Source organism: Pseudoalteromonas sp. C2R02 (assembly GCF_018860845.1).
GTDB lineage: Bacteria > Pseudomonadota > Gammaproteobacteria > Enterobacterales > Alteromonadaceae > Pseudoalteromonas.
The window spans coordinates 57,672-115,342 of the sequence record NZ_JAHKQC010000033.1; the positions used below are offsets into that span (position 1 = coordinate 57,672).

47 protein-coding genes (2 of these 47 cut by a window edge) are annotated in these 57,671 nt (G+C 35.8%); 31 read left to right on the forward strand and 16 right to left on the reverse strand.

What is annotated here, in order from left to right:
* From KO527_RS13060 to KO527_RS13095, 8 genes are all read left to right on the forward strand, one after another.
* On the forward strand, positions 1-242 hold the 3' portion of the coding sequence (locus tag KO527_RS13060; RefSeq protein WP_216040732.1) for an outer membrane lipoprotein carrier protein LolA. 331 nt of this gene lie to the left of the window's left edge; only the last 242 of its 573 coding nucleotides appear in the window; the start codon falls outside the window, past its left edge; its stop codon occupies positions 240-242.
* Positions 226-2,508 carry a hypothetical protein gene (locus KO527_RS13065; RefSeq protein WP_216040733.1) on the forward strand — a complete coding sequence of 761 codons (2,283 nt, stop codon included), beginning with the start codon at positions 226-228 and terminating at the stop codon, positions 2,506-2,508. The genes KO527_RS13060 and KO527_RS13065 overlap by 17 nt, the downstream gene beginning before the upstream one ends.
* The gene (locus KO527_RS13070) at positions 2,498-3,736 is read left to right on the forward strand and encodes an NAD(P)/FAD-dependent oxidoreductase (protein ID WP_216040734.1); all 1,239 of its coding nucleotides are present in this window, start codon (positions 2,498-2,500) and stop codon (positions 3,734-3,736) included. The genes KO527_RS13065 and KO527_RS13070 overlap by 11 nt, the downstream gene beginning before the upstream one ends.
* Positions 3,733-4,299 (forward strand): DUF3261 domain-containing protein, encoded by a 567-nt coding sequence (locus KO527_RS13075; RefSeq protein ID WP_216040735.1) that lies wholly within the window; start codon positions 3,733-3,735, stop codon positions 4,297-4,299. The genes KO527_RS13070 and KO527_RS13075 overlap by 4 nt, the downstream gene beginning before the upstream one ends.
* A 2-nt stretch (positions 4,300-4,301) precedes the next feature.
* On the forward strand, positions 4,302-5,477 hold the full coding sequence (locus KO527_RS13080; RefSeq protein ID WP_216040736.1) for a beta-ketoacyl-ACP synthase: 1,176 nt from the start codon (positions 4,302-4,304) through the stop codon (positions 5,475-5,477).
* 1 nt (position 5,478) lies between these two features.
* Positions 5,479-5,943: a 3-hydroxylacyl-ACP dehydratase gene (locus tag KO527_RS13085; protein WP_216040737.1), complete on the forward strand. Its 465-nt coding sequence runs from the start codon at positions 5,479-5,481 to the stop codon at positions 5,941-5,943.
* A gap of 70 nt (positions 5,944-6,013) precedes the next feature.
* Positions 6,014-6,739 (forward strand): 3-oxoacyl-ACP reductase FabG, encoded by a 726-nt coding sequence (gene fabG / locus KO527_RS13090; RefSeq protein WP_216040738.1) that lies wholly within the window; start codon positions 6,014-6,016, stop codon positions 6,737-6,739.
* Positions 6,739-7,965, forward strand: a complete 1,227-nt coding sequence (locus KO527_RS13095) for a beta-ketoacyl-ACP synthase (protein ID WP_216040739.1) — start codon at positions 6,739-6,741, stop codon at positions 7,963-7,965. The genes fabG and KO527_RS13095 overlap by 1 nt, the downstream gene beginning before the upstream one ends.
* A 32-nt stretch (positions 7,966-7,997) precedes the next feature.
* On the opposite strand, the gene KO527_RS13100 is transcribed toward KO527_RS13095, so the two are convergent.
* From KO527_RS13100 to dinG, 5 genes are all read right to left on the reverse strand, one after another.
* Positions 7,998-8,162, reverse strand: coding sequence for a YbaM family protein (locus tag KO527_RS13100; protein WP_216040740.1), 165 nt, complete (start codon positions 8,160-8,162; stop codon positions 7,998-8,000).
* Complete coding sequence (locus KO527_RS13105; RefSeq protein WP_216040741.1) at positions 8,149-8,424, reverse strand: late competence development ComFB family protein; 276 nt, start codon at positions 8,422-8,424, stop codon at positions 8,149-8,151. Before KO527_RS13105 ends, KO527_RS13100 begins: the two co-directional genes overlap by 14 nt.
* Positions 8,425-8,563: 139 nt before the next feature.
* Positions 8,564-9,163: a primosomal replication protein gene (locus KO527_RS13110; protein WP_216040742.1), complete on the reverse strand. Its 600-nt coding sequence runs from the start codon at positions 9,161-9,163 to the stop codon at positions 8,564-8,566.
* Entirely contained in the window at positions 9,164-9,940 is a 777-nt protein-coding gene (locus KO527_RS13115) for a TSUP family transporter (RefSeq protein ID WP_216040743.1), read from the reverse strand.
* A 9-nt stretch (positions 9,941-9,949) separates the two neighbouring features.
* Entirely contained in the window at positions 9,950-12,019 is a 2,070-nt protein-coding gene (gene dinG / locus KO527_RS13120; protein ID WP_216040744.1) for an ATP-dependent DNA helicase DinG, read from the reverse strand.
* 58 nt (positions 12,020-12,077) lie between these two features.
* On the opposite strand from dinG, the gene KO527_RS13125 reads away from it, so the two are divergent.
* The 14 genes from KO527_RS13125 to KO527_RS13180 all read left to right on the forward strand — a co-directional run bounded on the left by KO527_RS13125 (position 12,078) and on the right by KO527_RS13180 (position 34,839).
* Positions 12,078-14,447 carry a DNA polymerase II gene (locus tag KO527_RS13125; RefSeq protein ID WP_216040745.1) on the forward strand — a complete coding sequence of 790 codons (2,370 nt, stop codon included), beginning with the start codon at positions 12,078-12,080 and terminating at the stop codon, positions 14,445-14,447.
* 188 nt (positions 14,448-14,635) lie between these two features.
* Entirely contained in the window at positions 14,636-17,542 is a 2,907-nt protein-coding gene (locus KO527_RS13130) for a TonB-dependent receptor (RefSeq protein ID WP_216040746.1), read from the forward strand.
* A gap of 539 nt (positions 17,543-18,081) precedes the next feature.
* Positions 18,082-18,663, forward strand: coding sequence for a TonB-dependent receptor plug domain-containing protein (locus tag KO527_RS25930; protein ID WP_252733703.1), 582 nt, complete (start codon positions 18,082-18,084; stop codon positions 18,661-18,663).
* A 17-nt stretch (positions 18,664-18,680) separates the two neighbouring features.
* Positions 18,681-19,007: a hypothetical protein gene (locus KO527_RS25935; RefSeq protein ID WP_252733709.1), complete on the forward strand. Its 327-nt coding sequence runs from the start codon at positions 18,681-18,683 to the stop codon at positions 19,005-19,007.
* Between the two features lie 33 nt (positions 19,008-19,040).
* On the forward strand, positions 19,041-20,813 hold the full coding sequence (locus KO527_RS25940; RefSeq protein WP_252733710.1) for a TonB-dependent receptor: 1,773 nt from the start codon (positions 19,041-19,043) through the stop codon (positions 20,811-20,813).
* 616 nt (positions 20,814-21,429) lie between these two features.
* On the forward strand, positions 21,430-24,165 hold the full coding sequence (locus tag KO527_RS13140) for a TonB-dependent receptor (RefSeq protein WP_216040747.1): 2,736 nt from the start codon (positions 21,430-21,432) through the stop codon (positions 24,163-24,165).
* A 586-nt stretch (positions 24,166-24,751) separates the two neighbouring features.
* A complete protein-coding gene (locus tag KO527_RS13145; RefSeq protein WP_216040748.1) occupies positions 24,752-27,592 on the forward strand; it encodes a TonB-dependent receptor in 2,841 nt (946 codons plus the stop codon).
* Positions 27,593-27,748: 156 nt separating this feature from the next.
* On the forward strand, positions 27,749-29,440 hold the full coding sequence (locus KO527_RS13150; RefSeq protein WP_216040749.1) for a sulfotransferase: 1,692 nt from the start codon (positions 27,749-27,751) through the stop codon (positions 29,438-29,440).
* A 426-nt stretch (positions 29,441-29,866) separates the two neighbouring features.
* The gene (locus KO527_RS13155) at positions 29,867-30,637 is read left to right on the forward strand and encodes a DUF3450 domain-containing protein (RefSeq protein WP_216040750.1); all 771 of its coding nucleotides are present in this window, start codon (positions 29,867-29,869) and stop codon (positions 30,635-30,637) included.
* A 5-nt stretch (positions 30,638-30,642) separates the two neighbouring features.
* Positions 30,643-32,007: a MotA/TolQ/ExbB proton channel family protein gene (locus KO527_RS13160; RefSeq protein WP_216040751.1), complete on the forward strand. Its 1,365-nt coding sequence runs from the start codon at positions 30,643-30,645 to the stop codon at positions 32,005-32,007.
* Entirely contained in the window at positions 32,007-32,531 is a 525-nt protein-coding gene (locus tag KO527_RS13165) for a MotA/TolQ/ExbB proton channel family protein (RefSeq protein WP_095367851.1), read from the forward strand. The genes KO527_RS13160 and KO527_RS13165 overlap by 1 nt, the downstream gene beginning before the upstream one ends.
* Positions 32,532-32,545: 14 nt before the next feature.
* Positions 32,546-32,947, forward strand: coding sequence for a biopolymer transporter ExbD (locus tag KO527_RS13170; RefSeq protein WP_042145850.1), 402 nt, complete (start codon positions 32,546-32,548; stop codon positions 32,945-32,947).
* Positions 32,947-33,561, forward strand: coding sequence for an energy transducer TonB (locus KO527_RS13175; protein WP_042145848.1), 615 nt, complete (start codon positions 32,947-32,949; stop codon positions 33,559-33,561). The genes KO527_RS13170 and KO527_RS13175 overlap by 1 nt, the downstream gene beginning before the upstream one ends.
* Before the next feature lie 12 nt (positions 33,562-33,573).
* Positions 33,574-34,839 carry a tetratricopeptide repeat protein gene (locus KO527_RS13180; RefSeq protein ID WP_216040752.1) on the forward strand — a complete coding sequence of 422 codons (1,266 nt, stop codon included), beginning with the start codon at positions 33,574-33,576 and terminating at the stop codon, positions 34,837-34,839.
* A gap of 75 nt (positions 34,840-34,914) precedes the next feature.
* Here KO527_RS13180 and KO527_RS13185 read toward each other — a convergent pair whose 3' ends face one another.
* Positions 34,915-35,415, reverse strand: coding sequence for a diguanylate cyclase (locus KO527_RS13185; RefSeq protein WP_216040753.1), 501 nt, complete (start codon positions 35,413-35,415; stop codon positions 34,915-34,917).
* A 43-nt stretch (positions 35,416-35,458) separates the two neighbouring features.
* Here KO527_RS13185 and KO527_RS13190 point away from each other — a divergent pair, with 43 nt between their 5' ends.
* Positions 35,459-36,622, forward strand: coding sequence for a DUF885 domain-containing protein (locus tag KO527_RS13190; protein WP_216040754.1), 1,164 nt, complete (start codon positions 35,459-35,461; stop codon positions 36,620-36,622).
* 46 nt (positions 36,623-36,668) lie between these two features.
* On the opposite strand, the gene KO527_RS13195 is transcribed toward KO527_RS13190, so the two are convergent.
* Positions 36,669-37,022 carry a TraR/DksA C4-type zinc finger protein gene (locus tag KO527_RS13195; RefSeq protein ID WP_216040755.1) on the reverse strand — a complete coding sequence of 118 codons (354 nt, stop codon included), beginning with the start codon at positions 37,020-37,022 and terminating at the stop codon, positions 36,669-36,671.
* A gap of 106 nt (positions 37,023-37,128) precedes the next feature.
* Positions 37,129-38,088, reverse strand: a complete 960-nt coding sequence (locus tag KO527_RS13200) for a tRNA-dihydrouridine synthase (RefSeq protein WP_216040756.1) — start codon at positions 38,086-38,088, stop codon at positions 37,129-37,131.
* Between the two features lie 213 nt (positions 38,089-38,301).
* On the opposite strand from KO527_RS13200, the gene KO527_RS13205 reads away from it, so the two are divergent.
* The 3 genes from KO527_RS13205 to KO527_RS13215 are packed head-to-tail and all read left to right on the forward strand — an operon-like array spanning position 38,302 to position 40,541.
* Complete coding sequence (locus KO527_RS13205; protein ID WP_216040757.1) at positions 38,302-38,841, forward strand: hypothetical protein; 540 nt, start codon at positions 38,302-38,304, stop codon at positions 38,839-38,841.
* A 57-nt stretch (positions 38,842-38,898) separates the two neighbouring features.
* Positions 38,899-39,789: a DUF692 domain-containing protein gene (locus tag KO527_RS13210; RefSeq protein WP_216040758.1), complete on the forward strand. Its 891-nt coding sequence runs from the start codon at positions 38,899-38,901 to the stop codon at positions 39,787-39,789.
* A 2-nt stretch (positions 39,790-39,791) separates the two neighbouring features.
* Complete coding sequence (locus KO527_RS13215) at positions 39,792-40,541, forward strand: putative DNA-binding domain-containing protein (RefSeq protein ID WP_216040759.1); 750 nt, start codon at positions 39,792-39,794, stop codon at positions 40,539-40,541.
* Positions 40,542-40,976: 435 nt separating this feature from the next.
* On the opposite strand, the gene KO527_RS13220 is transcribed toward KO527_RS13215, so the two are convergent.
* From KO527_RS13220 to leuS, 6 genes are read right to left on the reverse strand one after another with little or no spacing between them, the layout of a single operon-like run.
* Positions 40,977-41,303, reverse strand: a complete 327-nt coding sequence (locus KO527_RS13220; protein ID WP_216040760.1) for a hypothetical protein — start codon at positions 41,301-41,303, stop codon at positions 40,977-40,979.
* Positions 41,304-41,340: 37 nt separating this feature from the next.
* Entirely contained in the window at positions 41,341-42,042 is a 702-nt protein-coding gene (locus tag KO527_RS13225; RefSeq protein ID WP_216040761.1) for an HD domain-containing protein, read from the reverse strand.
* 49 nt (positions 42,043-42,091) lie between these two features.
* Positions 42,092-42,715: a nicotinate-nucleotide adenylyltransferase gene (nadD, locus tag KO527_RS13230; protein ID WP_216040762.1), complete on the reverse strand. Its 624-nt coding sequence runs from the start codon at positions 42,713-42,715 to the stop codon at positions 42,092-42,094.
* A 1-nt stretch (position 42,716) separates the two neighbouring features.
* Positions 42,717-43,754: a DNA polymerase III subunit delta gene (gene holA / locus KO527_RS13235; RefSeq protein WP_216040763.1), complete on the reverse strand. Its 1,038-nt coding sequence runs from the start codon at positions 43,752-43,754 to the stop codon at positions 42,717-42,719.
* 34 nt (positions 43,755-43,788) lie between these two features.
* A complete protein-coding gene (gene lptE, locus KO527_RS13240; RefSeq protein WP_216040764.1) occupies positions 43,789-44,307 on the reverse strand; it encodes an LPS assembly lipoprotein LptE in 519 nt (172 codons plus the stop codon).
* Between the two features lies 1 nt (position 44,308).
* Complete coding sequence (gene leuS / locus KO527_RS13245) at positions 44,309-46,888, reverse strand: leucine--tRNA ligase (RefSeq protein ID WP_216040765.1); 2,580 nt, start codon at positions 46,886-46,888, stop codon at positions 44,309-44,311.
* A 185-nt stretch (positions 46,889-47,073) separates the two neighbouring features.
* Between leuS and KO527_RS13250 the strand changes: the two genes are divergently transcribed.
* Positions 47,074-47,550, forward strand: coding sequence for a zinc ribbon-containing protein (locus KO527_RS13250; protein ID WP_216040766.1), 477 nt, complete (start codon positions 47,074-47,076; stop codon positions 47,548-47,550).
* A gap of 93 nt (positions 47,551-47,643) precedes the next feature.
* On the forward strand, positions 47,644-50,031 hold the full coding sequence (locus KO527_RS13255; protein ID WP_252733711.1) for an ATP-binding protein: 2,388 nt from the start codon (positions 47,644-47,646) through the stop codon (positions 50,029-50,031).
* 78 nt (positions 50,032-50,109) lie between these two features.
* On the opposite strand, the gene KO527_RS13260 is transcribed toward KO527_RS13255, so the two are convergent.
* Positions 50,110-50,916 (reverse strand): PhzF family phenazine biosynthesis protein, encoded by an 807-nt coding sequence (locus tag KO527_RS13260; RefSeq protein WP_216040767.1) that lies wholly within the window; start codon positions 50,914-50,916, stop codon positions 50,110-50,112.
* Positions 50,917-50,984: 68 nt separating this feature from the next.
* Positions 50,985-51,707: a sulfate transporter CysZ gene (gene cysZ / locus KO527_RS13265; protein ID WP_216040768.1), complete on the reverse strand. Its 723-nt coding sequence runs from the start codon at positions 51,705-51,707 to the stop codon at positions 50,985-50,987.
* A gap of 255 nt (positions 51,708-51,962) precedes the next feature.
* On the opposite strand from cysZ, the gene smc reads away from it, so the two are divergent.
* The 3 genes from smc to ligA all read left to right on the forward strand — a co-directional run.
* Positions 51,963-55,397 carry a chromosome segregation protein SMC gene (gene smc / locus KO527_RS13270; RefSeq protein ID WP_216040769.1) on the forward strand — a complete coding sequence of 1,145 codons (3,435 nt, stop codon included), beginning with the start codon at positions 51,963-51,965 and terminating at the stop codon, positions 55,395-55,397.
* A 56-nt stretch (positions 55,398-55,453) separates the two neighbouring features.
* A complete protein-coding gene (locus KO527_RS13275) occupies positions 55,454-56,176 on the forward strand; it encodes a cell division protein ZipA C-terminal FtsZ-binding domain-containing protein (protein WP_216040770.1) in 723 nt (240 codons plus the stop codon).
* A gap of 73 nt (positions 56,177-56,249) precedes the next feature.
* A protein-coding gene (gene ligA / locus KO527_RS13280) for an NAD-dependent DNA ligase LigA (RefSeq protein WP_216040771.1) crosses the window boundary here: on the forward strand, positions 56,250-57,671 show its 5' portion. 600 nt of this gene lie beyond the right edge of the window; 1,422 of the gene's 2,022 nt are visible here — the first part of the coding sequence; its start codon is at positions 56,250-56,252; its stop codon lies beyond the right edge, outside the window.

Below are 57,671 nucleotides of genomic sequence, written 5' to 3' on the forward strand. Positions count from 1 at the left end.
CTGGTGATATTAACGCATTAAAAAATGAGTTTGAGCTGCTTAAACACCAAGCTAATGATTGCCTTGCATTAAAACCAAAGCAAGCGGTATTGCGCCAAGCTATCACTAAGATTGAAATCTGTGGTGGTTTAAAACCAGAGTCAATTAAGTTATTTGAATCTAAAGGCAATAAAACTGAAATTCAATTAACTTATCGTGAAAATACAATGATACCTGAGGCTATTCGTGCTCAGTTACAGTAATTTTCAGAAGTTTTATGTTATTCAGTTACTTTTAATTCTGCTTTTTGGTGGTTATCAATTTGTTTATGGTTCATGGCAAGTACAAACAAATATTTTGTCTATCTTACCTAATACACAAATTTCAAAGGCACTTTTAAGCTCAGAGCAGGCTTTATTTGGGCAAGCTAAGAAAAAAGTAACAGCTGCATTAACCGGTGAAAAAGCAGTTATAGCCCATAGCGCTTTAGTGGCAAAGCTCAATCAAATAGAATTTGTTGATATTCATACACAACAGTTGCCATCTATTTCACAAATTAGCCAATTTTATCGCCCCTTCAAAGATAACTTTTTAACAGAACAATATGTTAAAGCCTTAGATGATTCAACTGAAATGCAAAGCCTTATGTTATCTCAGGTAACACAAATAGCTAACCCATTTGTAAGTGACACTATTGATTTTTCACCTCGATTAGCCTTGGCTGAATATTTAAATACTGAGTTTAATAACCTGACAAGTTACAAACAAAAGCAAGGTTTAATAACCTCTGAATTTAATGACAAAACGTATTATTTAATATCACTGACGATAGCAACTGATGCGTTTTCAATTAAAGAAAGCCAATTAATTGCACAGCAGCTACAAAGTGTATTTTTGAATATTGAAAATGAATTTAATGTTGAGCTGATTTATAGCGGTGTTTTGTTTCATACTGCCCAATCGAGTAAACAAGCAGAAGATGAAATATCAACTTTTGGCCTTATTTCGTTAATAGGCATTATTTTATTAATACTTGTTGTTTTTCGCTCTATAACACCTTTATTTATCGCTTTATGGGTGATCAGTTTAGCCATTATTTATGGTGGCATTGGATTGATGTTATTTTTTGATGACATCCATTTATTAAGTTTTGTATTTGCAGTGACCTTGATTGGCATTGTGATAGATTACTGTTTTCATACATTGGTTCATGCGAATACACACCACAGCGCAAAAACCTTAATAACGCCATTACTGTTAGGTTTTATTACCACCGCTTTAGGTTATTTAGTGATCGCAAGTTCACCTATGGCATTGTTGACACAAGTTTCTGTGTTTATGATTTTTGGTTTATTGGGTGCATTGTTAACTGTATTAGCAGTATTGCCTAAATTAAAACACAATAAGCACTTAAAAGTGCAGCATTCAGTAACTCAGGTTAGCGAGCGTATTAAAACTGCTAATTTATACCTTATAAAGCATCGAACTAGTATTTTATTTGGATTATCTTTATTGGCGATAGGTTTTATTGCAATACATAAAGTGAGTTTTAATGATGATATTCGTTTACTTAACTCAAGCCCTGCTTGGTTAATGGAAAATGAAAAAACCATATCTCACTTGTCTAATATGGAATCCATTAATCGCATTATTGTTTATGCACCAACAATCGAAGCGTTATTACAAAAGCAAGAATACGCAATAACACAATTAAAATCTGAACAAACTGAATTAGATATTAAAGGGTTATTTGGTTTATTGCCTTCATCGAGTAAACAAAAGTTACATTATGAATTAGTAAATAAAGCAGAGCAAAATAAAGTGTTTGATTTAGGGCTGGCACAATTAGGCTTATCTGATCCATTAACTGAATTTAATGCACTCACTTATAAAGTATTTAAAGCTGGTCCGTTATCTGATATTGCAGATATTTATATTGTGCAACATGAATTAGGTTATGCGTTATGGTTTAGTGTTAATGGTGAACTTAAACAAAACACTATTAAATGGTTATCTCAGCAGCAAGATATCTTACTTTATGATACGGCAAAAAATGTATCTAATGGGCTATCTCAATATAGAGCAGAGCTAATTAATTTATTATTAATCGCTTTCTTAGCTATTAGCTTAGTGCTCATTGCCCGTTATGGTATTAAACAGGGGCTATTAAGCACATTAGCTATTGGGCTAAGTGCAGTTAGTGCTGTAATTTTTACAAATTTAATTGCTGAACATTTAAATATATTTAATTTATTAGGCATTTTATTAATTTTAGCGTTGGCAATTGATTATGTGATTTTTTATCAAGAGCAAGGTATTAAAGAGCCTACATTATTAGCGATTACCTTATCTGCGCTGTCATCCATACTTGCTTTTGGCATGTTGGCTTTTAGTCAAACACCTGCGGTGCAAAGTTTTGGTTTAACAGTGATGTTTGGTATTACATCTACATTTTTAATCGCACCTATGAGTGCAAACCTCCCGCGACCAAATAAAAAAATTAAACAAGGAAATTTAAATGACACATAAGCAGTACGATGTTGTGATCATAGGTGCAGGGCCATCGGGTGCTGTTGCGGGCGCGATCCTAGCTAATAAAGGGTTGAGTGTTATTATTCTTGAGAAACAGTATTTTCCTCGGTTCTCTATTGGTGAAAGTTTATTACCACAATGCATGCAATTTTTACAACAAGCAGAACTTGAACAAGTTGTAATAGATAATGCGGCACAATTAGGTTTCCAATTTAAAAATGGCGCGGCATTTCATCGTGATGGCAATGATAGTGCATTTGATTTTACGCAAAAGTTTACTGATGGACCAGGGACTACTTTTCAAGTTAAACGCGGTTTATTTGATAAACTATTAGCTGATGAAACACATAAAAAAGGTGTGGAGATCTGCTATGGTCATCAAGTTGAAGCTGTTGAAAGACTTGAACCTGATGTCTGTTTAAGTGTATTAAATGAACAAAACCAACAATATAATGTTAATGCAAAATTTTTATTAGATGCCAGTGGTTTTGGTCGTGTTTTACCAAGATTGTTGGATTTAGAAAAACCATCAAATTTCCCCATGCGAAAAAGTGTATTTACGCATTTTGAAGACAATATTAATGATGCAAACTTTGATAGAGATAAAATATTAATTACGGTGCATCCAGAATATAAAGATATTTGGTATTGGCTGATACCTTTTGCTGATGGCACATCGAGTATTGGTGTTGTTGCTGAGCCTAAATATTTTGATGAAGAAAAATCTGAATCAGAAATCTTAATGGACTTTTTATCACAAGATCCCAATCTTAATACTTTATTAAAAAATGCTAAACCAATTCAAGATGTAAGAAGTATTCAAGGTTATTCAGCTAATGTGAGCCAGTTATTTGGTCAAAATTACGCGCTTTTAGGTAATGCTGGGGAATTTTTAGATCCTGTATTTTCTTCAGGCGTGACAATTGCGTTATCTTCAGCGGTTTTAGCTGCGCCCTTAATTGAAAAGCAACTTAATGGTGAGCAAGTTAACTGGCAAAGCGAGTATGCTGATAAGTTAAAATACGGTGTAGATACTTTTAGAACTTTTGTTGAGTCTTGGTATGATGGCCGTTTTCAAGATATTATTTTTCATGAGCAACAAGATAAAAATGTACGCAATATGATCAGCTCTATTTTAGCAGGCTACGCGTGGGATGCTAAAAACCCTTATGTGAGCGAAAGTGAACGAAGAGTAAATGTTTTGGCTCAAATTTGTCAGTCATGAAATTAAAATATCTTATTAGCGTTTTTCTTTTTTTACTATCAGCTTGTGTATCTGTACCTACTCAAAGGCAAGTACAGCTATCTGATAATGTAAGTTTTAACTTATCATCGCCGCCAGCAGAATTAATAGGTGTGATACATACGCACCTAATTGACGTGCAATTTAATAATGAAACTAAAAGTTTAATTGCCCAAGTTGAGTATGCAAAAAATAAGATTTCAATAGCTGCTATGAGTGTATCAGGTATACCGCTATTTGACTTGATTTGGTTTGATAATAAAACCAGCGAAATAACACAATATATGCCACTCCCTGGAATTGATTTAAATTATATCGTTGCAGATTTACAATGGGTTAATTGGCCTTTAAAACAGTTAAAAGCATCTCTTATATCTGATGCGGCTTTTGTAATACAAACCGCTGCTTTAAAGTCCGACTGGCAAAGAAAGTTGATGTATCAAGATACATTAATCATGCATATAGAGAAAAAAAATAAGCAATATTTTTTACATCATAAATTAAGAAATTATCAGATCACAATTACAGATTTGAGTGAGGATTAACAGTGGACATATGTCTTAAAGATGTTGGTATTGTTTGTAATATAGGCCAATCTAAACAAACAGTTTTAAAGAGTTTAATAGATGGTAATGCAAATGCTTTGGTCAAAGATACAAACTTACCTTTAACTGAGTCTCAATTTGTAGGGCGTGTTGCGCTGAATTTAGATGATAAATCAAAAGCATTTTCATCAAGTAATTCATCACGTAATAATCAATTGGCATATTATGCATTTAAGCAAATCGAGCAGAGCTTTAATGAACTGGCTAAAGGGGTAGATAAGAAAAGAATTGCAGTCATTATTGGTACTAGCACCTCAGGCATTGCAGAAGGTGAAGATGCAAGAAAGGCATTGGCACAAAACACGCAATACCCTGAAAACTTTCATTATCAAACGCAAGAAATGATCGCTCCGGCACATTTTATCGCTGATTTATGTCAAGCAACAGGTCCTGTTTATAGTATATCAACGGCATGTTCTTCAAGTGCAAAAGCGTTAGTAAGTGCTAAAGCACTGATTGAAGCCGATATTGCAGATATCGTTATTGCCGGTGGGGTTGATAGTTTAGCTAGGCTGACTATAAATGGTTTTAAATCGTTAGAGTCGGTATCTACTGGTCAATGTGCACCATTTTCACAAGATCGAGATGGTATAAATATAGGTGAAGCCGCTGCATTATTTGTGATGCATAGTGCTGACTCTGGTATTAAATTAATGGGTTTTGGTGAAACCTCTGACGCTTATCATGTATCTTCTCCTTCACCAGACGGTAGTGGGGCGATTTCTGCTATGAAATTAGCACTAGGAATGGCTCAAATAGAATCAAAACAAGTTGATTATGTTAACTTGCATGGCACTGCAACTGTAAAAAATGATGAAATGGAATCACTAGCTATGCATGCTGTATGTGGCAATGATGTTTTTTGTGGTTCAACCAAAGGTATGACAGGTCATACTTTAGGTGCAGCAGGGGCGCTTGAAGCTGCAATTTGTTGGCTTTTATTAAGTGATTTAAACAGCGATAATGAAATACCTGCCAATGTGGGTTATGAGCAGCAAGATTCAAGCTTACCAGAAATTAATTTAAGCCAAGGGCAAAAGATGTCATCTTTGAAATATTGTATGAGCAACTCTTTTGCTTTTGGCGGCAATAACCTTAGTTTAGTGTTAGGAAAATAATATGAAAAAGTACAGCATTGAAGCTGTATTACCGCATCAGGCACCTATGATCTTAATTGATTCATTAAACAGTTATCACGATGATGGCTGTGTGTGTGATGTCACAATTACAGAAAAAAGCCCTTTTTATAATGAAGCTAAAAAAGGGGTGGCTAATTATATTGGTACTGAATATATGGCGCAGGCAATTGCTGCTTATGCAGGCGCTTTGGCATTAGATAACGGCAATAAAGTGAAAATTGGTTTTTTGTTGGGCTCAAGAAAATACAAAGCGTTTCAAGCTTATTTTGAATTAAATGACACTTTACGCATTAAAGTTGAGCAGTTATATCAAGAAGAGTCTGGATTAAGCGTATTTGAATGTGAGATAACATCCTCTAAAAATGGCGTATTAGCACAGGCTAAAATTAATGTGTTTCAACCTCAAGATCCAATGGCATTTTTAGATAATGATTTAGAAGCATAATACTCGCGTAATTATGCTGTTAAAATTTTAATAATAGAAAATTGAAGTATCAACTCAGGTAAAGAAAATAATGAGTAGAAGAATATTAGTTACAGGTTCAAGTCGTGGCTTAGGTAAAGCAATCGCATTAAAGTTAGCTAAAGATGGCTTTGATATTACAGTGCATTGTCGCAGTGGCATTGAACAAGCCAAACAAACTCAAGCTGAGACAGAAGCTTTAGGACGAAAAGCTAACCTTTTACAATTCGATGTATGTGATAGAGAAGCAGTTAAGCAAGCAATAGAATCTGATATTGAAGCTAATGGCTGTTACTACGGTGTGATTTGTAATGCGGGTATTACGCGAGATATGGCTTTTCCAGCAATGGAAGGTGATGATTGGGATAGTGTATTAAGAACCGGCTTAGATGGTTTTTATAATGTACTTCATCCTGTTGTCATGCCTATGGTCAGAGCTAAAAAAGGTGGCCGTATTATTACTATGGCTTCGGTATCGGGTATTGCGGGTAATCGCGGCCAAGTTAATTACTCTGCTGCAAAAGGCGGCGTTATTGCAGCCACTAAAGCTTTATCTTTAGAGTTAGCCAAAAGAAAAATCACTGTAAACTGTGTCGCGCCAGGCTTAATTGAAACAGATATGACAGCAGATGTGCCTGTTGATGAAATTAAAAAGATGATCCCTTTAAGACGTATGGGTCAGCCTGAAGAAGTCGCTTCTGCAGTCTCATTTTTAGCATCTGATGGCGCGTCATATATTACACGTCAGGTGATTTCAGTGAATGGCGGATTAATATAATGAAACGTGTTGTTGTAACTGGCATGTCGGCGATCACTGCTTTAGGCGATGATTGGCAAACTTTTAAACAGAACCTTGAAAAAGGCGAAAATGCAGTTCGAGTTATTAAAGAGTGGGATAAACTAGATGGCTTAAATACCCGATTAGCTGCGCCTATAACTCATTTTGAAAAACCAAGCCATTATAAACGTAAAATGGTTCGCTCTATGGGGCGAGTATCTTTAATGGCAACACGTGCCACTGAGTTGGCGCTTGAACAGGCTCATTTGTTAGAACATGAATCTTTAACTGATGGTACTACGGGTATTTCATATGGTTCATCCATAGGCTCAACTGAACCTTTGGTTGCTTTTGGTCGTATGATGGATACAGGTTGCATGAATGGTGTTACGGCAACAAGTTATATTCAAATGATGTCACACACTGCTCCTGTTAATGTTGGCGTATTCTTTGGTTTAAAAGGGCGTGTTATTACAACTAGCTCAGCCTGTACCTCTGGTTCTCAGGGCATAGGTTATGCGTATGAAGCGATTAAGTTTGGCCGTCAGAAATTAATGGTTGCTGGTGGTGCTGAAGAACTATGTGTAACAGAGGCCGCTGTTTTTGATACCTTGTATGCAACAAGTATAAAAAATGAAACACCAAAAGAAACACCAAAACCATTTGATAAAAATCGTGATGGTTTAGTGATAGGTGAAGGAGCATGTACGCTTATTTTAGAAGAGTTTGAGCATGCAAAAAGCCGAGGTGCAAATATCATTGCTGAGATAGTTGGTTTTGGCTGTAATTCAGATGGCGCACATGTCACGCAACCGACAGCTGCAACAATGCAAATTGCAATTGAGCAAGCATTAACTGATGCGCAGATAACCGCGGATGAAATTGGTTATGTAAATGCGCACGGTACTGCAACTGAACGAGGCGATATTGCTGAAACAAATGCAACTGCGAATGTATTAGGAAAAGTGCCGGTAAGCTCATTAAAAAGCTATTTAGGGCATACCTTAGGTGCTTGTGGCAGCATTGAAGCTTGGGCAAGTATTAATATGATGCAAGATAAGTGGTTTTCACCGACATTAAATTTACAAGAGATTGATCCTCAGTGTGGTGATCTTGATTATATTAAAAATGAAGGCCGTGAAATAAATACAGATCATGTGATGAGCAATAACTTTGCTTTTGGTGGTATTAATACATCGCTGATTTTTAAACGCTTTACTAAGTAATAAGTGCTTTTAAAGATAACTCAGATACCAACTTAAACACTTGGTATCTGAATTAATTTCTTTTTGTAGTCATTTTTTACAACTTCTAATGCATCAAGCACAACTTGTGAATCAAGCTCTTCTTGTTCTAATAGCATAATTAAATCAATAGCAAGTTTAATATGCTCAGGTGCATTATCTAAATTAGGCTTGCTCAATATTACCCCTCATAGAGATTAACTTTTTAGATTCTTCAATTGCAGCTTTGACTTTTTCTTCCATTTCTACGCGTTCAGATTGCGGAAGGTAAAATGCCATATCAACTTCAAAACGAATATACCTAGGCGGAAGTTGATTTAATACGGTACAGCAAAAGTCGGCTAATGTATCTACATCTAATGCTTCGTTTATTTTTTGTTTGATGATTTCATCAAGCACTAATTTTTCATAATAATTATGTATATCATCATGCAGTTTCATCTAATACTCCGTATATAACATGAAATTCTTTTTATGTGGTGAGCGAGTATTTTAAATGGTTTAATAATAAAAGCCCAATGTACATAACTTAGCTTATATCAAAACCACAGGCAAATCTAACCTTGGAGTAAGACATTAATTATTTTGTTTTTTCTGCGATTTTTATTTTATCTTCAGTGGCTGAAATTGCTTTTCGGCAGCGCCCTAATCGACCGTGAGTAGTCAAAATATCAAGATTGATTTCACTGGCTTTATCGCCTCGGGCTTTATGTAATAAGGCTTTTTTATCTTCTATCATAACTAATAAACGTCTTTCAAACTCTTTATTTTTAGCTAACTCTTGGTGTAGGTCATGAGAAGATTGCATGATCTTTTTCACCGCTTTTTTATAATATGTTTTCTTTTTAACAAATTTATTAGAATCTAAATCTTTTTGCCACACAGGCGTTGATTTTAATACCCTGATCACAGCTTCAAGTTGCGCTGTTAATCTTTCAATCGCATATTTATAGCTGCGTCGATGGGCTAAAGGAGGCAGGTTTATATAGGTTTGTGATAACTCATCTACATAATCAAGTAAGATCATGCTGCGAGTATTAAATAAAGTGGGATCAAATAATCTATGCTTAGATCTCATATAGCGATTTTTATCAAACCACTTGGCATTATCAAAGCTTTTAGCATCTCGTTTTATTTTTTCTATTTGAATACTTAATCTTTCTAATACTTGTGCTTTCATTTACATAAATGCCTCATAGGCAAGTTTTAAGGCTAAAACAATGACCACAGTATTAAAGATAGGCCTAATTATTTTACTGCCAAATTTAATTGCAGAATGTGCGCCTATCCAAGCACCTAGCATTAAAAAAGCGCCCATAGTGGCACCTAATATAAAGTTGACATGGCCCAGAGCGACAAAAGCAATAAGAGAAATAAAGTTACTAACAAAATTCATAGAACGGGCTAGGCCACAATTGAGCAGCAAATTCATCTTATATAATAATGAATTGGAAGCGGTCCAAAATGTGCCGGTACCAGGGCCCGCTAAACCATCAAAAAAGCCTAATAAACTGCCCTGTATTATTTGTTTTAATTTTAATCCTAAAGTAACCGGTGGCAGTTTTGTTTTTTGTTCAGGGCTTAATTTGCCAAAAATACTATAAATGGCAACGGATATAATGATAAAAGGCAGGAGTTTATTTAAAAAGTCGATACTGAGTTTATCTACTACCAGAGTGCCAATTAAAGCACCTATGGCTGTTGCAATAATAGATTTAAGCCAAAACTTAGGCTGAAATAAATTCTTTTTAAAGTAAGTAATACTGGCGGTAAGTGAGCCAAAACTAGAAGCGAGTTTATTGGTACCTAGGGCAATATGCGGTGGCAAACCAGCAGTTAATAATGCGGGTACAGTAAGCATGCCGCCACCGCCAGCAATTGCATCTATAAAACCAGCAGCTAATGCTACTGCACATAATATTGCCCAAGTTGAAGGGTCTAAAGCGAGTTCTAACACTTAAATTTATTACTCTATTGTTCTGTTGAAAGGAGGTAAGGCATCTAACATAGCTTTGCCATAACGCTTACTGACGAGACGACGATCTAATACAACAATGCGACCAGAGTCTTTTTCTTTGCGAAGCAGTCTACCACAACTTTGCACTAATTTCTTAGAGGCTTCAGGTACAGTGATTGATAAAAATGGATTTCCACCTTTATTTTGAATATGTTCTGTTTGCGCTTCTTCCATTGGTGACGTTGGCACGGCAAATGGAATTTTAGTGATAATCAAGTTTTCTAAATATTTACCTGGTAAATCAAGACCTTCTGAGAGGCTTTGGGTGCCAAACAAAATAGAACCTTTATTTTTATCTATTGCTTTTTTATGTTGTTTGATTAAATACTCGCGTGATGACTCACCTTGTAATAATAAATTATAACCTTTTGTTCTTAAACCTTGAGCGACTTCTTTCATTTGCCAATAAGAAGCGAATAGGACTAAGTTCGCTTTTTCTTTTTCAATATATTCAGGCATTACCTCTATTAAACGTTTGGTGAAGTTTTTATCTGTTGGCTCACATTTTATATCAGGTAATAAAAGTTGCGCTTGCTTTGGATAGTCAAAAGGGGAGGGAACCTTTAAGAACTTAACGCCTTCTTCACCTGCTAAGCCTGATTCAAAAGCAAAATGATCAAAGTTACCCAATGCGGTTAATGTTGCGGAGCATAGGACCACTCCAGCACATTCTTGCCATAATTTATCTTTTAAATAAAAACCAACTTCGATAGGGCTATCGGCTAATAAATGATCGTGATGATTTTTATAGTTTTGTTGTGTCAACCAGCGCGCGTGAGGGCTGGAAGCTGTGCCTTTATTGAGATTATTCCAAAGTTTATTCAGATTTTCTACTCTTTGAATATAAACACCGCTTTCAGCTAAAATAGGATCGGCTTTATGAGGTTTTACATCGCCATCGTTTACATCAAGGATCAATGATTCATGCATTTTAGATAAATGTTTAGATACTAATAATGATGAGTCACTTAAATCTTCACTTAAATTAGATAATAACTCAGGTAGTTCACCATTTTTAAAACGGTACACGTCATCTTCATTATAAGTTACATCTAATCCATCAAGAATATCTCGGGCTTTTTTTAATTCTTTTTGTGTATCTGTAATGGCATCTGCTAATTTAAAGTTCATGCCAATGGCACGTTGAGTGGAAATGGTATTAGACAGCTTTTGATTAAATTTAGCTAACTTATCAAGCCATTCTAAAGTGCCTTTTACAGTTGCGGAAGCGGATGAAAACTCACGGGTTATTTTTGGTAAATGGTGTGCTTCATCAATGACATAAATTGTTTTAGCTGGCTCTGGTAAAATTTTTCCGCCGCCTAAATCTAAATCTGCTAATAATAAGCTGTGATTTACCACCAATACATCCATTTGATTTAATCGGTTGCGCGCTTTGTGAAAAGGACAATGTTGATGCTCGGCTAATTGGCGTTGACAAGAATGTTTATCACCGGCAACTAAACTCCAAACTTTATCAGGAATAGTATCAGCCCAAGCATCACGGTCACCATGCCACTTGTTTGTGGTGTAAGCCGTAACTAATTGCTCAAGACATTTTTTTTCCATTTTATCTAATGGTGATTTTAATAAAGGCACAAAATCAAGCTGTGCAGGCTCTTCTGCTAGAGATGCTTTTAATTTTTGTGCACAGGCATATCTGTGTCTGCCTTTTACCAGATCAAATTGAAAATCTAAACCTGAGTTTTTAGCAAAAAAAGGGAGTTCTTGATCTATTAATTGTTCTTGCAAAGCAACTGTGGCGGTTGAGATCACTAACTTTTTTTTATTTGCTATGGCGTAAGGCAAGGCACCTAAACAATAGGCTAATGACTTGCCCGTACCAGTACCGGCTTCTAATACACAAATCCTTTGGCTTTTATGGTATTCACCCGCCAAGGTTTTTGCTATTTCTGCAACTAGGTAATTTTGGCTTTTGCGCGGTTTATAATCGGTTAAATTATCTGCAACTTGCTGGTGAATATTACGAATTGTTTTTTTTAAAGCATCAGAGAGCATGTTGCAGTGACCTAGTTATGTATATAATTACAGTGATTAGTTTAAAGGGAACGGGTTTTTGATACAACAAACATTGCAAGGGTTTATCCTTTCAAAGCAACAATACACATTAAATGGGCAGATCTGCCTGTGTTATTGGCTATCATCTGATTTTGGTCCGTTGAAGGTTGTGATCACAGGTGAAGAGGCTGTTTTTTTTGTTGAACAGACTAATAAAGAGAATGCGAGTAAGTTATTAGATAAAGAAAAAATACCGTATAGATGTAGTGCTGTGCCTTTAAGTACTTTTAAACAAAAAAAAGTTGTTGGCTTTTACTTTTCTCAGTTAAAACAATTTTACCAAGCAAGAGATTTATTTAACCAGCATTTTATTACCACCTTTGAATCAGATATTCGCCATTGTGACCGTTTTTTAATGGAACGCTTTATATGTGGCTCTGCGTGGGTGAAGGGCGTTTTTGTACAAAAAAATGGCTTTATAGAGATTTCAAATGCACAAATGAAGTCTATTAAAGATGATAATCAATATAAACCTAAATTAGACATGCTTTCTTTAGATATAGAATGCAGTGGCAAAGGCGTTTTATTCTCAGTTGGTTTATACAGTGATAAATGTGCGCTTGTTATTATGGTGGGAGATGCACAAAATCATGATGGTATTATTTGGGTTAAAGATGAAACAGCGTTATTGCAAGAGCTAGAAAGTCAAATCACTTTTTATGATCCCGATATCATAATAGGCTGGAATGTGATTAATTTTGACTTTTCATTACTTTTTAATCGCGCGGAACAATTAGATCTCTCTTTAAAGCTAGGTAGAGCCAATAATAAAATTCAATTGAAACAAGCTCAGGTAGGAAAGTTAGTCGTGCCAGGTAGAGTTGTTTTAGATGGCATTGATTTAATGCGCAATGCAACGTATCAATTTTCAAGCTTTAGTTTAGCTAATGTTTCAAGTGAAATATTAGGAGAATCAAAATTAATAGAATCAGATAATAAACTTGAAGAAATAGAGCGTCAATTTGTGGAAGATAAAATTGCTCTGGCTGAATATAATTTACAAGACTGTAAGTTAGTTTGGGATATATTTAAAAAAGAAAGTTTGCTCGAATTTGCAGTGGTAAGAACACAATTAACGGGATTAGATTTAGAAAGAATGGGTGGCTCAGTCGCTGCTTTTGTAAACTTATATTTACCATTATTACACCGCAGTGGGTATGTAGCACCTAATTTAGGTGATAGCCCTGTCAGTTTTGATAGTCCTGGCGGTTATGTTATGAGCTCAAGTCCCGGGTTATATCAAAATGTTATCGTGCTTGATTTTAAAAGCCTTTACCCTTCAATAATTAGAACATTTTTAATAGATCCTATGGGACTTATTGAAGGACTTAAAGAAGATGATAAACAAGAATATAGTGCGGTATCAGGTTTTCATGACGCTAAGTTCTCTCGAACAAAGCACCACTTGCCTAACTTGATTGAGCAGCTTTGGAGTGCACGAGATCAAGCAAAAAAACATAAAGATAAAATGCTTTCTCAAGCGATAAAAATAATTATGAATAGTTTTTATGGCGTATTGGGTTCCACAGGTTGTCGGTTTTACGATCCTAGATTATCAAGCTCAATTACGTTGCGTGGTCATGAGATCATGCAACAAACAAAACTATGGATAGAAAAATCGGGTTTTGAGGTTATTTATGGTGATACTGATTCTACTTTTATAAAGTTAGCTGATGAATTAACGCAAAATCAATGTAATGAAATCGGTATAAAATTAGCTGATGAAATCAACCTAAAATGGCATGAAAAACTAAAACAGGAATTTAATATTACAAGCCACTTAGAAATTGAATTTGAAACTCTATATAACCCTTTTTTCATGCCTACAATTCGTGGCGATATAAAAGGTTCAAAGAAGCGTTATGTTGGTCAAATAACACGATTTTTAGATAATAAACAAGATACAAAAGAGTTGGTTTTTAAAGGCATGGAAACCGTAAGAAGTGACTGGACTGTTTTAGCTAGGAATTTTCAAATGACTTTGTATCGTAAAGTTTTTGATGGTGAGGCCGTTGAAGAATATATCAAAACTTATGTTGCTAAAACTTTAAATGGAGACTTTGATCATCAGTTTGTTTATAAAAAGCGATTACGACAACATTTAAGCGAATATGTGAAAAATATCCCGCCTCACGCACAAGCTGCATTAAAAGTGCATATTACTCATCCAGATAAAGTGCCTAGCAAAGGACAATGGGTTGAATATGTTATTACAATTAATGGTCCTGAACTAAGGCAATTTAATACTTCAAAATTTAACAGAACACATTATGTTGAAAAGCAAATAAGACCGATTGCCGAATCTATTTTACCTTACCTAAATACAAATTTTGATCAAATTTTAAATGGTCAAGCCTCATTGTTTTAATCATTAGTTAGCGATTCTAGTGAGCTGATAATTGCGAAATAATCATTAATCCCTATATATTATTGGTTAAAAATTAACCTTGGTCTATTATTGTACAATAATTGAACAGGTTAAGTATTCAAATTAAGTTCAGTTTATTTTTATTTTATTATTTTTCCATTAAATACTCTTATCAGGGAGAAATTGAAATGTTAAACAATAAATTATTTAAATATTCAAAATTAGCACTCGCTATATCCTCACTTTCTTTTATATCTATAAATATTCAAGCCGAAGAAGGTGCTGGAGAAGTAGAGAGAATAGAAGTAACTGGCTCTCGTATTAAAAGAGCTGATATGGAAGGGGCTAATCCAGTACAGATAATTGGTAGGGAAGAGTTAGTCGCCTCAGGTATCACCAATGTAGGTGATATTTTACAAGAAATTCCTTCGGTAGCAGGTGCAGGAACAAATACAGCTATCAACAATGGTGGTTCAGGGTCTGTTAGGGTTTCCTTAAGAGGTTTAGGATCTGCTAGAACTTTAGTCCTACTTAACGGTCGTCGTATGGTGGCATCGGGAACTGGTGCGAATAGTTCAGTCGATTTAAGTACGATACCCACCGCGATAATTAAAAGAGTCGAAGTATTAAAAGATGGTGCTTCAGCAATTTATGGCTCAGATGCAATCGCAGGTGTTGTTAATATTATTACACGTGATGATTTTGAAGGCTTTGAAGCAAATTTAATGTATGACGCTTCAACAGAAGAGGGTGATGGCGAAACAAAATCATTTGATGTGACTGTAGGCTTTGCAGGAGATAAAGGGAATGTGGTTGTAAACGCCTTTTATGTTGAGCAAGGTGCACAGTGGTCTGGTGATAGATCATGGTCACAATTTGAATTAGATATGGATGTTACTGGTGAAGTTTCTAAAGGGGGGTCTTCAGCACCACCATGGGGAAGATATAATGGTATTGATGGCATAGTTAATGGTTCTGAGTGTGGTTCATTTACTCATGGTGCAGGTAGTGGTCCTGGTCAATCAGACCCAAGTGATTTTTCAAACCCTACAGGCTTTGATTGTTGGGATTGGGATAAAGATACCTATAACTATGCACCTGCTAATTATCATCTGACTCCGCAAGAACGTTATGGATTTTTTGCTTCAGGGAGTTATGAATTTAACGATAAAATTAGGTTCTTCTCAGAATTAAGTTTTAATCGTAGGATATCAGATACTAAATTAGCACCACTCCCCTTAGCGCCGTTAGCATTTTTTGGCTTCTCGGATGCGACTTATTCAAAAGATAACTATTACAACCAAATGTTTGGTCCAAAAGACAAAGATGGAAACTCTGTAGATATTACTGATTGGCGTAGACGTATGGTTGAAACTGGGGGGCGAGATAGTAGCTTTAGAGTTGAAACTGTTCGAGCTGCAATTGGCTTTGACGGTGAAATTAATGATGATTGGCGTTACGAAGTCTCATATATATTTGGTGCAAACGATGCAGCAACAAATGGCGCTGGTGGTGTGAATTTTGAAAAAGTAGGTGAAGCTGTAGGACCATCATTCTTAGATTCGACATCAGGCGAAGTAATGTGTGGTGCACCAGATAATGTTATTGAGGGATGTGTATCCCTAAATGTATTTGGTATTCCCGGAACAGAAACTGCAATTAATCAAGCTATGATGGATTTTATTACATTTGATGCTCATGATTTTGGTTCAAATGAACAGCAAATTATTTCAGGTAGTGTATTTGGTGATGCTTTTGAGTTACCAGCTGGCATGGTTGGAGTTGCTATTGGGTTAGAGCATAGGGAAGAAAAAGGAGCCGATTATCCTGATGCTTTAATTGCTTTAGGCATTACATCAGGTTCATCTCGTTTATCTACGGAAGGGTCATATACTGTAGATGAAGCCTATGTTGAAGCTAATTTTCCATTATTAGCGGATGTACCATTTGCTGTTAGTTTAGAGATCGATGGTGCAATTCGATATTCAGATTATGATACTTTTGGTGATACCACTAATCATAAATTAGGTGTTCGTTGGGTACCTATGGAAGGCTTATTATTAAGGGCTACAAGTTCTAGTGCATTTAGAGCACCTTCTACGAATGATTTATTCCAAGGTGCATCTGCTAACAGCCCAACAGTTGAAGATCCTTGTGCCACTAATCCTACCTCATTTTGTATCGCTGATGGTGTGCCAGCGGGTGGTTTTGAACCTATAGGTGATCAATTATCTTCTACTCGGGGTGGTAGTACAGAAATTCAACCTGAAGAGGCTGATATTTTGACTGCGGGTATTGTATATAGTCCCGATTTTATGGATGGTCTATCAGTCACTTTAGATTATTGGGATATTGAAGTAACAGATGCAATATCTACAATTGGGGAGCAGTTGATTTTAACTAAATGTGCCACTGAGGGGACTTTCTGTGACAAAATTACACGTTATGGCTCTGATGCTGGTGCTTTGTATGGTAATTCAAGTGATATAGATGATAGAACAACCAACGTAGGTGGTGTTAATTCGTCGGGTTATGATTTTAATATTAAATATTCTACAGATATTGAAATGGGAATGTTAAAAGTAAATTTAGATACGACTTATTATGATACCTATGATGTAATTCAAGCTGATGATTCCATTGTAAAGCATGCCGGAAAATATTGGGATGCATCAAGCGGGGATGGTAACTTCCCTGAATGGAAAACTAATATAAATATAAGTTTACAAAATGATGATTGGTCAGTGGCATATAGCATTCGATACATGTCGAGTGTTGAAGAATATGTAGATATGGCTTCAGCAAGTGATTGGTCATTATCTGAAATCAATTCAGGATTTAGAACTGCTGAGGTATTTAATGGTGAAACTGGTGCTTTAGATGGTTGGGATGTTTTCAGAGATGTCGACTCTTCAACTATACATGATATCAGGTTCACCTACTTCATGGAAAATATGACTGCGACTATAGGCATGGACAATATTTTTGATGAAGATCCACCTTATATGGCAAGTGGATTTAATGATAATACAGATCCGCGTACATACAATACAACTGGTAGACATATGTACTTATCTCTAGGACTTTCATTCTAACATTCATAATATAGGCACTTGTAAATCTACGGGTGCCTTTCCTCCAGCTCACCTAAAATGATAATTTGATTACAAAACCTAAAAAATCAACTTAACATCCTGTTCACTATTTTACCTTTAGCGCTAATTTTAAGGTTATAGTTTCCCGTTGGGTTTTTAAGTGTATTTTTTAAAATTACTTTGTTATTTCGTGATTACATTTTATTTTATTTCATTTTATTTCATTTTATTTTATTTCATTTTGTGAGTTTTTTTTTGATGTTGCTATATTGTTCTATTTCTTTATTAACATGGGCTTGAAGTTAATTTGAGTCGTAGTTGTATATTTCATACGTTCATTTCATTCTGTTATTACTCTTTATATTTGGAATCAGTTTCTTGCGTGCTTTTTTGGGTTCTCACTCACTTAATTGACCTTAATGAACTGTTTTGATTAGTATTTACGTTAGATAACAAGTTGGTCACAAAGTTGTTATTTAGTTTAACTTTAATGACAAATAATAAATTACACCAAAGAATGTAGCCCAGGGAGAAATCGAATGAATAATAATAAACTATCAAAAGCAGTTCATCTTGCAATATCTTTCGGTGCGGCATCAGCAGTTGCATTGTCGGCAAATGTATCAGCATCAGAAGATGGTACTGAAGAAGTAGAGCGTATTGAAGTAACTGGCTCACGTATTAAGCAGGTTGATATTGAAAATAGCTCACCTGTTACAGTAATTTCTGCAGCAGATATGTCTTTATCTGGGGAACCTACGGTAGCTGATGTATTAAATAATTTATCGGCCAATTCATTTGGTTCATGGAGTGGTGTTTCAGGTTATGGCTCTGGTAGTGCTGCATCATCAAATATTAACCTTCGTGGTTTAGGTTCCGATGCGACATTAGTGTTACTAGATGGCCGTCGTATGCCAGGTACTAGTTCTTCATCTGATACTTCAATTATTCCTATGTCAATTGTTGAGCGAATTGAAATTTTACGAGATGGCGCTTCAGCTGTTTATGGCTCATCAGCGGTCGCTGGTGTAATTAATATTATCACTAAAAAAGATTTCGAAGGGGTAGCAGCCCAATCAAGTATAAGAAACGGAAATATGAATACGCTTCACCTGAAATAGAAGGGGGTGCTAACCAAATGTTTTCTTTATCAGCGATTTTCACCGGTGATAAAGGTAATATCGTATTTACATTTGAGCACTCAGAAGCCGATGCTATTTTTGATAGTGAGATCTGGCCTTTAGATGATCCTACTTATTCTGGTTTTAGTTCTTATAGTCCGGTTGTAAATGGTTATGGAGAAGATGGTTGGATTTCTAATACAGATATGTGTGCTCAAGCACCAAACGTAGTTGATGCTACTGATGGTGAAGATGGTGGACGTTGTAAATATAATTATGGTGAAGTAACTAAATTTACGCCAGATACAGAAAAGAACTCAATGTTTACTAAGTTCAACTATTAACTGTCTGATAATATTGACTTTATTGGTCGTACTATGGCTTCATTAAACGAAGCTGATTCACGTTATGCAGCTACACCAGTATCTACAGCACCAATTTATATGTCTACTGATAATCAATATAACCCGACAGACGATGAAGTGCGTTTATATATGCGTTCAGCGCCAATCGGTACTCGTGATGCAAAAACTGAAGTTGTTACTACTGAATTTTTAGTTGGGTTACAAGGTTATACAGAAATTGGTAATGGTCTAGATTGGGAGATTAATTTCCAAAACAGTATTTCTAAAACAAATGTATTTAACTATAACTTAATTAACGATAATTCAATTCAAGCATCAATTGATTCTGGCGAATACGATGTTTTCAATACACAAGATTTAAGCTATGAAGATTGGAACGCGAGTATGGAGCAAATGTACACAGATGCAAATCATACTGGTGTATATGAAGGTCGTTATGCAAGCCAGCAAATTGATGGTTTAATTTCAACGACATTGATTGAGAATGATAACATTATTGTTGCAGGTGTTGTCGGTGCTGAATATGAAATGATCGACTTTGCACAGAAGAGTGATCCTGAGTCAGCAAATGGTTTTATTTCAGGTGGTTCGGGTGGTGATGATGTAGATGCTACACGTAACCGTACAGCTATGTATGCAGAAGTCCAAGCTAGCTTGCCGTATGAAATTGACTTAACAGTCGCTGCAAGATATGAAAAATATGAGCAAGAAGGGCAAACTAACTTAGGTGTTGAAAAATCTACTTTTGATAAAGTTGTCCCTAAAGTTGTCCCTAAAGTTGTCCCTAAAGTTGTCCCTAAAGTTGTCCCTAAAGTTGTCCCTAAAGTTGTCCCTAAAGTTGGCTTAACTTGGCGCCCAACTGATAATTTATTACTACGCTCTTCTTGGGGTGAATCATTTAGAGCTCCTAATATGGGGGAGATGTTTCAGTCTAACGCTTTAAGTTTCCCTACGGTTCGTGATACAGCATGGTGTGGTTCAAACCCAGGTCAGGACTTAGATGGTTATTGTTCTGATGCTGGTGAGCAAGTAGCGACTTGGTTTGGCGGTAACGCTAAGTTAACTGAAGAAACAGGTGACTCAACTACAGCTGGTTTTGTATGGGATGTAGTAGATAATCTATCTGTTGAAGTAACATATTATTCAATCAACTATGAAAATAAAATTGATAGTATATCGAATAATGAATTATTAAGAATTGAGCAAGAGAATGGATTGGGTTCTACACCTGATGCGATAGAGCGTAATGCGACAAAGGGTAAGATTGATAGCATGAAGACGGGTTATATCAATAAATCTTCGCTCTCTACTGATGGTATTGATTTTAGTGCACGTTATAACTTTGAAACATCTTATGGTGATTTTTCTGCAACATTAAATGTTTCAAAAGTAATGACATTTGAAGAAGTAGCAGACTCAGAGTCAGAACCATTTGATTATGCAGGTTTACAAAATTACCCAGATCTTAAGTCTGATTTAGCATTAAGCTATGCATATGATGATTATTCTGTTGCTTGGACTATCTTCCATGTTGGTTCTCAAGAACCAGGTAACGAAGAGTGGGGCGTAGATTATTTAGCTGATATTCCTACTTATATTAAGCACAATGTACAATTTGGTTACATTGCACCAACAGAAACTAAGGTTACATTTGGTATTAATAATCTAACAGATGAGAAAGCACCTAGTTACTATGATGGCTTCCGTGATTACCGTGACTCTAGTTGGTCATTATATGATCAGGCAGGTCGCTCAATGTATTTAAGAGTTGAACAACAGTTTTAATATTTAAAAGTTAAACCCTACCAATAATAAAAACCTGCTTAGCTAGCAGGCTTTTTTATTAATTATATTAAAACGTAATTAATCATAAAAAGTGCTATTTTATAGCGCATTTCACTTACACTAAGAGTTATTTACAGGGTCTTAATAAGCCTTATAAGACTCCGATAATGAAAAAATACAACTCTCTTTAATGAAAATTAGTTTCATTTACATTTGATTTACAGCCTGCAATATGTCCAAAACCTGAGGTTTATAGTCAGTGACCTACATGTCAATCTATTTTTTATATGTTTCCAATATATTTTTTTGTAATCGAATGATTACACTTTTAGTTTAAGGTGTAATTTCTCAATTTTTTATATTTTCCTTTTGCAACAGTGGGTTGTGGTTTGTCTTTGCTTTGCTGTAAATGTAATTAAGTGTTTCAGGTTGTTTCTTTGTAGAAACAATTTCACCTCAAATGTTAATTTATTATAAACATGTGTTGACCAATGTTTCCTATTTTGTTTAATATTTGCCTCGGATAACGAGCAAGTCTTAAAAATAGTCATTAAGTTCAACTTAAATGACAACAAAATTTAATCACATCAAAGAATGTGGTCCAGGGAGAAATCGAATGATAAATAACAAACTAGCAAAGGCAGTTCGCTTAGCGATGGCTTTTGGTGCTGCTTCAACAGTAGCATTATCTGCAAATGTTTCAGCAGCAGAAGAAGGCGCTGAAGAAGTTGAACGTATTGAAGTAACTGGTTCACGTATTAAACGTACTGACCTTGAAAGCGCAGTGCCAGTAACAACATTTACAGCTGCTGATATCATGGCATCAGGTGCGCCAACACTTGAGCAATTTGTACAAGCTTTACCATTAGCTAACGGTGGCCAATTTGGTTCAAACGTTAATAACGGCGGTTCAGGTACAGTAACAATGAACCTTCGTGGTCTGGGTTCGTCTCGTACATTAGTACTTGTAAATGGTCGTCGTTACTCAGGCGATATCTCAGCAGTGCCTATGGCTGCAATTAAGCGTGTTGATATTTTACGTGATGGTGCATCAACTGTTTATGGTTCAGATGCAATTGCTGGTGTTGTTAACTTTATCACTAACAGTGATTTTGAAGGCGCACAAGTTGATGTTCGTACGCAACAGTCAAGTGAAAGCGATGGCAAAACTAAGAGCGTTAACTTCTTAGCGGGTACTAGCAGCGATAAAGGAAATATTATTTTCTCTGGTACTTACGAGAAACGTGATGCGGTATATGGTTCTCAACGTGATTTTTCAGCATGTCCTCCAACTGAACTTGATACTGATGGCGATGGCACAAACGATGACTTAGGTTGTGGTGGTTCTGCAACAACTATGCCTGGTTCTGTATGGAGTCCTTCTCATGGTTTTGGTCAAATGGATGGTAATGGCGGTGTTAGAGCTATTACTGATGAAGAAAGATTTAACTATGCAGCATTAAGTATTCTTTATCAGCCACTTGAAAAACATTCTTTCTTTACACAAGCTGATTATGAGTTAATTGATGATGGTTTCTCAACTGTAAACTTCTTTGCAGAAGCGGCTTACACTAACCGTGTTTCAAATACACAAATGGCACCAGTAGGTACTTTCTGGGGTGTTGAAGTTCCAGCTACAAATCCTGGTAATGATTTAGGTGAAACAGCTTATGCTTACCGTCGTCTAGCAGAAGCTGGCGGTCGTACTTGGAAACGTGAAGTAAATGAATTTAACTTAACACTAGGTTTTAAAGGTGAGTTAGAAGATAGCGGTATTTACTGGGATGCTTCATACATGCGTGCTAAACGTCGTACTGATACAAATGCAGGCGGTCGTGTACATCAAGAGCGTGCTGGTATCTTAACTAGCCCAGAGTTATGTGCAGCAAATTCAGATTGTCCAGATGTTTGGAACCCGTTTGCAAAAGATACATTAACGCAAGAAATGCAAGATTGGATCATTGTTCCAATGACTAGCACTGCTGAAGGTGAAGATACACAACTACAAATTAACTTAGCTGGTGACTTAGGTGATATTGAATTACCTGCAGGTGCAATATCTTGGGCTGGTGGTTATGAGCGTTTAACTACGAGCTATGTTTCTACTCCTGATGGCGCAGCTGGTTTAGGTGCAATATACGGTGTTGCTGCAGAAGGCACTGAAGGTGCATTTACAACTGATGCATTTTATTTAGAACTTAATTTACCTATTTTATCTGATATGCCATTTGCTGAGCGTTTAGATCTCTCTCTTGCTGCACGAAGCACAGATGTAAGTGTAATAAATGATAAAGAAGTAACAACTAAGATTGGTTTAGAATGGCGTCCAAGTGATGAGCTTTTAGTACGTACTAGTCTTTCTGAAGGTTTCAGAACGCCAGGTGTTAGTACTTTATTTGCTCCGCGTGCAAACTCTGCAGAATCATACAGTGATCCATGTGAAAACTATGGTTCAAATGCAAGTGCAAGCGCAACATTAAAAGCTAACTGTGCTGCAGATGGCCTTGCAACAGATTGGGCTCCACTTACTGACCAAGCTGGTGCTTGGACTGGTGGTAACCCAGATTTAGGTCCTGAGAAATCAGAGTCTCTAACGATTGGTGTTGTATACTCTCCAAACTTCATTGAAGGTTTCTCTGTAACTTTAGATTACTATGATCTTGAGATTACAGATGTTATCGGTTCATTAGGTATGGGTACGATTGCTACAGAATGTTATAACAGTGAAAACTTCTCTTCACCAATGTGTGACCAAATAAAAGGTCCTGCGGCATACGGTGAGCAAGGTGGTCCACGTCGTAACTCATTAGGTAACTTATCAGGTGTTGATTTATCAACTCAAAATTTAGGTTTCTTTAATGCAAGCGGTATCGATTTTAACATTAACTATACAATGGATATAGCTGCAGGTAACTTAGACTTCAACCTAGAAGGTACTCGTGCACTTGTGTTAGAGCATCTTGAAGCAGAAGGCTTAGAAACAACTGAACTTGCTGGTTATTACGGTAATGATGTAGCAAATGGCGGTAAAGGTTCATTCCCAGAATGGAAATCTACTTTCAGAACACGTTTCTCTGCAGATAACTTCACAGTAACGCATAATATGCATTACCAAAGTGCTGTAGATGATTACGCACCAGTTGAAACTAACCTTTCAAATGATGTTGAAGCTATGGTTTATCATGATATCAGCGCTTCTTATTTCTTAGAAAATGTAACACTATCAGCAGGTATCAATAACCTAACTGATAAGCAACCTCCATATGTAAGTAATGGTACTAACGGTTATTTAATCCGTTCACACCGTTTAACTGGTCGTCAATATCACTTGACTGCTAGCCTTAAATTCTAGAAATTATTAATCTAGTTTAGTTTAAAAGCCCGATTTAAATCGGGCTTTTTTGTTTAAAAAATCTATGCAGCTTTTCTGCTGTGGCTTCATATCAATAAGCTTTGAAAATGATTATCTAATTTCTATTCGTTGTGAATTTCCCATGTTTTTATCTATGCAAGTGCTAATTTCTTAATTGCTTTATAATTAACGAATTAGGTAACTTTTTCCTATTTTGTTTATTTATTTGATAGTTTCTAAATGTCAATAGCTTTGGATAATGTATTTTGTATATTTTATTTGTAATTGAGTGGTTACATTTTTGTTTTGGTATTTAATTTCCCTATCCATTTTAATTTCTTTAATTTCAGTTGTTTGCGAGGTTTTTGTTTTTTTATAGTTGTTTCCATTTGTTACGCTTTGTGTTTTTTTTGATATATTTTGCGTTAAGTTGTTAATTTTATATAAACAGTTGTTGACCAATGTTTCTTGTTTTGTTTAATATTTACCTCGGATAACGTGCAAGATTAATAAAAAGTCATTAAGTTCAAATTAAATGACAACAAAAATTAAATCACATCAAAGAATGTGTTCCGGGAGAAATCGAATGGTAAATAACAAATTAACAAAGGCAGTTCGCTTAGCAATAGCTTTTGGTGCAGCTTCAACAGCGGTATTATCTGCGAATGTTTCAGCAGCAGAAGAAGGCGCTGAAGCGGTAGAGCGTATTGAAGTAACTGGTTCACGTATTAAGCGTGCTGATATGGAAACTTCAAGCCCAATTCAAATCACTTCAGCTGAAGATATTAAAGTTTCTGGTTTTACACGTGTTGAAGATATGCTTAATACGCTTCCACAAATCGAAGCATCTTCAACAGCTTTTGAAGCAAATGGCGCTTCAGGTCGTGCCGGTGTAGATATGCGTGGTTTGGGTTCTCATAGAACTTTAGTGTTAATCAATGGTCGTCGTATGGCACCAGGTGGTGGTTCAAGTGGTGCGGCTGATTTGAATGCGATTCCTTCGGCATTGGTAAAACGTGTTGAAGTAATGACTGGTGGTGGTTCTTCTGTATATGGTGCAGATGCTGTTGCGGGTGTTGTTAACTTTGTTATGGATACTGACTTCGAAGGTTTTAAAGTTGATTTAGGTGCTTCAGGTTACCAACATAATAATGATAATAGCTATATCCAAGGCTTAATGGATGAAAAAGGCTTTGATTATGATTCAGGTAATACAGGTATTGATGGTACCTCTTTTAACTTTGATGTGACAGCTGGCGGTTCTTTTGACGGTGGAAAAGGTCATGCAGTAGCATACGCTACTTTTAAGCGCACTAATGAATTACGCCAAGGTGCTCGTGATTACTCTTCATGTGCCTTAAATGCAGCTGGTACAAGTTGTGGTGGTTCTGCTAATGCAATTATTCCTAACTTTGATATGTATGCAGTTAACCCAGATGGCACAACTGATTACTCTAGAAATATGTGGTCTTCTTTAGATTCGGACAGTAACTTTATTGATTCTCCAGGCTCGAATCGTTACAACTATGCACCTGTAAATCACTTTATGCGTCCAGATGAAAAATTCACACTAGGTGCTTTTGCTAACTACGAAATAAATGATTCTTTCATGCCTTACCTTGAAGTGTCATTTATGCGCGATAAAACACGTGCACAAATAGCTGAGTCAGGTACTTTCTTTAATGAAGAATACATCATTGATTTAGATAGTGATTTATTAAATGACGCACAGCGTCAGCAATTAGCTGATGGCTTAGGTGTTGATGCAGCTACTGGTCAAGCTGCTATATATATTGGTAAACGTAATGTTGAGGGTGGTCCTCGTGTTGATGTTATCGAACATAATTCTTTCCGTATTGTTTTAGGTAGTGAAGGTGAGTTATCTGATACTTGGACATATGATGCATCACTACAATTTGGTAGCACAACAGGATCAAATGTTTACTTAAATGACTTTTATGGCCCGCGTATCACAACAGCATTAAGTGCAAGTGGTGAAAAATGTGAAGGCGATTGTATTCCATACGAAGTATTTACTTATAATGGTGTTACGCCAGAACAAGCTGGTCCTTTAACTGGTGCCGCAGCATTAACAACAGCGTCTGATCAAATTGTTGTAAGTGCGTTTGCTACAGGTGAACTTGATTTTACAATGCCGGGTGCTGATTCACCGGTAGCAGTTGTAATAGGTACTGAATACCGTAAACAAGAATTTGAAAGAATTTCTGACGATATCTATGCTACAGGCGCTCTACTAGGCCAAGGCGGTCCAACAAAATCACTTGTTGGTGGCTATTCAGTTAAAGAAATCTATGGTGAAGCAAGCATTCCTGTTCTTGAAGGTGCTGCATTTGCTGAAGCATTATATGTTGAACTAGGCTACCGTTATTCTGACTATGATATATCTGGTGGTGAGCCAGCATACAAAATCGCGTTAGATTGGACTCCAGTTGAAGACTGGAAAGTACGTGCAAGCTATAACCGTGCAGTACGTGCGCCTAATATTGGTGAGTTGTTTGCTACACAAAGTATCGGACTATGGTCTGGTGAAGACCCGTGTGCAGGCGCAAACCCAAGCCTTTCTCAAGCACAATGTGCTAATACAGGTGTAACTGCAGCTCAATACGGTAATGTTTCTGCAAGTCCTGCTGGTCAATATAATCAGCTAGGTGGTGGTAACCCTAATCTTTCTCCAGAAATTGCAGATACTTACACGCTAGGTGTTGTTGGACAAATTACTGATAATATTGATTTCTCAGTGGATTACTGGACAATTGAAATTGAAGATGTGATCGATAGCATCGAACCTGAACTAACAGTTGAACAATGTGCTAAAAGTGGTTTAGCTGCTTTTTGTGATAATATCACGCGTTCACCTTCAGGTAACCTTTGGTTAGGTCAAGCTGGTTATGTAACAGCAACAGACTTGAACTTAGCAAGCCAAAAATGGGAAGGTATCGATTTCACTGGTGCCTATAATACAGAATTATTAGGTGGTAGCCTAAGTACTACATTTATGGGTACTTACATGATGACTAAAGAAACTCAGTCATTACCTGGTGATACATCTTCAATCTATGATTGTACAGATGGTATTACATCAGTATGTTACCCTCAGCCTAAATGGCGTCATGTTGTAAATGCAAACTTTGATAAAGATGATTGGGGTGTAAACGTTAAGTGGCGCTTCATGGGTAAAGTAGATTACGAAGGTGATACAGATACTTTAGCTGAAGGCGGAATCGATTCTCAAACATATATTGATGTCGCTGGTAATTATACATTCAATGATAATGTCACTGCGCGTTTAGGTGTAAATAACATCTTTGATAAAGAGAAGCCAATTACTGGTAACACTTTAGATGTAGGAGCATTTTACGACGGTTTAGGTCGTTATCTTCATGCAAGTGTTTCATTTAAGTTCTAATAATAAAACTTAAATTGAAAAAACGACATACTGAAAAGTATGTCGTTTTTTTTTATCTGGCATTTTTATTGATTAATTAAACTCTGATAGATTATATGGTTTAGCATATATTTTGATTATATAATTCATGCTAAAAATAATAGGTAAATAATAAAAATGAATATACCTGATGGAAATCAAATAACTCAAGAGCAGTTAACAAGACTAAAGAAAGCTGAATACGCTTTCTCAAAACAAGATTATAAAACGTCAGAAGGTGAATATAGAAAGTTACTCTTGGAAAATCTAAAGTTACCAGAAGTATACTCCCAATTGGCTTGGATATGCGCCATGACAAATAGGTTAGATGAGGCAAAATCTTTATGGGAGATCTCATTAAAATTGTCACCTAATTATGTAAATGCATTATTAGGATTAGGCGATGTATATAAATATGAACGAGACTTTAATCAGGCTATTTTAGTCCTTAAACAAGTTGTGGCGTTACAACCTGATCATGCAATGGCTTATTTGAGCATTAGTTACTCGAATATGCAGTTGGGTAATTATTTAGAAAGTGAAAAGGCGTGTTTAAAAGCATTAAAAATTGAGCCAAACTTTACTCAAGCCCAAGACTATTTAGGTGAAATTTATAATGCGAAAGGTGAAGTGGACAAAGCGAAGAAGCATTTTGAACAACAAATAAATGACAATCGTCAAAATATAAAAGCATTGTACTCTTTGGGGAATTTATTGAAATCTCAAGGAAATATGGCCTTATCAGCGAGTTATTATAAAAAATCATTAATGATAAATCCGCTATTTTCTCAAGCTCATTTTACTTATGCAAGTGTGCATAAATATGAGAATGTAGATGATGAACATATCAAAATGATGCTTGATATATTAAGTAAAGGGAATTTAGATGAAGCCAGTAAAATACATCTTTCATTTGCACTCGCTAAAGCCTATGAAGATGCCCAAAGTTACACCAAAGCATTTACGTTTTTAAAAAAAGGCAATGACTTAAGATTCCGAAAATTTAATTATAAAATAGAAGCTGATGAGAAATTTATAAATAATATTATTCGTATTTTTAACAAGGGATCCATAGAAGCACATCAAGTTAGTCAGCAGCAAACAGATAAGCCGATTTTTATTGTTGGTATGCCAAGATCTGGTACATCTCTAGTTGAAAGAATTATATCAACGCATTCTAAAGTATTTGGTGCGGGTGAATTAGATTATTTTTTTAAACTAGGCACTAATGATCTTATCTCGCAAGAAAGTAACTTTTTATATAAGGAATTAGAGAGTTACCCAAAAGATATCTTTAAAAATATTGGAGATACATATCTAAGTCAAATTTCAAAAATAAACCCTGAAGCAAAGCACATTACAGATAAGTTACCGTTTAATATGTTACTAGTCGGTTTGATAAAAACGGTATTTCCTAATGCAATTATTATTCATTGCAATAGAGAGCCAATTGATAATTGTTTATCAATTTATAAGAAAAACTTTGCCACAGACAATTATCGCTTTGCCTACAATTTAGAGACATTGGGGAAATTTCACAACTTATATAAAACGTTAATGCAGCATTGGCAAGACTCTTTTCCTAATTCTGTATATCAAGTGCATTATGAGAAGTTGGTTTCTAACCCAGAACAAGAAATTAGAGACTTAATACAAGCTTGTGGGCTGGAGTGGCAAGAAACCTGTTTGGAATTCAATAAAAATAAGACTATCGTTAAAACTGCCAGTGCTGCTCAAGTAATCAAGCCTATTTATCAAAGCTCTGTAAAATTATGGAAGCACTATGAGGAAAATTTAGCACCCTTATTAAATGCATTGAATAATGATTAGTTTCAGAATAGCTAAATGAAAGCATGTCTAAAAAGTTAATTTATTAAGTTGAAATCAGGGTTTTGGTTATCTAAATGTAATTAATTTGATCTTCTTAGGTGAGTTTTAATATTTTAATTGTATATTTTAGTTTTTTATTCATTTTTTATTATAAAAAAAAAGTTATTAACATATTTTTACATTTAGCTTTGTGAGCTCGTAGTATCGGGGGAGCGCTAATATTTTATGTAAAATAAATGTAACTTAACTAGGTTGTTTTTAATTTAATCTAATAAAACACCTAATATCCTCAAACATCAAGTTGACAGGACTTGATCCATTTTGCATTATTGGTAAGTTGATGCCTATATATAGGTATCAATCCTGGTTGAATTAAATCAGTTTTAAATTCTAAAAAAGTTACATTACTTAAATTGGTTGGGAACTATGTCTGTTAAAATCAGAAAGAGCCTTGTAGCATCTGCGTTGGTTGGCGCATTTGCATTAGCAAGCAATAATGTGATTGCAGATCCTTTGAATGACCTTCATAAAGCTGAAGCGAAAATTCATAAGGCCGCTGTAAAATCACAAGTTAAAATCGACAATGTATATGAACAAACTCAAGAGTTAATCGCTGAGTACCGTTCTGTTGTTGACGAAAGAGAAATCATTAAAGTTTATAACGATCACGTAGCACGTTTGGTTGCAGACCAAAATGCTTCAATCGAATCTTTTAATGATCAAATCGCAGAAATCGATAAAACGAAACAAAACGTTGTGCCTTTGATGTATCGCATGATCGATACGCTTGAGCAATTCATCAAAGCGGACGTTCCATTCAATACTGAAAAACGTTTAGCACGTATTGAACTACTTCGTAGCACTATGGTTAGCTCTCAAGTAACGACTTCTGAGAAATACCGTCAAGTACTTGAAGCATATCTTATTGAAAAAGATTACAGTTCAGTTGTTAACGCCACTCAAGGTGTATTGAAACTAGATGGTCGTGATATCACTGTAGATTTCGCTCAAGTTGGTCGTATCTCTTACGTTGCTCAGTCTTTAGACATGAAAAACGCATGGGTATGGAACAACACGTCAAGATCTTGGGATGCTTTAGGTGAAGAATACCTAAAACCAGTAACAACTCTTATCCGTATGGCACGTAAGCAAGCGTCATTCGATCTTGTTAAACTACCTATCTTTGGCGCGGAGTAAAACTAATGAAGAAACTTTTTAAAGGTTTTGCTGTTGCTGCAGTACTATCAGTTTCTGCTGGTGCAGCATTAAATGCTCACGCAGATACAGCTTCTCTAGATAAAATTTTAGAGCAAGTAAAAAAAGATCGTATCTCTGAAGGTAAAATTAACAAGCAACGTGAGCAAGAATTCCTTTCTGCTCGTGCTGACAAAAAAGCTTTGCATAATAAAGCAAAACGCGAACTAGCTGCTGAAAAAGCACGTGGTGAGCAGCTTAAAAAGCAATATGCACAAAATGAAATTACTTTAGCAGAAAAAGAGCAAGCGCTTGAAAATGCTAAAGGTACACTTGGTGAAATGTTTGGTGTTGTACGTCGTGCTGCATCTGAAACAATTGGTTCAATTGAAGCTTCTTTAGTAAGTGCTGAAAAACCAGGTCGCGAAGTAGTATTACGTTCATTAGCAGAAGCTAAAAAACTTCCTACAACTCGTGAACTTGAAGAGTTATGGATTGCACTTCAAACTGAAATGACTGAGTCTGCTAAAGTATCTAAATTTGATGCTGAAGTTGCTCAACTTGACGGTGCAACTAGCATGATGCAAGTTACTCGTATAGGTAACTTCAACTTAGTTAGCGATCAAGGTTACTTAATCTACCACCCAGAAACTAAGCAAATCCAACCTTTAGGTCGTCAACCAGACGGTCACATCGTAGGTTCTGCTTCTGATTTAATCTCAGCTTCAGCTGGTTCATACTCAGGTTTCTACTTAGATCCAACTCGTGGTTCAATCCTTCGTCTTAACACGCAAAAAGCGACGCCAGAAGACCGTTTCCACCAAGGTGGTACAGTTGGTTACGTAATCGCAGTGTTATTAGTTGTTGGTTTCCTAATTGGTTTCGTTCGTTTAGCTGCACTTACTGTTATCGGTGGCAAAATGAAAGCACAACTTAAGAATGTTAACGCACCAAGTGAGAAAAACCCACTAGGTCGTATTCTTAAAGTTTACAGCGACAACAAAAACCAAGATGTTGAAAACCTTGAGTTGAAACTTGATGAAGCTATCATGAAAGAAACTCCAAGCATTGAAGCTGGTATCAATATTATCAAGATTTTCGCAGCTATCGCTCCGTTACTAGGTCTACTAGGTACGGTTGTTGGTATGATCGAAACTTTCCAACAAATTACTTTGTTTGGTACAGGTGACCCGAAAATCATGGCTGGTTCAATCTCAATGGCTCTAGTAACAACTGCTCTAGGTCTAATTGCTGCACTACCATTAATTTTCTTACACGCTGTTGTACATGCGCGTAGTAAATCAATCGTGCACGTTCTTGAAGAGCAAAGCGCTGGTATCATCGCAGCTCACGCAGAGAAGGAAAAAGCCTAATGTTATTCCTGATAGAGTTATGGGAATCTGTCAGGGATTTTGTGGCTACAGGCGGCCAAGTACTTTATGTGGTCGCGATAGCACTTTTCATTATGTGGGTATTAATGATAGAGCGTTATTGGTTCTTAACTACCGAGTTTCCTCGTATGAAAAAAGGAATAATCGCTAGTTGGGATGCCCGCCAGGATACTACATCCTGGTACGCACACAGAATTCGTGAAGCATGGATTTCTGAAGCGTCCGAAAATTTAAGCCAGCGTATGTTGTTGATTAAAACTTTGGTAGCTGTTTGTCCTTTAATCGGACTGTTAGGTACTGTAACTGGTATGATCGCTGTTTTTGAAACAATGGCAAACCAAGGTACAGGTAACGCACGTTTAATGGCAGCTGGTATATCAATGGCAACAATTCCGACTATGGCTGGAATGGTTGCGGCGCTATCTGGTGTATTTTTTAGTACACGTCTTGAAGCTAAAGCGAAAGTTGCTCGCGCTTCATTAATTGATAGTCTGCCACATCACTAGAGAGAGATTTAAATATGGCACGTAAACAACGTTTTCGTGAAGAAGAAGACGCTGCAGTAGATATGACACCGATGCTAGATATCGTTTTCATCATGCTGATCTTCTTCATCGTGACTACTTCATTCGTTAAAGAAGCGGGTATTGAAGTCAATAAACCAAAAGCAGCACAAGCAAGTAAGCAAAAAAATGCAAATATTTTTATTGCTATCAATGCACGTGGTGAAGTTCATATGGACAAGAGTGTTGTTGATATCGAACGTGTATCTGCGAAACTTGAAAGTTTATTAGCTGAACAGCCTACTGATGTTGTAATTATCCAAGCGGATAAAGAAGCAAAACATGGTATCGTTGTTAAAGTAATGGATGCTATCAAGACGACAGGTGTTTCTAGAATTTCTATTGCAGGAGTTCCTTGATGATTCGTTTTCTGTTTTCACTTATTGCAGGTGGGGCAGTTACTTTCGGCTTGTTCTTTTTCATGGCCTTTCTTATCTCCAGTGGAGATAAGAGAGCTGAAGATGAAAAAGAAAAAATCATAGTCGAAATTATGACGAATCCGCCTGAGTCGAAGGTGCAGCAGCGTAGACGTGTTCCGCCTCCGCCGCCGCCGCCGCCAAAGCAGCCGCCTAAGCCGCAGCCACCACAACCGGACAACAGTACACCTGATGCCGGAGCCTTGTCATTTAATATGCCAAGCATCAATGTAGGTGGTTCAGCTGGAGGACTGAGTGGTCCAGGTGCTTTTGGTCGTGATGGTGATGCTACACCTATCGTTCGAATTGAACCTAAATACCCAGTGCAAGCTGCACGTGATGGTAAAGAAGGTTGGGTACAGTTATCTTTCACTATCAATGAACTTGGTGGTGTTGAAGATGTTAAAGTTATAAACGCTGAACCAAAACGTATATTTGACCGCGAAGCAAAACGTGCTCTACGTAAGTGGAAGTACAAGCCTAAAGTTGTTGATGGTAAAGCCATGAAACAGCCAGGCCTTCAAGTTCAATTAGACTTTAAAATTAACCAAGGTTAAGGAGGAATAGAAATGAAAAACTTGTCAAAAGTAACAGCTCTTGCCCTGCTTATCTCTTTGGGTGGTTCTGTTGTTTCACCTACAGCTATGGCTAAGCCTAATTACGAAGAAATTGAAAAACGTAAAAAAGCTAAAACCAAAATAATGGGTGAGCGTACAGGTAAAAAAGTAGTTAAAGCATTTGATCTTTATAATGAAGAAGATATAGATGGTGCACTTGCTCTTTTACTTGAACTGAAACCTTCTAATGCATTTGATAAAGCAACAGTTAATTTTTACTTAGGGCAGTTAAATGCTCAAAAAGAAAATTATTCTGCAGCTGTTAAATACATGAAACTGGCTATTTCTGAAGATGTTCTTAACTTTAAAGACCAAGCTCAATCTATGAAATTGATGGGTGATTTGTATGCAGGTACTAAAAAATACAAAGAAGCTAAAGAAATTTACATGGATTGGATGGACTTTACAGGTGAAGAAGATGCCAATGTTTACATCCGAATTGCACAAGCTAACTACGAGCTTAAAGCATTTAAAGATGTAATTGCACCAGCAGATCGTGCCATTGCGTTGGAAAAACCTGATGACCGTAAAAAAGCACCATATGATTTAAAAATCGGTGCTTTTTATGAGCTAAAAGACTACAAAAATGTAGTTAAAGTTGCTGAAACTGTACTTAAAACTTGGCCAGAAATGCCTAAGTCTTGGACTCAGTTAGGTAAATTTTACATGCAAGTTGAAGACTATAAAAAAGGTCTTTCAACCATGGAAATGGCTTATAAAAACGGTCACTTTGAAACAGAAGTTGATTATAAAATATTAACTAGCTTCTATTCTCTTAACGAAATCCCTTACAAAGCCGGTGCATTATTTGAAAAGGCAATGAAAGAAGATAAAGTTAAGCGCACTAAGCAAAATGTTATGGCGATGGCAAGTTACTTCCATCAGTCAAAAGAGATTGCTAAGGCTTCAAAGTACTACCAAGAAGCAGGTAAGTTTGATAACGATGCTGAACTGTATCGTAAATCAGGCGCGTTATTGCTACAGAGCGAGAAATTCTCACAATCTGTTAAAGCATTAAACAAAGCTCTTGAGTTAGGTTCTAAAAAGAAAGGTCGTATTTATGCTGATTTAGCTGATGCTTATTTCCAGCAAGAAAAATACAAGAAAGCTTATTCTGCAATTATGGAATCAGCTAAAGATCCTAAAACACGTAAGTTTGCGAAAAGTTGGTCTTCTTTTATTAAAGAAAAAGCAGCACGTAAAGGCGTTAAGATCTAAAGTTAACTTTTGTTAACTCAAAAACCCTATTCATTTTTTGAATAGGGTTTTTTGTTTTTATAAACCTAAAAATGACTAATGCAGCCCATGGATTGAATAGGCATTACACCCTTGAGACTCCGCTTCTTTGAGTGTATTGGCTGTTTTAACAAATATATCTTCTAAAGGTATATCGTATGTTGGTAAAACATTTGTCGCACCTACAGTCAAATTGATTGATACAGATCTTAACTTAATGCGCTTTTCTATATTGCTTTGTATTCGTTGAACAATAATATTTGTTCCAGCCTCATCTAAATCAAATAAGCCAATTGCAAAAAAATTGTCATCAAATCGGCAAATTATATCGCTACTACGATAGGTTGAATCCTGCAATAAATGTGCTATTTCGATGAAGCAGTCTTTATCTATCCTGTTTGAAGTACTTATATGTGGATTTAAGAATAATATGGATAAAGTAGATTTATCTCTGATTAATCTATGCCATTCCCTGTTTAGTATTTCCATAAAATATGCTTGATTGTATAATCCTGTATCACCATCTCTAAATGATGCATTTTGAAAAGAAAATATCATAGGCCACCCTTTAATTAACCCTCTTAAATAAGGTTAGATTAGCTTGAACAAAATTACTCAATTTTTAATAATTTTTTTATTACCTGTATTAGTTGCATGTAATGATGCACACATACCGAAAAGCAAAAGTACTAAGGGTTCAATAGAACAATTGAAGGTATTAAATCATTTGTTATTACCATCTGATGTAGTGCTAAACCAAAGTATTGATTACCCATTTGATGAAACATATTTAATGAAAAGGCATCAAATTTATACTGATTTATCCTTTTTTGAAATATCAAGTGGAACAGGTGCGAAAGCAGAATTAGATTATTTGATGATACAACAGCGCTTTCCTGAGCGTTATTTTCCGTGGCCATCAGCTATCAATGTGCTTGATACCGTGCTAACTAATACCTCAACGACACAAAACTCTGCTTTGTTATCAGATGCGACAATTTGGCTGAGGTTCGTTCAGACTAGATTAGAAGAGGCTACTAAGAGTAATATTAAACTTAATAAGATGGCGCATTCAGATTTAATCGCTCGAATTACATTAGTGAATGAGAAACTAAATAATGTAAATATTAAAGAAAGTACTGAACTGACAGAGTTTAGAAGTGCCTTAGAGCAGCTAAAAACATATGTCTTAAAATATAAACCAAGAAACATGTTAGGGCTACGACAAATGCCAAATGGGGTTGATTGGTACCAGTCTAAGTTAAATTACTTCTTAGGTGGTGTTAAGGCGCCAGATGAATGGCTAATCGCAATACAAAGTGAATTAAAAAGCTTAGAAGGCGAAAATGTAGTAGCAATTGATAAAATGTCTGACGCTGCACTACAAAAACAATTAAATGAGGCCGGATTTATATTACCGCAACCTTTATTGACAAGTTTAGTTTCACAATTTGGTATAGAGATTTTAAATGTAAAAGTAAACGGGTTAGATTGGCAGCAGGGTTATATCAATTACAATGAAACGTTTGAAGCTTTATATGAAAAACCAGGGAGCATACACAGTAATTTTAAATTATTTTGGCTTACAATTGCTGAAATCGATTTAGGTATTCATTATCAAGGTTGGGGTTTAAAGCAAGCTCAGCATGTATTAAATAAACGTTTTGATTTAACTGAGGATGAAGTGACTTCACTCATAGAGCATGTTGTATTTTATCCTGGTCAAATCATGTCAGGTGCAAAAGGTTTACTAGAAAAAAAATAGTTCAATAAACGGGTTGTTCTGGGCTGTTTAATTTTTATGATATTAATTAAACAGCTGATTTGTCAGCACAAGGCAGGCATCTTTGTTCTGTTGGGTCCTGTTCCAATTTTAATAGTGAAATAGCGTCTTCACAATCAGCGCAAATGCCATAAACGCCTTGCTCAAATTGACATAAAGCTGCTTCGACCTTGTTTAATCTAATTACTTTTTTATTTAATGTCGGGTAAATTTTATCTTGTAATAGCTCTATCCAGTTAATATCAGGGGTTGCTTTTAATTTGAGTGCTATTTCACGTTCGAAAAAATGTTCTGATTGACTTAAATCTTGTAAAAGTTCGGCTCTTAGTCTTTTTGCTTCCTCTGTTAATCTATTCTTAAATAGCATTAAAGAATGCGGCATAAGTAAATTTCCTCCTATTTCGTAATAACGATCACTGAAGGTAACCGTTGTTTGTATTTACGAATTATAGAAGGCAGTCTTATAATCTTATTATGATGTAAATCAATTAAATGATCTTTGCATGCTCTTTTAGCATGTTTAAAACATCATCCTTTAATTTTAAGCGTTTTATATCATTAAATAAATCATTCGCTTGCGGGTATGTTAGCAATAAAAACCTCAGCCACTGTTTCGTTCTAGAGGAAAAGTATTTTTCTTTTTTAGGTTCTTCATTGTGCATTGAAGAATTAATAATATGAACTAATATACTTTGCCAAGATAATTCCGTGTACTCTTGAGATAAATTAGCACACGATATTTGCTTAGCCAGATCCGGTTTAGCTAATGCACCACGACCTAACATAACATCAACACAGCCACTTCTTAATTGGCACCTTTTATAATCATCTAAATTCCAAACTTCACCATTAGCAATAACTTGCATGGCGTGAGGTTTATCCATCAAAGGTTTTATTTTTTCCCAATATGCAGGCGGACGATAGCCGTCTTTTTTAGTTCTTGCATGAATCGTAATGGTATTAGCGCCGGCTTGATTTATTGCATCAAATATTTCTTGCGATAACGTATCATCGTCAAAACCTAAGCGAATTTTAGCTGAAACTTCATTACTTAAAGGAACAGCTTCTCGTACTTTTTTTACTATTTCATATATATGCTCAGGTGTTTTTAGTAAAACTGCGCCGCCTTTACTTTTATTCACTGTTTTTGCAGGGCAACCAAAATTGAGATCAATGCCATGAGATCCAAGCTCTGATGCGACAATTGCATTTTCAGCTAAGTAATTTGCATCTTGACCTAAAAGTTGTACTCTAACAGGTGTACCGGCTCTTGTTTTACCTTGAGTAAGCAGCTCAGGGCAGTAACGGTAATATACTTTTGGTGATAATACTTGATCAACAATACGAACAAATTCTGTCACACATAAATCGAAACCACCAATGTCAGTAAGTAGTTGTCGCATATTAAAATCAACTACACCTTCCATAGGTGCTAAAATCAGTTTCATAAAGGGATCTGAGTCAGTGAAATAAGGTTGGGGATTTTACAGATAACTGCCATTTTGATAAATGATTATTTGGTTTTGGTGTCATATTTAACAAAAATTAGAATAATTTAAAAAATTTAATATAATTAATTTGAAAGATAATTATCTAAGACTAGGTCTTCATAAGTAATACACATTTTGTGCAAGTAAATTTAAGTAAAAGGGAAATCCAATATGAAAACATTAAATAAGAAATCTATCTCTCTAACATTAGGTGCTGTTGCTATTGGAGCTTCAAGCTTAGCGTCTGTGAACGCGCAAGCAAACCCTTTTGAAATGAAAACAATGTCCGCCGGATACCAAATTGTTTCTGCCGAAGGTAAATGTGGCGGCGATATGAAGAAAAAAGAAGGAAAGTGTGGCGAAGGTAAGTGCGGCGGTGACATGAAGAAAGCCAAAAAAGAAGGTAAATGTGGCGAAGGCAAGTGCGGCGGTAACATGAAGAAAGCCAAAAAAGAAGGTAAATGTGGCGAAGGCAAGTGCGGTGGCGACATGAAAAAAGCTAAAAAAGAAGGCAAATGTGGCGAAGGTAAGTGCGGCGGTGATATGAAGAAAGCCAAAAAAGAAGGTAAATGTGGCGAAGGTAAGTGCGGCGGCGACATGAAAAAAGCTAAAAAAGAAGGCAAGTGTGGCGAAGGTAAATGCGGTGGTGACATGAAAAAAGCCAAAAAAGAAGGAAAATGTGGCGAAGGTAAGTGCGGCTCTCATAAATAAACAATGATTTTATTTTATACTGGCCAGTTTATCTGGCCATTTTTTTAGGTAAGTTTTATGAATAAGAATACACCTTTATTAGGTTTGGCTGGGCTTGGCTTACGTAGAGAAATGCTAGATGAAATGATTGATAATTATCCTTCTGATGTCGATTTTTTAGAGATAGCACCTGAAAATTGGTTGATCTTAGGCGGCGCTTTTAAAAAAAACCTTAAAAAACTGACTCAAAAACATAACTTTGTATGCCACGGATTATCGCTTTCAATTGGTTCTCCTGAACCCCTGGATATTGAGTTTGTAAAACAATTAAAACCTTTCTTTAAAGAACATAATATTAAACTTTATAGTGAACATTTAAGTTACTGTTCGGGTAAAGGTCATATGTATGATTTAATGCCGATCCCATTTACACAGGCAAGTGCTATCTATGTTTCGGATAGAATAAAACAAGTTCAAGATATTTTAGAGATGAAAATAGCCATTGAAAATGTCTCGTATTATGCTGCTCCTGGTCAGGAAATGTCAGAGATAGACTTTTTAAATCAAGTATTAGAATTATCAGATTGTGATTTATTACTTGATGTAAATAATATCTATGTTAATTCAATTAATCATAAATATAATGCGATTGAGTTTTTAAAAGCATTGCCAACTAAACGCATTGCTTATGGTCATATTGCTGGTCATTATGATGAAGCAGATGATCTACTGGTTGATACTCATGGAGCCGATGTTATTGATCCAGTTTGGTCTTTATTAGAAAAAGCTTATGAATTCCATGGTGTATTTCCAACGTTATTAGAACGTGATTTTAATATCCCACCTATTGCTGATTTATTAATAGAGGTTAATAAAATAAAATCAATTCAACAAACATTTAATTCGCCATTACAGCCAAGTTCAGTTTTAAATACTACTGACATTGTAAATAAAATAGCGCAGGTATAATTATGTCTCATTTTAAAGACGTGCAAGCGCAATTTATGGCTCACATAAAAGACCCCGATCATATAGCAGCTCCTTCTGATATAGAACCAAGAAGAATGGCTATTTATAGCGAGTTATTTTTCAACAATATTGAAGGCTTTATTACTTCTGCTTTTCCTGTTCTAAAATCTTTATATGATGAAGATGATTGGCTGGTTTTAGTCAGAAAATTCTTTATTGAACATAATTGTAAAACACCATACTTTTTAGAAATTTCACAAGAGTTTATTGAGTATCTAAGTCACCAGTATCAAATGACAACACATGATCCGATATTTATGCTTGAGTTAGCACATTATGAGTGGGTAGAGCTAGATATTTCAATTAGAGATGAAGATGAGTCATATACAAACTTTGATCCTGATGATTTAGATATCACACCGTTATCTTTGTCCCATTTAGCTTGGTCTTTAAGCTATCAGTTTCCGGTACATACAATAAGCCCTGAAAATCAACCACAAAGCATACCTGAAGAACCTAGTTATATAATTGTTTTTAGAGATTTAGAAGACGAAGTGGGTTTTATTGCTATCAACGGCATGACCGCACTTATGCTGCAGATAATAAATGAAAACCCGAATATAAAGTTCGAAGCTTTATGTGAAGCATTACAAAGCCAAGTTCAATCGTTATCTTTAGATATAATAAAGCAAGGTGCTGTAAGTATATTAACCGCGCTGATAGAGCAAGGCGTTTTAGTTACCCAAAAATAAACGATACTCTTTTTTATGCAGTAAATATTTAAATTTTAGTGCTGTGCGTTATAAAAAATACATCTGACAGTTAGATATTTATCAATATCATTAAGCAAGGGTATATGGATACAGTGTATTAAGTGTCCTGATAGAGCAAGGTGTTTTAGTTACCCAAAAATAAATTATAATACTTTATTGATTATCAGAATTGCTCTATTATTGCGCCGCGTCTGTGTTTAATCAATAAAGGTAGTAAATAATGAGTCAGCAAGGTGAATTTAAAGACCCGTTTAATTTTAAATATTTTTTAGTTTTTCTAATTGTATTTGCTGGAGTGGGTTGTTTGAATGCAATTTTAGGATGGTATAAATTACTGTCTGTATAGTGCTATTTAATAACTGCTGTAGGTTGATTTAGCATGAATGTTTGCTAGTAAAAACTCAACCTACAGGGTTACTTTCGATTCAAATATATTTCAATATATTCAGTTACCTGTTCTTCTAAGCTTTCTTCAAATTGTGACTTTACTTGATTAAATATTGCCAAATATGAAGCAACTTTTTCATTGCTTAAATTTCTTGTATTAATTTTGTATTCCCACTCAGGTAGCGTCTTATCAAATCTAGGCACAAACATATAACTTGCATAGGGTAGTTCTGATATTTTTGAATTTGCAAATTCGCAAAAACCTTCAATCAAATCTATGCCTGTAGGACCTAGACATCCAGGCTCTAAGCGGAATAAAACATTCAATTTTTTTTCTTTTGGTAGCTCAGTCACAGTATCACCTATTTATTACTCTTTAATAGAGTAGCTTTTATCTGTTCAAAGTGAAACTGCTTGAGCCTGTTTTTAATTTATTTTTGGCTTGGTAATCAATCCCTGTTTCATGACCTAACTGTTTTAGGTATAGCGCCATGAACTGCCAACGAGTTTGAGCTTCAATGGATCCTGCTGGCGTTTTCATGGTATCAACTAGACCTTGTAACTTAACAAAGAAATGATCTATACAATACTTCTTATCATCAAGTGGTCTATTTGAGCCAAAAGGGTCCTCAAAATGATAAAGCTGACTTTCCCATGTTGCACCTAACATTAAGCACCGAGACATGCCTACAGCGCCTAATGCATCTAAGCGGTCAGCATCTTGTACAACTTTAGCTTCTAATGTTTTAGTTTCGATATTTGCTGAATAACTGTGGGCAGCAATGGCATGATGAATGGCGTCAAAATAGTGTGCTGGATATTTTATTTCTGTTAGGTACTCAATGGCACGATCAGCACTTAAAATAGAGCCTTTAGCACGAAGATTTGATGTTTTTGGCACATTGACACAATCATGTAACCAACAAGCAGGCAAAACGATATTTATGTCAGCGTTTTCTTTGTTAGCTAAAGCGATACCACTGGTAACAACTCTTTGTATATGGGCTATATCATGAGCTGGGTCTTGTTGCATTTGCTCAGTTACAAATGCTTTAAATTGCTTTTGCCAATGGATTAATTCAGCTTGATTCATCATTACTACCACTTACTTTTAAATACGATTTTTAGGTTGGATTTTACGGCTAATATAACTTATTTAGTTTTATATAACTGAGAACTGCTTTGGGCAGTAGTTGATTGATTGAATTTGTTTCATTCAGATTATTTCGGATGTGAGTTGAGGCGATATTAAATTCAGGTGTATCTAAGAAGAAAGCTTTACCTGATTTTATCTCTTTTAAGTCACTTTGATATGCTGTTGTTGCTTGATTTAAATAATCGAGTGTTTCTTGGCTTGGTGAAAACGTTTGTCCTGGTCTTTTACAAATAACTAAGTGGCAAAGTTGGGTGATTTCTTGCCAATGATACCAACTACTTAAAGTATTTAGAGAGTCCATGCCAATTAAAAATAATATACTTTGATCTGGAAACTCTTGTTTTAACTCTCGTAAACTTAGAACCGAATAAGAGGCTCCTGTGCGTTTTAGCTCTCTATCATCTAAAGCAAAGAGGTTATTATCTTTGATAGTCAAGTTGACCATATGAGCGCGGTGTTCAGCACTAATATTTGATAATGATTTGTGCGCAGGGGTTGCACAGGGCATAAAGAAGAGTTTATCTAGTTGAAGTTGCTTTACACATTCCTCTGCAATATTCAAATGGCCTAAATGAATTGGATCAAATGTACCGCCAAAAATACCTATCATATTAGTCTTCTTTATAAATTGGCAAGGGAGGATTAAATGCTTGCGTAAAGCTGATGCCAATATGCGCCAATGCCTGCCAGGGCGATACAAGTGTGCCACTTTTAAAACCAGTATCAAATTGTGCCAGTAAAACTAAAATATGTTTTAGTTGTGAAAAAGGGATGCGATTTAATGCATTCTGGTATAGCACTTGTTTGTTTTTCCACACATTATGCGCTTTAAATACTTGGTTAATATTTTCACCTGACTGAATTGCATTGCTCATTTCAAACAATTGTTGTGCGTCTCGGGTGATAGCCCAGCTAACACTGGCTACTTCATTATGATTGCTTTTTAGGTTGCTAATAATGTCTATAATGAGTTTTAAATTACCGTTTAGCAAGGCATCAGATAAATCAAAAATATCAAACTTAGATTGATTCCTTAATACGCTAATCAAATGCTCTTTGGTAATTGCATTGCTGCCGTAAAGTAATACTAGCTTTTCAAGTTCTTGATGTGTCGCTAATAAGTTGCCTTGAGTAGACTCAAGTAAAAATTGTTTAGCTTGTTGATCAAGTACCAAGGATAAATTTTGGCATTGTTGATTTAGCCAAGTATTAAGATTATTAGCGGTGATTTCATAACAAGGTATAAATAAACCATCTTTGTCCAAGGCTTTAAACCATGCAGATCTTTGAATATCTTGTCCTGCTTTATTGCCTTTAATAATTACAATACAATCAGGGTTAATATGTTGGGCTAAAGATTTTAAGGCGTTTGAGCCTGTTTGTCCGGCTTTTTGATCGCCTAGTTCAATTTCAATAATACGTTTATCACTAAACAATGACAGACTATTATATTCTTGTGTAATTTCATTCCAATCAAACTGAGGTAAGATGCTAAATTTTAAAACTTCATTAAAGCCTTGTTTTTTTGCATTGTTTCGAATGTCATCAGTGCAGCTTTGTACTTGAAAGGGTTCTTCACCCATCACTAAATAAAATGGGTTTAGCCCTTTATTTAACTGTGTTTTTAGTTGGTTAACATAACAGCGCACAACTAACGTACGCCATTATTTTTGATATTAAAGATCATAATTGAGAAAGCTCTCTCACTATTCTATGGCTCGCTTGCAATCTCATTTCAGTCAAAATAATATCTAATTCTTTTGCTTTTGCTAACGCTTTGTTTGGATCGTCTTGATAAGTACGGTAAAGCTCAAAGTTGTGTTTTACTGTATCTTGACCAGGGCGGAACACTTGATAAGCAACATGATAGGTAAGTTCATATTCTGCTACTTGGCCATTTTTAAATAAAGACAATGTACGTCTATCTAGTTTGTCTTTATTTAATACCAAGTGAGGGCTATTAGCTTGTCTACCAATCGCATCTTCAGATAAATCTACGTTAGCATTTACCAGCTGTTTTTTAAGTTGACGATATAACGCAGAGTTTGCGTCATCGGCTGTCACTGTAAGGTATTTAAACTCCTGCGGTAAAACAGACGCCTTTTTTAACTTAAAGCCACAGCCTGATAGCGCAACAGAGCATAGCAAAACGGCTATGATCTGTTTGTAATACGTTGTTACTTTATCAAAAAGCAAAGGCATATTAGTTAGCAACCACGTTTAAGATTTTACCTTTAATGTAAATTACTTTACGAATGGTTTTACCATCAATAAATTTATTTACAGTCGCATCTGCAAAAGCAACCTTTTCAACTGATTCTTGATCAGCATCTGCAGCAACAGTCAGTTTGGCACGGACTTTACCGTTAACTTGCACTATGACTAACTTCTCGTCTTCAACAAGTGCACTTTCATCAAATGTTGGCCAAGATGCATCAATCACATCGCCTTCAAACCCTAAAGTTTGCCATAACTGGTGGCTGATATGTGGTGTGATAGGCGAAAGCATAATAATAATCGCTGTTAATGCTTCGTTTGCTAAAGCAATATCTTGCTCATCAGCTAAAGGCGCTTTATTTAACTTGTTTAATAACTCCATTACTGCAGCGATAGCAGTATTAAAAGTCTGACGACGGTTTAAATCATCAGTTACTTTTGCAATGGCTTTATGTAATTCACGACGCAGTGCTTTTTGGTCATTTGTTAATGCATCTTTATTAAGTGTAGCGGTACCAGCAGCCTTAACATCGTATGCGTATTTCCAAACACGTTTTAAGAATCTATGAGAGCCTTCAACACCTGAATCAGACCATTCTAGAGTTTGTTCTGGTGGAGCAGTAAACATCATAAATAAACGTACTGTATCAGCACCATATTGGTCGATTACAGTTTGTGGGTCGATACCATTATTTTTAGACTTAGACATTTTTGTTGTGCCTGCTGCAAAAACAGGTTCACCATCGTCTTTATGCCATGCTTTAGTGACACGACCTTTTTCATCTTTTTCGGTTTCAACATCGCTTGGTGCAATCCAAATATCGCCGCCTTTTTCATCTTTACGATAAAAAGTTTCAGCTAATACCATGCCTTGACATAATAAACGTTCGAAAGGTTCATCACAGTCAACTAAACCAAAGTCACGTAATAACTTATGGAAAAAGCGAGAATATAATAAGTGTAAAATTGCGTGTTCAATACCGCCGATGTATTGATTTACCGGCAACCAGTAGTTTGACTCTTTAGGGTCTAACATCGCTTCATCATTACGTGGGCTACAGTAACGTGCGTAATACCAAGAAGATTCCATGAAAGTATCAAAAGTATCTGTTTCGTGGAAAACAGGCTCGCCGTTAATCTCTGATTTTGCCCACTCTGGATCTGCTTTAATTGGTGAAGTTACACCGTTCATTACAACATCTTCAGGTAAACGTACAGGTAGCATATCTTCAGGCGCAGCAATTGTTTGGCCATCTTCATCGCTTAACATTGGGATTGGAGAACCCCAATAACGCTGACGACTTACACCCCAATCACGTAAACGGAAGTTAACTTTACGCTCACCACAGCCCATTTCAGTCACTTTATCAGCAATGGCATTAAATGCTTTTTCAAAATCTAGGCCATCAAATTCTGCAGAGTTAACTAAAGTGCCTTTATCTGTGTATGCGTTTTCGCTTATGTCAGCAGTATTATCTTCATTAGTGATCACTTGCTCGATATTTAAACCGTAAGCTGTAGCAAACTCATAATCTCTTTGATCATGACCTGGTACTGCCATAACAGCACCTGAGCCGTAACCCATTAATACAAAGTTAGCGATCCAGATTGGAACTTGTTTACCCGTTAATGGATGAACAGCATAGAAACCCGTTGCAATGCCTTTTTTCTCCATCGTTGCCATATCAGCTTCAGCAACTTTGGTGTTCTTACATTCTTCGTTGAATGCAGCAATATCAGCGTTATTTTTAGCTGCTTCAATTGCAATTGGGTGACCTGCTGCAACAGCAACATATGTTACACCCATAATCGTATCTGGACGTGTTGTGTAGATAGAAAGGTCTTCATTAGTATCAGCACGTTTAAATGTGATATCTAATCCTTCTGAACGACCAATCCAGTTACGTTGCATGGTTTTAACTTGCTCAGGCCATTCATCTAACTTATCTAAATCGTCTAATAATTCTTGTGCGTAGTCAGTGATTTTAATAAACCATTGTGGGATTTCTTTTTGTTCAACTACTGCACCTGAACGCCAACCTTTACCATCAATTACTTGCTCATTAGCAAGTACAGTTTGGTCTACTGGATCCCAGTTAACCGTTGACATTTTTTTGTACACTAAGCCTTTTTCATACAATTTAGTGAAAAACCATTGTTCCCACTTGTAGTAATCTGGATGACAAGTTGCAATTTCACGATCCCAATCATAACCAAAACCTAAACGTTTTAGCTGATCGCGCATATAATCGATATTTTCGTAAGTCCATTTTGCAGGCGCAGTATTGTTTTTGATTGCAGCATTTTCAGCTGGTAAACCAAATCCATCCCAACCCATAGGCTGCATTACATTTTTACCTTGCAGGCGTTGGAAGCGTGAAACAACATCACCAATAGTGTAGTTACGCACGTGACCCATGTGTAGTCGACCACTTGGGTATGGGAACATAGATAAACAGTAAAACTTTTCTTTATCTTCTTGCTCAGTTACTTTAAAAACTTTGTTTTTGTCCCAGTACGATTGTACTTTTGACTCTATATCTTGCGGGGTATATTGCTCTTGCATTTACAATTCCAAACTTATTGCAAAAAATCACTAAAAAATTACTGCTAGGATAACCTAAAATTGCATTGGTTTGAATAAATAGTACGGGTTTAATGGTCACTAAATAAATTTTTATTAAAAATCACTCATAACTGTCTGAAATTTCCTATACTTATTACTAATTAACATCTTCAGTTGGTGAACTCATGGATAAGCAAGATAGTTATTTTGATTGGATTAACGACCTCCATGCGTGGTTGAAAGATGTTGAGCATAATGAAATGAAACATTTAATTGAAAATTTAATGCAAGGGGAACAAAAGCTAAAAGCGTTTAAACATACAAGTGAGAAGCAACTGTCTATTTACCAAAAAAACTTGTTACTCGACTTGTCTCATTACCAACAAAATCAATCCCAATACAATGACCTAGCTTTACAAGAATTTAAAGAAACAATTTGGTGTGAATTAGCTGTTATCGCTGATAAATCACAACTTGAATGGCAATCCTTATTGGAAGACTTTAAACATAATGGAGAATATCATCAAGGACAATGGATAGGCTTTGGAGAGCTTGTTTGCAAGGAATGTGGCGATATTACGCATAGCTTTCATCCGACTCAAATATCGGCTTGTAATGAGTGTGGTGGGATCTATTTTATTAGACAAGCTTTATCGCCCTAATTCCTTTCAAACAAAACCTTATAAAAATCAAAGTTCTTTAACTGCCTATGATAAGCTTATGAAATAACAAGCCCAGTAGAGGTAAAGTAAGGGATGAATAAAGAAAATAATGCATTAAGCCCAATGGCACTGGCACCAAAAATTGATATGGCGCATGTGAGTAATTGCATGACGATACCTTATCCTGAGTCATTAAACTTCATTGGTCAAAATCGCGCACAAACCGCAATTGATTTTGCTTTAGGCATGGAAATGCCGGGCTATAACTTATATGTCATGGGAGAGGCTGCATTAGGTCGTTTCTCTATTGTTAAAGATAAATTGACGCAACATAGCAAAACAAGAAAAACCCCACTAGAGTGGCTTTACGTTAATAATTATGATGATCACCGTGAGCCTATCTCTATTTGCTTGCAACCTGGTGAGGGTAAGGTTTTTTGTGATGATATCGATTCGTTAATTGATGAAATTATGGATACCTTTCCTGCGGCTTTTGATAACCCTGGATTTCAGCGTAAGAAAAAAGCAATCGATCGCGCATTTAATACCAAATACGACTCAGCGATTGATAAAGTTGAAATTGTTGCTGCTGAGCATAGCATTGCATTATTCGAAGAAAATGATGTATTAAGTTTTGCCCCAGTTGTAGATGGCAAACAACTTGATGATGCGGAATTCTCGGTTTTAAGTGATGATCAAAAACAATATTTCTATGAAGTGATCTCAAAATTAGAAGATGCATTAATAGATGCATTAATAGAATTACCACGCTGGAAAAGAGAATCATCAGAAAAACTAAGAGAGCTAAAAAAATCAACTGCAGAGCAAGCGATTAAACCACTTTTAAAAGAGCTTGAGTTTAAATATGCGGCACAAATAGGCATTTTAAAATATTTAAAAGAGATCAAAGATGAGCTAATTGATACAGTTTTAGAATGGTTAGATGTTGAAAATGATGAAAACAACAAAGATGATTTAGATAAACGCGGTATGTTAACTGATTATTTTGCACCTAATCAGATTGTAGATTATAAAGAGGGTGATGCAGCGCCTGTTATTTATGAACCAAACCCGACATTAGGCAATATATTTGGTAAGGCGGAATATGGCTCACATCAGGGGTCGATATTAACCAGTTACCGCACCATTCAATCGGGCGCATTGCATAAAGCTAATGGCGGGTATTTAATTGTTGATGCCGAAAAAGTTATGGCAAATCCGCAAGTATGGGATGCGTTAAAACTGTCTTTAAAAACACATCAAATTAAAAATGATTGTTTAGCACAAGATGGTGGTGCAGGAGGTGGTTCTTTAAAACCTCAACTCATTCCACTTGATGTTAAAATTATATTTTTAGGTTCTCGTGAACTTTATTATTTAATGCAAGAATACGATGAAGAGTTTAATGAACAATTTCGTGTTTTAGCTGATTTTGAATTTTTCATTCCTGGCAGTGATAAATTTCAATATCAATTTATTACAAAAGTGCAAGAGCATGCCTCTAAAGCGTTAGAATTAGATTTAACTGATGAAGCGATCTCACAACTTCTATACTTTAGTTACAGACAAGCTGAGCATCAAACTAAACTGAGTGCGAGATTTGCTGATATTTTAGAACTGCTAAATGAATCTAGCTATTACGCAAAACAAGATTTAAGCCAGGTCATAGAAGCACATCACATAACGGAAGCCCTCGCCGGTAAACAATATCGCACAGGACAAATGAGTGAAAGCATGCTCTCTGATATTAAAGAGGGTCATACGCTCATTGATACCCAAGGTGAAGCCATAGGTAAAGTAAATGGTTTAACTGTGTTACATGTTGGTGATACGAGCTTTGGTAGCCCAGCTAGGATCACTGCAACTGTATATGCAGGATCTGAAGGTGTACTTGATATCGAAAGGGAAGCTGAACTAGGTAAAGCAATACATACAAAAGGTGTGATGCTGCTAACGGGTTACTTAGGCAATAAATACGCTCAAGATTTCGCGCTTACTCTAAGCTCTAGTATTGCCATAGAGCAAAGCTATGGTTATATCGATGGTGATAGTGCGTCATTAGCTGAATTATGTGCCCTTATTTCGGCAATTACACGTTTACCAATAGATCAATCACTCGCATTAACGGGGTCGATTAATCAGCATGGTGAAGTACAGGCAATTGGTGGCGTAAACGAGAAAATAGAAGGTTTCTTCAAACTTTGTAAAATGCGTGGTTTAACGGGTAAACAAGGTGTGATGATCCCGCATTCAAATCGTTTAAACTTGGTATTGAATGAAGAAGTGCGCACTGCAGTGTCTAATGGACATTTCCATGTATATACAGTGAAAACAGTTGATGAAGCGTTAGAAATCCTATTGAATAAACCGGCTGGTACATTAACAAATAAAGGCACGTACGCAAAAGGCACGATTAATCAAATTGCATTGCAAAGATTAAGCGCGATTTCTGAAGTGGTAAATGGTGCTGATTCTGAATAATAGTAAATAAATTAAGACTAAAATAGAAAAGCCAGCGAGTATTTATTAAAAACTCGCTGGCTTTTTGTTAATCGCTGTTTATAGCTCTATATAAATATCACCTTTCATATATAGCTTTGCTTTACCCCTTAATAGTACTTTGTCACTTCTTAATTGACACTCTAACTCACCACCACGTTGAGATATCTGTTTAGCTGTTAATAATGTTTTATCTAATCTATTAGCCCAATAGGGTGTTAAGCTTGTATGAGCAGAGCCGGTTACAGGATCTTCATTTACGCCAACATTTGGACCAAACCAACGAGATACAAAATCAACTTCATCACCAGGTGCGGTAACAATAACGCCTCTTAATGGTAGCTGTGATAATAAAGACAGATCTGGTTTCAATTCTCGAATGACTTGTTCATTTTCAAAAAGTAATAAATAGTCATCCGATGCTAAAATTTCTAAAGGAGGGCGACCAAAAGCACTTAATAACGGGCTTTTAATATCACATTCATGAGCATGTTTAATTGGTAACTCAAGTTCAAAAATTTGCTCATTATCATGTGCAGCATCATTAAAGTGACATACGGTTAAAATACCGGAACGCGTTTCAAAGTTAATTTCGGTTTCTTTATGTCCAAATTCATTCACTAATACCCAAGCTGTTGCGAGTGTGGCATGACCGCATAAATCAACTTCAGTTTCAGGGGTAAACCAACGTAATTTAATGTTTTCATTATCAATAATATAAAAGGCGGTTTCAGATAAGTTATTTTCAGCGGCAATTTTTTGTAAAGTATCATCGTCTAACCAGGCATCTAAAGGCACTACAGCTGCAGGGTTGCCTTTAAATTGCGCGTTAGTAAATGCATCAACTTGAAAAATAGCATATTTCATATTTATTCCCTTTTATATTTTTAATGTTTTTATTTTCAAGCTTTAAGCACTGAAGCTTGAGTTTATTTCTAATATTTATCTCTATATTGTTCTACCCATAACTTAGTTGCACCACATACTGCTACAGGCATAACAAGTAAATTTAATAATGGAATAGTGGTAAAAATTAACACTGCAAAACCAAATCCATATGAAAGACCTTGGTTTTGTTTGAGTTGCTGTCTTGTTTCTCTAAAATGGATCTTATGATTATCAAATGCAAAATCTTGATATTGCACACTAAACATCCAGCATGTAAATAATACCCAGAGGACTTGTCCAAAAATGGGTAAAAACCATAATAATAAAAAGAAACCAATGGCTCTTGGTAAATAATAAACTAATTTAGTCCCTTCTCGGGCTATCATTCTCGGCACATCTTTGATGGTATCTAAAATTTTGTCATCATTTATGGCTTTACCCGTTAAATGTAATTCGACTTTTTCAGATAATAGGCCATTAAATGGTGCAGCTATGAAATTAGTAATGATGCTGAAAATACTGGTATAACTAAATAATATCGTAAATATGGCGATAGGCCATAAGAGCCATTCTAACCAACTTAGCCAAGTAGGTAGTAAATCATTTAAATATGAAAAACCTTGTGTAAGCCAGTCATAAATAAAAAACAATGAGCCACCAAATAACAGCACATTAATTAATAGTGGAATTAAAACAAAGCGTTTAAGTCCTTTGGTATTGATAAGATTAAAACCAGCTAAAAAGTATTGAAACCCTTGGGAAGACTGCACTTATGTTCCTTGTAAAAAATAATAAACTAAAAGCCTTTTTTATCTTACAGATATAGGCGTAAGAATAATTGAGTATAAATAAATTGTTTTTTATTAAAACATATTTTAATAAAGATAAGCGTAACAATATATTTTTCCAACAATTTATTTAATTTAATCGGTACTTATTAATATTGAGCGCGATTTAATATCAATATATTTTATTTCTGATAAAATTAGCGGCCCAAAACCTGATAGATAATAATAAAAAGATACATGCGCCTGAGTACCATTAAGCTGGTTGGCTTCAAGTCCTTTGTTGAGCCTACAAAAATACCTTTCCCAGATCAAATGACCTGTGTTGTTGGACCTAATGGCTGTGGCAAATCAAATGTAATTGATGCCGTACGTTGGGTGCTTGGTGAGAGTTCAGCAAAAAACCTGCGTGGCGATGCCATGACAGATGTTATTTTTAATGGATCAACATCTAGAAAGCCTATATCTCAAGCTTCTGTTGAACTTATTTTTGATAATACCCAAGGTCGTTTACCAGATACTTTTGCTAGCAGAAACCAAGTTTCAATTAAAAGGGCTGTTAATCGTGAAGGCATGTCATTTTATTTTTTAAATGGCAGTAAATGCCGTAAGCGTGATATCACAGATATATTTTTAGGCACAGGTTTAGGTCCTCGCAGTTACGCCATTATTGAACAGGGCATGATCTCCCGGTTAATTGAAAGTAAACCTCATGAACTTCGCACATTTATTGAAGAAGCCGCAGGTGTTTCTAAATATAAAGAGCGCAGAAGAGAAACTGAAACTCGGATACGCAGTACACGTGAAAACTTAGAACGTTTATTAGATGTACGCCAAGAATTACAAGCTCAGTTAGATAAGTTGAATGAACAATCGCAACAAGCTAAGTCATATTCGCAATTTAAAGCACAAGAGCGATGTTTAAAAAGTGAATTGGCAGTTTTAAAATGGCAAAAACTGCAACAACAAATCGCAGTGACAGAAGAAAAAATAAACAAGCTAGAACAAGAAATTCAATTTTATCAACAAGCTCATATTGGTCATGAAGATGTCCTTGCCTCACTAAAAAGTGAAATAGAAGCGGTTACACAAAAGCTCCAAGCAATTCAAGAGTCAGATTATAAAACCACAACAGAATTAACGCGTTTTGAAACACAAAAAGTGCATTTAAAACAAAAAAGACAAGAGCTAATCGCTCAAAGTGAGCAATGTAGCTCTAAAGTAGTGGCATTAACAGCAAGCCAAAACACACTTAAAAAAACGCAATCTGAAAATAAGCAAGCTGAACAACTGGCTCAGGAAAACCTGGAAATAGCAAAACTACGTGTTGCTGAAAATGAAATTCACTCTAATGAATTACACAAAAAAAACCAAGACGCATTTAAAAATTGGCAAAATTTACAAAAGCAGTTTCATGAATATGAAAAGCAAACTCAAAAAAACGAATTAAATATAGAGAAAATTCTCAATACGTTAGAGTTAAATGAAAAACAACAGCAAGACTGTTCGCATCAGCTTAATCAATTAGAGCAACAAAATAGCGCTAATGAACTGGCGAAGTTACAAACAGAACAAATACAATTAAAAAGTGACTTAGCACAACAGCAATTAGCACAAAACAAAAAGCTGAATTTAATTGGTTTACAGTTACAAAAACAGCAAGACATTCAAAATGAATGTGAGCAATTACAAACTGAATTTAGTCAACAAGAAGCACAGCTCAAAGCGTTAAGTGATATAGTCAACAATGTTACGCTAAATAAGGATGGACAAACAAACTCACAAGATATTCTGCTGTTTAGCCAGCTTAAAATACACAATGGGTTTGAGTTAGCCATAGAGCATGCATTACAGCAATTTAAAAATGCAAAAACATTTCAAAATTATGAATCGACTAAAAGCGAAGGCCATCGTATTTGGCGCAGTCACACTGATGGCGCTTCTGAGGTTGCATTAGCACGAAAAGTGGCTTCTGGTACTTTTCCTGATGTATTAGAACATATTGCACTGATTGAAAACGAAGCCCAAGCTAAAGTAATTTTAAAAGATAAAAACTGGTTTGCATGCATTAATAAGCAAGGCACATTATTTGGAAGAAACTGGGTATTAGATGCTCAAATTGATGAGTCAGCATCATTAATCTTAAAAGCAAAAAAAATAGTATCAATAGAGCAAAGATTAACAGAATTAGCACATAAACGTGATGTTCTGAAACTTAATCTTCAACAACAAACAGATCTCATATCTGAGCTTAAAAGTGATGATGAAGCACTTTCAGGGCGAATTCATCAACTAACCCAGCAAGATGTTGCTGTTTTTACACGCTTAGATGTATTGCAATCACAGGCTCAACGATGGCAAATACAAGTAAATGAAATCACGCTCAAATTAAAACATCTACAAGAGCAATATAAGCGGCATCAAGATGAATTAAAACATGCCAAATCGCTTTGGGAAAACATAGAAAATGAGCAGTTGCAATCAAAAACGCAGTCAGCTGAGCAAGCGTATGAACAGGCAAAACAAGAATTAAAGTTATATCAGCAGCAATTTGAACAACTTAAAAATGAGAATCATGACGCGAGTTTAGCATTTGAAACGGCTAAGAATACGTTAACTTTAGAGCTAAATCAGTTGACCCATATTCAAAAGTCATTAGATGAAGCCTTAACATTACAAAAATCACTGACTGAGCAAGACCTTGAATTAGAATCGCCTATCAAGCATGTTGATGAGGAAATTCAACGTTTGTTACAGAAAAAGCAATCCTTAAAAACTGTACAATTAGAGCAAGATGAAGTGCTAATTAAAGCAAAAGAGGGGTTGTCATCCAAAGAGCGAGGCCAAAAAAATGCGCAAGGTGAATTAGCTAACATACAAAAAAAATTACAACAGCTGCAAATTGAAAAGGAAGGCAGTGTTGTAAGAGCATCGGCTTTACTTGAACCTTTAATAGATTTAAATACTAATTTAGAATCAGTATTAAATCATTTACCAGAAAATGCAAAAAGTAGTATTTGGCAAGCAAGATTATCAGAGCTTGCAATAAAAATAGAAGCTTTAGGGCCAATTAACTTAGCTGCAATTGATGAGTATGAAAAAGCCAAAAATAGAAAAGAGTATCTAGATGAACAATATCAAGATTTATTTGATGCGCTAAATACATTAGAAACGGCGATTCAAAAAATTGATAAAGAAACCAAAAACCGCTTTAAAGAAACATTTGATGCGTTAAATGAAGGGTTAAAGGAATTATTTCCAAAAGTTTTTGGCGGAGGCCACGCATATTTAGAGTTGACCTCAGATGATTTATTAGAAAGTGGAGTCTCTATTATGGCGAGACCACCGGGAAAGAAAAATTCAACAATTCATTTGCTAAGTGGTGGAGAAAAAGCGCTGACCGCATTATCATTAGTGTTTTCCATCTTTAGGCTCAATCCTGCGCCATTTTGTATGCTGGATGAAGTAGATGCGCCATTGGATGATGCTAATGTTGGACGTTTTTGTCGTTTGGTTGAAGAAATGTCAGAATCTGTGCAGTTTATTTATATCAGCCATAATAAAATTGCCATGGAAATGGCAGGTAGTTTAGTCGGTGTAACTATGGGAGAACCCGGTGTATCTCGTATGGTTGCCGTTGATATTGACCAAGCAGTTGAAATGGCTGTTAATTAACTAATATAATGCTATAAATAGAATGTACTGCATTAAAAATAAAAAAGGGTAGAGGCATGGCCGAAGAGTTAAGATGGGTTTTAGTGATCATTAGCGCCTTAGTGATTGGTGGATTATTATTACATGGAATTTGGTCTGTAAGAAAAAAAGACGAAACCCCATCAGGTGAAGCCAAAATAAACACTAGCAGTAAAGAGCAAGCACCATCAGTTGAAATTGCAGATGAGCCTATGGATGTGCCTAGTATGGTTGCAGACAGAGATGAGCCTGAGATTGGTGATATTAGCGTTCAATTAGATGAAGATGATGATGTAAAATCTGCTACAGATGAAGAAACATCTGATACTCAAGAAACGCCTCAAGCAGAAGAGCCTAAAGATTTTATAATAGTTCATATTCAAATGCCTACAGGGCTAACGATGCAAGGTTCTTCTTTATTACCTTTATTACTTACTTTAGGGTTTAAATACTCAGATGAAGGGTTCTTCAATCGTCATCAAGACCCTTCAGGCGATGGACCTGTACTATTTAGACTTGTAAATATGTTTAATCCAGGTACCTTTGATATTGATAATATGGAGCAGTTTTCAACTGCCGGTATCAGTTTATTTATGACGCTGCCTTGTGAAGGTGATACCTTACCTGCATTTAATATGTTACATAGCGCAGCTAAAAAGATTGCAGATGAATTTGGCGCTGAAATATTTGACCATAAGCGCGAATTATTAACTGTACCAACAGTTAGGCAGTACGTTGAAAAAATAAGAGAGTTTGGTTAAACCAAAATCTTAGAAATCATTTATTTATAGTTTATAGCCACCTTTGGTGGCTTTTTTGTTGATAGAGAAAACCATGTCGGAAGATATTTTAGTACAAATAAATAGCCTTAAATCAGTACTTGAAGAGCATAACTATAAATATTATGTTTTAGATGAACCAAGTATTCCAGATGTTGAATACGATAGATTAATTAAATCTTTAACCCAACTAGAACAACAAAATCCAGAATTTATTACACCAGATTCACCAACTCAAAAAGTAGGCGGACATGCACTCGCTGGCTTTACGCAAGTGACTCATGAAGTGCCTATGTTATCTCTTGATAACGCATTTGATGATGCTGAGTTTCATGCTTTTAACAAGCGTTTACAAGACAGATTAAAAGAATCCCACACTTTTGAGTTTTGCTGTGAGCCAAAGCTTGATGGTTTAGCTGTCTCAATTTTGTATGAAGATGGTGTATTAGTACAAGCTGCAACCCGTGGCGACGGTGCTACGGGTGAAAACATCACTGAGAATGTTAAAACGATACGTAATATTCCTTTAAAATTACGTGGTTCTGGCTATCCAAAGCGTTTTGAAGTGCGCGGTGAAGTATTTATGAATAGCGCTGGCTTTGAAAAAATGAATGAGCAAGCAAAGCTAAGTGGTGACAAAGTATTTGTAAACCCAAGAAATGCCGCAGCAGGTAGTTTACGTCAACTTGATTCTAAAATTACAGCTAAAAGACCATTAATGTTTTATGCCTACAGCACAGGTGTTGTTGAAAATGGCGAATTGGCACAAGATCATTTTGAGCAATTAACCCAGCTAACGCAATGGGGCATACCTATGAGCCCTGAAACTAAGTTAGTTAAAGGCGTAGATGCTGCGCTAGCTTATTATCAAGATATTGGTGAGCGCCGTACCAGCCTAAAATATGAAATTGATGGCGTTGTAATTAAAATAAATAATAAAACATTACAACAGCAACTAGGCTTTGTTGCTCGTGCTCCAAGATGGGCAATTGCTTTTAAATTCCCAGCTCAAGAAGAATTAACTCAGTTATTAGATGTAGAGTTTCAAGTTGGCAGAACAGGGGCTATCACACCTGTAGCAAGACTTGAGCCCGTATTTGTTGGTGGTGTAACGGTTTCTAATGCCACTTTACATAATCAAGATGAGATCGCGCGTTTAGGTATCAAAATTGGTGATACTGTGATTATTCGTCGTGCCGGCGATGTAATTCCTAAAGTCGCACAAATCGTGTTAGATAAACGTCCTGATGATGCCGTAGACATTACTTTTCCAGATTCTTGCCCAGTGTGTAATTCTGCAGTCGAACGTTTAGCTGGAGAAGCTGTAGCACGCTGTAGTGGTGGTTTAGTATGTGAAGCTCAAAGAAAAGAGGCTATTAAACATTTTTCTTCTCGTAAGGCATTAGATATTGATGGTTTAGGAGATAAAATAGTTGAGCAATTGGTTGATAGAGAGTTAATTCATACACCAGCTGAT

Excerpts from the sequence above, each read along its gene's own strand:
- KO527_RS25930 (WP_252733703.1), top strand. The coding sequence starts at position 18,082 with ATGAATAATAATAAACTATCAAAAGCAGTTCATCTTGCAATATCTTTC.
- KO527_RS13070 (WP_216040734.1), top strand. The coding sequence starts at position 2,498 with ATGACACATAAGCAGTACGATGTTGTGATCATAGGTGCAGGGCCATCG.
- KO527_RS13150 (WP_216040749.1), top strand. The coding sequence starts at position 27,749 with ATGAATATACCTGATGGAAATCAAATAACTCAAGAGCAGTTAACAAGA.
- KO527_RS13110 (WP_216040742.1), bottom strand. The coding sequence starts at position 9,163 with ATGAAAGCACAAGTATTAGAAAGATTAAGTATTCAAATAGAAAAAATA.
- dinG (WP_216040744.1), bottom strand. The coding sequence starts at position 12,019 with ATGCTCTCTGATGCTTTAAAAAAAACAATTCGTAATATTCACCAGCAA.
- KO527_RS13180 (WP_216040752.1), top strand. The coding sequence starts at position 33,574 with ATGAAAAACTTGTCAAAAGTAACAGCTCTTGCCCTGCTTATCTCTTTG.
- KO527_RS13145 (WP_216040748.1), top strand. The coding sequence starts at position 24,752 with ATGGTAAATAACAAATTAACAAAGGCAGTTCGCTTAGCAATAGCTTTT.
- lptE (WP_216040764.1), bottom strand. The coding sequence starts at position 44,307 with ATGCCTTTGCTTTTTGATAAAGTAACAACGTATTACAAACAGATCATA.
- KO527_RS13200 (WP_216040756.1), bottom strand. The coding sequence starts at position 38,088 with ATGAAACTGATTTTAGCACCTATGGAAGGTGTAGTTGATTTTAATATG.
- leuS (WP_216040765.1), bottom strand. The coding sequence starts at position 46,888 with ATGCAAGAGCAATATACCCCGCAAGATATAGAGTCAAAAGTACAATCG.
- KO527_RS13140 (WP_216040747.1), top strand. The coding sequence starts at position 21,430 with ATGATAAATAACAAACTAGCAAAGGCAGTTCGCTTAGCGATGGCTTTT.
- KO527_RS13250 (WP_216040766.1), top strand. The coding sequence starts at position 47,074 with ATGGATAAGCAAGATAGTTATTTTGATTGGATTAACGACCTCCATGCG.
- KO527_RS13130 (WP_216040746.1), top strand. The coding sequence starts at position 14,636 with ATGTTAAACAATAAATTATTTAAATATTCAAAATTAGCACTCGCTATA.
- KO527_RS13260 (WP_216040767.1), bottom strand. The coding sequence starts at position 50,916 with ATGAAATATGCTATTTTTCAAGTTGATGCATTTACTAACGCGCAATTT.
- KO527_RS13160 (WP_216040751.1), top strand. The coding sequence starts at position 30,643 with ATGAAGAAACTTTTTAAAGGTTTTGCTGTTGCTGCAGTACTATCAGTT.
- KO527_RS13095 (WP_216040739.1), top strand. The coding sequence starts at position 6,739 with ATGAAACGTGTTGTTGTAACTGGCATGTCGGCGATCACTGCTTTAGGC.
- KO527_RS13205 (WP_216040757.1), top strand. The coding sequence starts at position 38,302 with ATGAAAACATTAAATAAGAAATCTATCTCTCTAACATTAGGTGCTGTT.
- fabG (WP_216040738.1), top strand. The coding sequence starts at position 6,014 with ATGAGTAGAAGAATATTAGTTACAGGTTCAAGTCGTGGCTTAGGTAAA.
- KO527_RS13165 (WP_095367851.1), top strand. The coding sequence starts at position 32,007 with ATGTTATTCCTGATAGAGTTATGGGAATCTGTCAGGGATTTTGTGGCT.
- KO527_RS13215 (WP_216040759.1), top strand. The coding sequence starts at position 39,792 with ATGTCTCATTTTAAAGACGTGCAAGCGCAATTTATGGCTCACATAAAA.
- KO527_RS25940 (WP_252733710.1), top strand. The coding sequence starts at position 19,041 with ATGGCTTCATTAAACGAAGCTGATTCACGTTATGCAGCTACACCAGTA.
- KO527_RS13275 (WP_216040770.1), top strand. The coding sequence starts at position 55,454 with ATGGCCGAAGAGTTAAGATGGGTTTTAGTGATCATTAGCGCCTTAGTG.
- KO527_RS13155 (WP_216040750.1), top strand. The coding sequence starts at position 29,867 with ATGTCTGTTAAAATCAGAAAGAGCCTTGTAGCATCTGCGTTGGTTGGC.
- KO527_RS13170 (WP_042145850.1), top strand. The coding sequence starts at position 32,546 with ATGGCACGTAAACAACGTTTTCGTGAAGAAGAAGACGCTGCAGTAGAT.
- KO527_RS13255 (WP_252733711.1), top strand. The coding sequence starts at position 47,644 with ATGAATAAAGAAAATAATGCATTAAGCCCAATGGCACTGGCACCAAAA.
- KO527_RS13085 (WP_216040737.1), top strand. The coding sequence starts at position 5,479 with ATGAAAAAGTACAGCATTGAAGCTGTATTACCGCATCAGGCACCTATG.
- KO527_RS13210 (WP_216040758.1), top strand. The coding sequence starts at position 38,899 with ATGAATAAGAATACACCTTTATTAGGTTTGGCTGGGCTTGGCTTACGT.
- KO527_RS13225 (WP_216040761.1), bottom strand. The coding sequence starts at position 42,042 with ATGAATCAAGCTGAATTAATCCATTGGCAAAAGCAATTTAAAGCATTT.
- nadD (WP_216040762.1), bottom strand. The coding sequence starts at position 42,715 with ATGATAGGTATTTTTGGCGGTACATTTGATCCAATTCATTTAGGCCAT.
- KO527_RS13105 (WP_216040741.1), bottom strand. The coding sequence starts at position 8,424 with ATGAAACTGCATGATGATATACATAATTATTATGAAAAATTAGTGCTT.
- KO527_RS13175 (WP_042145848.1), top strand. The coding sequence starts at position 32,947 with ATGATTCGTTTTCTGTTTTCACTTATTGCAGGTGGGGCAGTTACTTTC.
- KO527_RS13075 (WP_216040735.1), top strand. The coding sequence starts at position 3,733 with ATGAAATTAAAATATCTTATTAGCGTTTTTCTTTTTTTACTATCAGCT.
- KO527_RS25935 (WP_252733709.1), top strand. The coding sequence starts at position 18,681 with ATGTTTTCTTTATCAGCGATTTTCACCGGTGATAAAGGTAATATCGTA.
- KO527_RS13185 (WP_216040753.1), bottom strand. The coding sequence starts at position 35,415 with ATGATATTTTCTTTTCAAAATGCATCATTTAGAGATGGTGATACAGGA.
- KO527_RS13195 (WP_216040755.1), bottom strand. The coding sequence starts at position 37,022 with ATGCCGCATTCTTTAATGCTATTTAAGAATAGATTAACAGAGGAAGCA.
- smc (WP_216040769.1), top strand. The coding sequence starts at position 51,963 with ATGCGCCTGAGTACCATTAAGCTGGTTGGCTTCAAGTCCTTTGTTGAG.